This window comes from Chryseobacterium sp. SIMBA_028, from assembly GCF_046535285.1.
Taxonomy (GTDB): Bacteria; Bacteroidota; Bacteroidia; order Flavobacteriales; family Weeksellaceae; genus Chryseobacterium.
Window position 1 is genome coordinate 1 of sequence record NZ_JAWRWZ010000009.1, and the last position, 57,671, is coordinate 57,671.

The window sequence follows — 57,671 nt, forward strand, 5'->3', positions numbered from 1 at the left end:
TTACCTCTTTGTGAACGTTTTTATCGATTAAACCAGATGTCAGGTAACAGACATCAGATAACAGACCAATACGTCTGCACTCTGATATCCATATACTGATATCTTATATACAGCCTTTAGGGTGGTTTTAGCGGTGGGGCTCACCTGTTCCCATTCCGAACACAGAAGTTAAGCCCACCAGCGCCGATGGTACTGCTAACGCGGGAGAGTAGGCCGCCGCCAGTTTTTATTTTATTTTTAAAATCCTTTATCATTGCGATAAAGGATTTTTTTTTGTGCCCTACATAGATCATTACTAGCAAAATACGAGAGATCATTCGATCTGCAATATTGTAACTATGCACTAATACTGAATCATATGCTTCCTTTTGCTATAGTCTTGATATAATGAAGAATAATCTTACCTGTACAATTAAATATTTTTAATTTGGACCTATTGTAAAGACTAATTTAGCATTATAGCTTGTAGCAGGAATTGTTACAGAAACTCCGCTTATCTGTAATTGTGTATTAATACCCGAAAAAGAGACACTGTTACCAAGTCCTAGAACTCCGGCGAAATTTATGGTTAAAAATGTAGCATCTACTCCCTGTGGGATTTCTATGTAGGTAGTTCCACCATTGATGGTAGCGGTACAAAGAACGCAAACACCACCTATATTTGTAGTTCCACCGCTCCTTTTTGCATACAGGCGCAACGAATTATTCCAGGCAGTCGGAATATAATGCATGCTGACCTTAGCAGCTCCACCAGACAGCAGATTTAGAAAAGATCCCGGTAATAACCCGGAGAGTGTTAATAAAGTATCACTGCTTTGATAGGTTCCTGCATAATTAGTCCCTGCTTCAGTAATAGGAGGCACACCTACCACCCAATTACTCCCACTAACATTTAATGTTTGTGCTTCCACTTCCACATAGCTACTCATCATTATAGGAATGATGTATAGATATTTTTTAAAGAGTATTTTTTTGAGAAAGCGACTATTGATTTTCATATTTCAATGTTATTCTGTAATGGTATAGGTGATTGTAACTATTGTATTTGTTTGAGCTGTTATAGTATTATAAGAACCCGGAACCAGAGAAATAGTAATATTATGCCCATTATTGGCTCCATTTCCGGTATAAGCACCTCCAATACCACCGATGATTGTTATAGGTGTAGCGGTAAGGGTTACCTGCCCTGAGGACGAGCCTAATGTTCCACCTCCTGCTCCGGAAGCTGCTCCAGCCTGTAATCTTATATTAACCCCCGGAATAACTGGATTCACAGATGCTGTTATTCTTCTGGTAGCTCCTGCTGGGGCAATTGCAGAGGTATAATTAATCCATTTTGATGTATTGGATGTTGGATTATTAAGAGCTCTTCCTGCTTCTGTAGGGGCTGTAAAACTTACGCTAATATTTCCCGAGGGTTCAATATCCATTAAAGTAACAATGGGTAATGATATGGAGGGGGTTGTCTGGGAATAGATGATACCAGATAAAAGAAAATAGGTTAGTAATATTATGGAACGGAACAATATCATTTCTGTTTTTTTATTTCATTATATCCTACTTTTAAAGTTTCCTGCTGATATTTAATTTCAATTTGCTGTTTTACAATATTGATATTTAATTTTTTCATTTCTTCCGGCTTTAAGGTAAATTGAAACTGATTGGTTGAGATCTTATACCGTTTGTCTAGACCGTTTCTATAAATTTTTACCGTCCATTCACCAGGTCGGAGATAAGTAAAATCAAAATCCTCTCCGATATAACAAATCTTACGGTAGGTTTGCTCACCACTAATGGTCTCTATGATGATACTTTCCTTTTTCCTTTTTTGAATAGGGGCAGGCTGATTTTTTTCTATACTTTCTGTAAACTGAATATGCCCCTGTATTTTAGCCGCTGTAGTCAAGCCGAAGTTAAAAACATTTACCTTATTTATAAGTGAGATTGAAGCGGGTAATGCTACAGTTGGGATATCATTGATGTCTGTGGTTGATCGATCCATTTCAAGATAATAATCTCCCGGAGTAACATTTTTAAATATGAAATTTCCGTCCTTATCAGTTATGGTAAGGTGGTTTCCGAGCATCAGTTTTACTTCTGATATTTTCTTCACTCCCAGATTACTGATGTTTCCTGATAATGTAGTATACTCAGCAACCCTTTGTACAGGAACATTTAAGCGTAAAGTATAGCGTAGAGAAAATATAAAGTCCTTATTGGCAAGATCTCCTCTTTGTAATGTATAGCGTCCGGATACGTCAAATTCATGTCCCGGGAAAAGCTGTTGGTGAAATAGAAGTTCAAGAAGATTTCTATCCTTGAAATAATATTCCGGCATATAGTTATTCTGATAAGTAAAACTTAGAGATGTTTTTTGTGAAAAATGGCTTATAATATTTGCTCCATAATAGATTTGTCTTTCATTTTTCAACTGATATCTGGATGTCACGGCATAGCTTCCATATAAATTAAAGAATGTTTTAAACTTTTCAAATCCTACGTTGGCCGTATATAATCGGGAAGTTCCGGAGAAACCAGTCAGATAATTATCCGTTTTTCCAAGCTGGCCTTCCAGATTGATCTGAAAAATTCCTATTTTTTGATTAATACCTAGTCTGTAAAAACGTTCATCATAGTCAAATTGTTTTGGTTCCAAACGATCCTGGTACTTTTGGTAGCCACTATAAAGCATAACAGTACCTTTACCCGCGTAGGAGTACTGAATACCGTATTGCAAAAATTTTCTGTAGGGAGCTGCGAGCAATAAAGTATCTCTTTCAAAATTTTTAGCATCCTGAACAAAGTTGGCAGTAATATTCAGCCTTTTTGAAACCCTGTATTGAAGCCCTCCGTTAAATGTACTTGTATTGGTGAAGTATCCTGCAAATTCAGGGCTGGATCTCATATACATCACGTTTCCATTTAATCTTTCAAAATTAGCCTGAGCCTGTATCATATAGGCCGTTCCCTCCGTTTTATCCGTTTTACTGTAGGATACTTCTCCTAAAAGATTCAGGTTTTTAGATACCTGAAACTTTCCTGTTAAATAAGGCAAGTGTGCATTGGAATCTAATCTTGAAATGGCAAAGATATTTTCTTCCTTTCTTGGTATTTTGTACAAATATCCGGCTGTGATTTCTGATTCCTTTTTTATTTTAAATTTTGAATAGACATTAAACTCATCTTTGATATCTCGGAAAAATCGTGGATGATTATAAAAACCACCAATACTTATTTTATTGATGTCAAATCTTAGTTCTGCTCCACGTCCATACCTTGAATATTCGGTCAGGAAAGATGAAGAATAGGTTTTATCACCTAAATGGATAAGGAAATGATCCCTTTTATAGTTCACGAAATATTCTTCATATTGGGTAAAAGAACTGTATTCAACTGGGTTTTTAGTTACAGCATGAAATTCTATTTGTCCTTTATTATCTTTGTCAAGGCTTCCTTTACCATAAATTTCACCCTGAAAACCATCATTATAATCTCCTCTGTTTCTCATTCCTATAAATGCCAATGAAGCTGAAACGGGTAAACGATGGTATATGTCATCCTCAGAGGGCTTAATAGATATTACCTTCACACTTACATATGCCGTTTCCATCTCCTTTGGATGATCTGAAGAATAAACAGATAAGTGAAGGTTTTGAAACTCATTTTTTCCTAATTCAGGATCGGTTTTTCGGGAGATAGATATTTGTTTTGTCTCTCCTGGAGATAAGAAAATTTCTGAATCCTGATCTATGATGGCATTCTTACTTTCTAGGGTAAGTTTTTCCGGAATGTTTCCATTATTTTTAATCAGAAAATTAGCTTTAATGGTTTCTCCGGCCCTTACAAATTCCGGTGAATTCAAAGCCGTGAGAGAAAGATTTCGGTTTCCGGAAACAGTAACTTTTGAAATTTTTGTAAAGGAAATCCCATTGTTTCTGTCTGTAATATTCAATGTTACAGTGTAGGTGCCCTGGCCTGTTTCTGTTGCAATACGCAGAGGAACCAGATATGCTGATGTTTCGTGAGGGGCAATTTGGAATTCTCCTTTTGCTAAAATGGGTAGTATGTGCGGACTTGAGGTACTTACTGAAATATCATAAGTTCTGTTTTCAGCAGAATTATTTTCTAATGTGAACGGGATAGAAGTAGACATTCCCGGTAATAAACTATCTTTTTTACTAATCAATCGGTTAGATTGTTGTTGAGAAAAAATAAATATCGGGAATAATGATATAATAATAAAGAAAGTCCAAGTTCTAATCATTTTTTACTTCTAGTTCCACATTGAGTGCAAATGCATTCTCCTCTTCATCGGTTGCTATTATTGCTGCTTTATATTTTTCTGGAGGTACTTTACTAATATCAATATAAAATGTTTTGGAGGTATTGGGCAGCAATCCCATCGTTAAACTTGAATAAGTACCTAACTTTTCACCGGTTTTACGATTATAGATTTCAATGGATGTGGTTGGTTTACAATAAAGATTACCATTGTTGGCTATCGCAATCATTACAGTTTGCTTTCCCTCTTGCTTTTCTATTTTTACGCTTTCAAACTTAAGAATTGGCTTGGCTTTTTCTGTTTCAAAATCCGTAATAACCTGTATTGCATAGCGTATAACAGAAGTAATATTCACTCCTTGCTTATTATCACTAGGCTTAATGTCTTCCACAGGTTCTACAATAATTACGCTCCAGTAGCTTCCAGGATCCATCGCCTGATTAGGAACAGTAATTTCATAAAATACCTCTGTTTTTTCTTTACCTTTAAGAGTGATCAGGTTGGTGTTAAGTTTAACCCATTCTCCGTTAGTACGTTTGTTGGTATGCAGCGTTGTATAATGGATTGTTCCGTCAGCCTGGTAGGTGAAATCCTGTAAAAACAATTTTACAGTTTGAGGAGTCTTGCTTGTATTTTCAATGGCAACTTTTCCCTTGTAGACTTTTCCGGTTTCAATTTTGTAAGAATGCGTAAGTCCGTTGAGAACCACAATACCGGCATGTAAAAAGCTGAATTGCAAAATCAGGGTGATCAAAAGAAGGATACGCTTTATCATCATCATCATTATATAAAGTTTAGAGTTTAATCATTAATAATACAAAACCAGGAAGAAACTGAATATCAGCTTCTTCTTGTTTTTGAATGCAGAAAAGAATTTTATTTAAATTCTAATTATCTGATATGGTATACGTAACGGTAGCTACTGTAGTGGCTGTTGCCTGTAAATCTGCGTAAGCTGCCACTCCTCCAGGGCCGCTTCCTGCAGCAAGAGCATACGTAAGGTTGTGTCCGTTATTGGCACCATTTCCTGTATAAGCACTTCCGATACCTGAAATAATCGTCTGGCCGGCAGCACTTAAAGTCAATAGACCTGCGGATAATCCTAATGTACCCGCTCCGGATCCAGTAGCTGCAGCAGCAGTTACATTAAGATCAACTCCGGGAATGATAGCATTCATGCTTACACTTACATTACGGGTAGGATCTGCAACAGATTTGATGGAAGAATAATTAAGCCATAAAGTAGTGTTAGCTGTAGCCGGAATAATAGGATTTCCTGCCTCTGTCGGAGCTGTAAATCCAAGAGTAATATTTTTTGTGGCAGCAGGTTCAATATCTACCAAAGCAACTTCAGGGATAGAAATTGTGACTGTATGGTTATCTGTATTGGTATCCTGGGCACTTAGGCTTGCAGATACAGCAACTGCAAATAGGGACATTGCAATCGTTAAGTTTAATTTTTTCATGATGCTATAATTAGTTAAGTGAATATAACAAAATTCAATATATTATAAAAAAAATATATTATAATTTTTTTATTGTTAATTATTTTACTTTTTTAATGTAATATAATTGTGAATTATTCTGTATTTAATAATGAAAAAATCCTGTACAGTACGTACAGGATCTATAGTCTTATTTGAAATAACTCTAAGCCCAATGAGGATCCGAAACGGAAACTTTACCTGTTTCCAGTCTGCCGGCAAAATGCCAGATATGATCTTCAAGAGTGACTTTAAGGTCGTACCAGCCCTTGTATTTGCTAAGATCAATCATTATTTTATCCTCAGACTTCTGTACAGATATCGTTTTTTTACTTTTCTCATACAGATTTTCCAGGCTTAGATTGATGTTGCTTTTTTTATGATTTTTAAAAACTAATTCAATCTGGCTTTTTAAACTGTTATTAATAAGAATTACCTCGACGTCCGGTTTTTGAGCTCCCTTGAATTTTCGGAAAAAGCCATTAGGACCAAACACTTCATAATCATACGTTCCGGATTGTACCACGGGATGTGACAATTCCTGCTTTGAATACAATGCATAGGAAAAATAATAAGTATCGCTATTCAATTGGGTTCTGTCATAAAGATGAAGCGGAACTCCATTTTCTTTTACATTGGTCATCGTGATCTTATCTCCACCCAAATTCACATAGAAGTCATAAGGAAGTGGATTGGATGGTTTCATTCCCCTTTCTTGAATATCAAGCAGGCTGTTATTCAGTTCATTTTCAGAATACCACTTCAGTTGGGGAACAGGTTTGTTTTTGGCAGCATTAATGGTTTTCGCAAAATCCTTTTGATCAAGATAATCCATTTGCGGAGCATTAGCATTTGGCGTGTTGAAAGCAGATGTCAAATCTCCGCAAATAGCTCTTCTCCAGTCGCTGATAGTCTCTACATGAACATTTTTATTAAACTTCTTCATGATAAATTTTTCCAGAAACTGTAGCACAGAGGTGTGATCTGAAACCTCAGAGTTGACAAAACCTCCCTTGGTCCATGGGGAAGCAATAATCATCGGAACCCTGTAGCCAAGGCCAACAGTTCCTTCTGTTTTTTCATAATCCTTTAAGGTAGGATCAGACATGTATTCTTGGGACTTGTCTACATATTCAACTCCGTCTTTTCCGTTTATATCAACCGGTTGACTAGGGTTTAATGGCGGCGCAAAAGGGATGACGTGGTCAAAATAACCGTCATTTTCGTCATAATTGATAATGAAAATAGTCTTTTTCCACGTTTCAGGATCTTTGGTCAAAATATTTAAAACCTCAGAAATATACCATGCTCCATACCAAGGGGAACCGGGATGATCTGAGAAATGTTCAGGAGCTACCAGCCACGAAACCAATGGAAGCTTTTTCTCTTCTACATCCTTACGGAACTGAAATAAAACATCACCTTTCGGAACGACCAGCCTTTCTCCGTTTTCATCTTTACCAATTTCCAGATTGTGATAATCAGGATCATTTGAATTGGTAGTGAAGGCCTTTTCATGTAGGTTTTTCTCCTGTTGTGACAGGTTTGAATAATTATCAGGGTGATATGTAACCTGATCTTCCTGAAGTTCAGTAATCATCACCTCCAGTCTTTCTTTTTGGCTAGGATTTTTTACGATTTCCTGTTTCAGTGAAGCGATCATTTTGGGAATATTCTCGTAATACCCCTTTGAAAATTTCACATTATATTTTGAAAACCACTCAATCGGGTTATCTGTAAAGTTGCTTAGCCATGCTTCCTGTTCTCCGGACATTCCCTTCGGCAGGCTGATTTCATTCTGGTAGATACGCCATGATACGTTTTGTTCCTCTAAAATCTCAGGGAAACTCTTCCATTTTGCCTGTCTGGCTTTATCATAATCAATATCATCATTCACAACATTGGCCTTTGATTTACCGTTTTGATGTTCTCTTAAAGTTCCGGACCAAAGAAATAATCTGTTAGGAGTAGTCCCCGTAAGTGAAGAACAGAAATATTGATCAAATATGGTAAAGGCATCTGCCATTTGATAATAAAAAGGAAGATCTTCACGGTTGTAATAGCCTAGAGTAAGGGGAATATTTTTATAATCCTTATTTCCTGAAGCCTTTGCCTGAAGCCATTGGTCATATTTTCCTTTATTCAATGCATGTTGCTGATTTTCCCAAGAATGGGGAAGCGAGCTCATCCATGTAGACTTGGTGTTTCTAAGATCCAAGCGGGCCGGTGAGGCATATTTCCCGTTATTTTCCTTTTGAAAGAAGACAGAATGCCCATCTTGTTTTATAAAAGCTCTTTTATCCAAAAAACCTCGAACTCCTTGTAAGGCACCAAAAGCATGATCAAATGAACGGTTTTCCTGCATTAGGATAACCACATGCTCAGCATCATAAAAAGTAGACTGTGCGGCCGGATCAATAGCTAAGGCCTTTAAAATTGCAGGATGAAGAACACTTGAAGTTCCTAGTCCGGCTAATAAAATACTTGATTTTTCTAAAAATTCTCTTCTATCCATGTTCAGTCGTAATAAGAAAGAAACCGCAAGTTAATAGGATTTTCCTGCGATTTCTTTGTTTTGTTTAAAATAAATAAATCAGATTTCTACTGCAACCACCAAGGTTTAGAATTAATATTGTCATTCCCTCCATACTGAGTGGTAAGCGCTGCTTTTAAATTTGCATTGTTATAGCTATACTCGGATTGAGGATATCTGAATCTGAATGGTGCCGGAACCCCTGCCTTTAATGGATAGTTTGGATATCCTGTTCTTAAATAATCATAATAGGAAGTCCATTGAGCCTGATGGAACATGGTCATGTATTTTTGGGTAATAATTTTTTCCACTTGGGTTTCTAAGGGTTCAGTATTATTATATATAACCAAAGGAGTTGTAAGGTATTGGTTGACATCAAAGCCTGCGAAATATTGTCCGGGATTTTTTACATACGTTTGATAGAAAGTAAAACTTGCCTTGATCGCATTGTCATAATGTGTTTTTGCAGATCCGGAAATCCAGCCTCGGGCAGATGCTTCTGCTAAAATAAATTCTAATTCTGAATAGCTTAATACTGATGCTGGCTCGTTGGTAGCATCCTTATAAAAACGATCATTTACTTTAGAGATATTTTTCGCTGTGATTAAAGCCGCATTATCAGAATAAGGTGATGTAGGATTCCCACCATTATATCCTGTAAAGTCTGTAATTGCTTTTCCTGCTTCTTTGGCACCGGTAGTTTGGGCGGCAAATGTAAATAAACGGGGATCATGTCTGTTTTTAAAGAGATTAATAAAATAATCTGCCATATATAAACTAGATCCATATCCACTGTTGTTGAACATCGTGTATCTGCTGTCTGCAGCATCGGCAAACTTGAGTTCTCCGTTATCTGAAATAGAAGTCATCAAAGGCTGACTGCCTGCAATGGATGCAAATTCTGTTGCAATATTATAGCTTCCAACCGTTGTTTTTTTAGATAAGGTCATCAGTATTTTCAATCGGAAAGAATTGATCAGTTTTTTCCATTTTAAAGCATCTCCGCTGAAAACAATATCACCCTCAATTTTATCATTGGTATTGATCAGATCATTGGCCTCTTTTAATTCTGATAAAATTCCGGACATGATAGCGTCCTGGGTATCATATTTTGGCTGCGTAATTCCGGATTCACCCTTTGCAGCTTCAGAATAAGGAGCACTTCCTACTTTTAAACTTATATTAAAGAAATGATAAGCTCTGAAAAACTTGCCAATGGCAATATAATTTTTATTGTTGATCTTCTCTGCTTCCTGAATCATTTTTTCTGTATTCAAAAGTCCTTTGGTATAAACCTCGAAAGAAGCATCATTCCACTTCATATACTGATAGGTATTCTCACCATCTGTACCGATCATCATTCTGGAAGCATACATATTATCACCATCCACCTGAAAAGTGTATTTTGAAACATACGTTAAAAGATATTTAGGATCAATACTGGATGGGTCATTTGGATTTTCATTGATGGTATCCAGACTGGATTCACACGAAGTTAGTGCTAATACCCCTGCAAGAAGGATAGATTTTATATTGAACCACGTTACAGTCTGCCTTGCTTTAGCGATTACATTGATATTATTTTTCATTGTATAGACGTACTTTTAATTAAAACTTAAGATTGAATCCGATTCCAAACCATCTGCTTGATGGATCCTGAATATCATTCGCGATGTCACCCGTTCTTCCTGATCTGATTTGGAAGTCAGGATCAGAATATAGATTCTTGGATTTCTTCCACATGGCAAGGTTGTAGGCAGAAATATTTGCGGTAAAGCCTTTGATCATTCCCTTTGGATTCAGTAAAGAAGAAAAATCATATTCTAATACTACAGACCTTAGCTTGATGAATGTTCTGTCGAAAACATTTGCAAATTCTTCACTTTCATCCTGCGTTACCCTTGCCTGATAAGGGTAATTCTGGGCCCAGTCCTGGAAGCTGATAGCCTTAGTATGCGGAGTATAAAGCCCTGTTGTAGGGTTGTAGTTTACCCCATCCGGTACAAAATAATAACTTCCCGGGTGAGCATATTCAAGATCTCTGTAGGCAACAGAATTAGGATGCTTTCCTCCCCACCACATTTTTTCAACGACCTGAGATCTCATAACACCACCGATGCTTCCATCGATCCCGATATTTAGAGATAGTTTTTTATACTTGAAACTGTTGTTGAAACCAAAAGTCCAGTCCGGATTGAAATGTCCCAAGTTGCTTGGTGCATTTGCTCTGGTTGGCATTCCTGATTTAGCATCCAGAATTACTTTTCCATCCGGAGATTTTTGCCAAGTATAATCATAGTAGCTGTCCATTCTTTCACCTAACTTGATATTCTTGTAGTTGGGCATATTATCATAAATGGAAGTCAGCTTTTGTTCGTACGTACTCCAGTTGATTAAAGTTTTCCAAGTAAAATCAGATGTTTTTACAGGAACCAGCCCTAGGGAAACCTCGAATCCTTTTGTCGTATACTCATTTCCGTTTACATACTGGGAAATGAATCCGGATGATTCGGCACTCGGGAATTCAAGAATATTGTTGTAATCCAGTGTTCTGAAGTAGGTGGCATCTAAGGTAATTCTGTTATTGAGGAAGCCTGCACTTAATCCTAGTTCATAAGATTTTGTCTGCTCAGGTTTTAAAGAGTTTTCTATATTCAGAATTGTTGGATAAAGGTAGGTTGGGTTCCCATTGAAAGTAATTCCTTTATTATTCAAATAATAATTTCTGATTGAATAAGGCTGGAAGTCATAAGCCACTTTTGCCCATGAAGCAGAAAGTTTTAGCATATTGATAGACTCCGGAAGCTTTACCAGATTGGAAATTACAGCACTTACGGAAGCAGATGGATAAAAATAAGATCTGTTGGCCTTAGGCAATGTGGAAGACCAGTCATTACGTCCGGAAATATTGATAAAGAAAACATTATATAATCCAATGTCAATTGTAGAATAAGCACTGTAGATCAGCTTTTCTTTTAGATAAGTATATTTTTTGATTGCCCCGATGGAGTTTTCCATTGTATAGACTTCAGGAACCTTCAAACCATCTGTAGAGGTTTCATTATTGTTGTTTTTGTAGTAAAATGTAGAACCTCCGGCATTGATGGTAAAGTCAAAATTTTCAGATATCTTTTTCTTATAGGTGGCCAATACATCATAGTTAAGATTCCAGGTTTTTACATCTTTCAATATATATCCTCCGCTTCTTGGTGCACTATAGTTGAAATAAGAATAAGGGCTGAATGTTTCCGTCTTGCTGTGATTTTCTACAATGGATGCTTTCCCCTTTACAGAAAAATCCTTAGTTGCTTTATATTCCAATCCGGCCTGTGCATTGATGATATTGGTTCTGTTTTGATTTTTATAATATTCCGCACCAAACCAAGGGTTATTGTACCATGCATAGTTCCAGTTAGCTTGTGAAGTTCCCTCTTTTCCTGGAACCCACATATGATTTCTCAGTGCATTCCCATCTACGTCACCACCCATCCAGATCAGGATCGTGTACATGTGTCCGCTGGGATTATAATCATAATTGGGAACATTAGGAGTAAAGGCCTGATTGAAGGTGAACTTCGTGTCAAATACAAACTTATCGCCCAAGTGATTTTCAGAAGAGAAATTGACCCCATATTTCTGAAGATAAGAATTAGGAACCCTGTCATCATAATTCATGAAATTTCCGGAAAGTCTGTATATATCCTTATTATTCCTATAGCTGATTGCAAAATTATTGTTATTGATAACCGCAGGTTTCAAAAATGTATCTAAGTTATCATGATACTTCCAGTCAATCGGAATCCTTTCGTATCGGGATTTATCATTATACTGAGTTCCTGTAACAGCCCCATACCACGGTGTAATCTGACCTGTTACTTTATCTCGGATAGGGCTATTCCATTGGGCAATCTGTAACCCCGGAACAAACTTTGGTCCCCAGATCATATCACCATCATTCACTCCACCATCAGCGCCGTCCCAGAACTCATACTTTCCGTGAGATCCGTTACCATATTCCGTTTGGGTTTTTGGAAGATTGGTAAACCCTCCTGTAATCATGGTATTTTGAGAGAACTCTACAGAAAATCCTTTCTTCTTGGCACTTTTTGTAGTGATCAGAATAGCCCCATATCTACCTCTTGAACCATATAGAGCAGAAGCTGGAGCTCCTTTCAGTACGTTGATATTTTCTATATTGTTAGGATCCAGATTTTGAAAAACTTCCTTTTCTACAATTACACCATCAATGACAAAAACCAGATTGGAATTTCCTCTCAATGTAAACTGTGGTGCCTGTTGCATCCCCGTTGGATTGGAAACATTAAGTCCAGCTACCTGTCCTGAGAAGAGATTTCCTATACTTGGCGTAGTAATGGTTTCGAACTGTTTGGTTCCTACTTCCTGTGTAGAATATCCAATCTTTTCCTTCTTTTTAGCAATCCCCAGGGCCGTAATGACAACTCCTTCAATTTGCTTTTCATGGGTCTTCCTTAAAACAATGGAATACTCCTTTTTTGAAGAAACCTCCACGGTATAAACAGAAAAATCAGGTGAAAAAAATTCCAGAATGTCTTTTGGATTGGCTGAAATGGTGAAATTCCCATTTTCATCGGTCATGGCGGTCTTTCCTGTGTTTTTGTCGGTAATATTTACACCCGAGACACTGGTGCCGTTTTCAGATTTTACATTTCCGGAAATGTTAATTTCCTGAGCCGTAATATATAAGGGAAGTAAAAAAACTGCAAATGTAGCTAAAGCTTTCTTCATTTTTTTTGAATGCAAATTTAGCCGGGCATTATTACCTATACTTTACGATCATATTAAAATAAAAATACGATTTATGTATTTTTTAATGAAAATAATTAACGAAATGGTAAAGTGTAAAAGCGCTTTTGTGAGGGGATTTTTACTTTATTATATATTATAAGCCACAAAAGTCACAAAAGCTTTATTATTCAATCATTTTAGAAAACTTAAGCGTGCGTAGCTTAAAGACTGAAGGTTTTAAAAAAAATTGTGGTTGAAAAAAGAATAGATAAAGAAAATATGAATCTGAGCTAGTTAAAATCTGCTCAGAATACCCCAATGAATCTTTATATCATTGAATTTAAAAGGATTTCCAAATTCATTACCATTAGACAGCTGAAAACTCATCAGACCGATCGGGATAAAAAAATTGAAACCTAGCCCGACACTGTAAAGCTTGGGTTTTACATTCAACGATTTATTATTGAGCTGCCCATATTGCCCAAAGAGGTCAAAGAAAGCCTGATTGCCGATGAGGTACCGATATTCTAAACTTCCATAATAATAGAAATCTGCAGCGAGGGAATTTTCATTGAATCCCCGCATGGAATTCCAGCCTCCAAATCGATACAATTCGTTGGCAGAAAACTCTATTTTAGAATCCATCATAGCCCCTTCTCCTTTAATATTCAGGAAATGGTTCCCGGAAATATGATAATTATGTTCCCCAAAAAAGTAAAACTGGTTTTGGGTAGATTTAATGTTCCCTTTCGTATAGGTTGTTGTTAAATAATCGTATCCTGCATTGATCCTTGTTTTGTAAAGGAAAAGATCAATATCGGTAGGCTCAGTCATTTCAAACCATATCCCGATTCCTCTTTTGTTGTAATCCTTTCCCTGAACATACAATGAATCAATAATCGTAGAAGTTTCCAGAGTTGCTCTAAGACCAATCTTATTACGGTTGTTGATGTGATAATAAAAAGCCGGAAGAAACTTTACGTTGGCAAAGGTAGAATCCTGTCTGTAGATATTCACCTTGGTATTCATCCCCACATTGGATTTAAAAAGGTAAGGAATGTCTACCTGAAGATCAAAGGTTTGCCCCTTGTCAGGGTTTCTCTGCCAATAAAGATTAACCGCCTCAAAACCGTTGAACATATTCCTGAAATTAACGTTCATGGTCCCGTTTAGGGTAAACTTTTCAGACTTATCATTTCCAAAACCAATTACCCCATCAAAAGTATTGGTCTTTTTCTTTTCCAAAAACAGGTAAATATTGGTAGAATCTTTAGTGAACAAAGTCTGTGGCTGCCTTTCAAGCGTAACAAAAGGGTGGCTTTGAAAGGTCTTATTAATGGCTAATAAGTTTTTATCATCATAATTTTTACCCTTAAATTCCTTTTCAAGATTTTTGATAAATCGTTTTGGAACCTTATCGTAACCTTTTATAACAAAACCGTTGATCGTTCTTTTATCATTTTTATTGATATCCAGTTCTACAATCGGAAATCCATTTTTCTGTCCCTTATACTTAGACTTGATTCTACTGAAAGAATATCCGTCATCAATATAGCTTTTGTTGATGCTTTTCTTGGTTGAATCTAAATTTTTAGTAAAAAAATCTTTCTGAACTTTCAGTTTCTGAACAATAGAATCGGAAAGGTTAACATAGGTTTCATTGAAATTTTTCCCTTTATCATAAAAAATTTCTGTGCTGTCTCCTTTTATTTTTACATCTTTCAGCTGAGTAAAGAAGTAGTTGCTTTGAGCCAGAGAATCCAGATATTTTACCGCAGAAACAGAGTCTTTTACTTTTTTTCTGACCTTGGTTTCAGTATCAATCAGCCAATACTGTTTTTTCTGCGCTTGTATAAAAACGCAGAACAGGACAAAAAATATTTTTAGAAACAGCTTCAATTCTCAATGTTTTAAACCATAGATAGCTTGCTAAATTTAAAATAAAGCTTAATGCTCCTCAATGGTTTAAAGTAATTATTATGTAACTTTTTATAAAACTGAAACTAATCCAGTTTATTATACTTCTTCATTAAATTCTCATAAACTCCCTGCGGAAGAATCCATTTCAAGGGAACTCCTATTTTCTGCCCGAATTTACCAAAATAATAATGAGCTTTCCATTTATTCTTCCCCAAAAGTTTTTCAATGTATTCTGCCACTTCTATAGGTTCGGTTCCATCGTTCACATGAGCATTCATCAAAGAATACACTTTATCAAATACATTTTTATAAGGCTGGGAAACCTGGGCAATAACTCTGTTTTCTGCAATATTGGTTTTAATGTCTCCTAAGTGAAGAGAGCATACGTCAATATTCCAAGGGTAAACTTCATACCTCATCGCTTCAGTTACTTTATCCAGAGCAGATTTTGATGCAGAATAAAATCCACGGAAAGGTAATCCCATCTCACTTCCGATACTGGAAACATTAATGATTTTTCCGAATTTATTTTCACGCATTTTGGGAAGTACGGAGCTCATCATCTGAACAGGACCTGCCAAATTCAGACTGAAAAGTTTTAGAATATCTTCCTTAGTAGAATCCTCTACGGCACCTACCATTCCCATTCCTGCATTATTAATCAATACATCAATTCTGGTTTCGGTTTTCAGAACCTCGGCAATGGCGTTTTGAACAGCAGTGTTGTCGGTAACATCAGTCGGTATCGATTTGAAATACTGGCTTTCCGTATGTTTTCTGCTTAAACCATATACTTTGTTCCCTTTTTTACCAAAATATTCGGCTAATGCAAATCCAATCCCTGATGAGGTTCCTGTAATGATAATGGTCATTTAATCGTATGATTTTTATAATGTTTTATTCTTTCCTGCACATGGATAGCCTGTTTTGGATATCTATGAGTAGGTGAAAAATCTATTTTCAGCAAATGTAAAAAAAGAATAATGAACTATGTTACTTATTGTATCTGAAAATATTTTTAATCCCAACAGGTTTATTGTCTCCAATTGATGGTAAACTTAAAAGAAAGTTAATGTCAACCATGCAGAAAATATCAATGGAATGATTACTTTACTTATGTATGTGATTGTTTTACAATATTTTAATTTTCATTCATCGAGGTTTGTTTTTGATGATGCCTAAAATTTCTTAATAAAAACATAAGGAAATCTTAATGAGGTAAGGGGAAGTGCTGGTCTAATTTTGCGTCTAATTAAAAAGGATGTCATGAATGTATTTAAAATCCCTGTCTCAGTAACTTATTTAACGGGTAGGGTATTACTTATTGGTGCAATATCTGCTTCACCGATGTTCCTATCTCAAAAAAAGGACAGCTTAAAGGAAAAAACCCTTGATGAGGTTGTCGTGATAGGATACGGAACCCAGAAGAAAAGCAAAGTATCTGGTGCAGTTGCAGAAGCTTCGCTGGATAAGCTTAGTTCAAGATCTTTATCCGGAGTAGGAGAAGTACTTCAGGGAAAAGCTGCTGGGGTAACGGTAGTGAACGAAGGGGGAGATCCTAATGGCTCGCCTAAAGTGAATATCCGTGGCTTGGGAGGGGTGAACGGAGAAACTCCTCTTTATGTGGTGGATGGTGTCGTTTTTAACGGAACTCCTGCCATTAACCCTAATGATATTCAGGATATTTCTGTGCTTAAAGATGCTGCTGCTGCCATTTACGGAGCGAGATCTTCCGGCGGGGTAATTCTTATTACCACAAAGAGAGGTAAAAAAGGGAGTCTGACTATTGATTTTGACGTTAAATATGGAATCAATCAGGCATGGAAATTAAAGGAATCTCTAAATGCTGCAGAATTCCAGGATGTAATGCGCCAGGCATATACTAACGCAGGGAAACTCAATAGTCTTCCACTTGCTTTCAATTCCGAAAAATATGCCGATGGTGGAATTACCAGAACAGACTGGATGAAAGAAATTTTCCGTACAGGAACCATCCAGGAATATAATGTAAACCTTAGTGGAGGAAGTGAAAAATCCAGATTCTTTGTAGGAATGAATCACAGGAATCTTGAGGGTATTTTATTGAACACTCAGGCAAAAAGATATAATTTCAGGGTAAACTCCGAACATAAAGTGAAAGACTGGTTAACGTTCGGAGAGAATATGTATTATAATTATTCCCAAGGAAATACAGCCAACACAAAGAATGGCTATACAGGAGCTTTGGTTGCCGCCATGTATTATCCACCCAATGTTCCGGTATATACATCCACAGGAGCTTTTTCCGGATTACCTATTGATGTGGCAGGAGGGTATGGAGATATGATCAACCCTGTTGCTTATCTTAAAAGGATCAGCATTCAAAATCCTACCCATGAGATTTTGATCAATCCTTACGTAGAAATTGCGTTGGCTAAAGATTTAAAATTCCGTTCTAATTTTTCCCAGACTTTTAAGATCGGAAATGTTAAAGAATTTACTCCCAGAGTACTGGAAGTTGGAAAAATATTTGATACCAATAGTCTGGAATATCAGTCTAACAATATATCCACTTCTCTTGCCGAACAGCTCCTTACGTATAAGCTAACCACAGGTAAGCACAATTTTGACTTTCTTGCAGGGTTTACTTTTCAGAAAACAACTGAAGATGGGTTCAGAGCAAAAGCTTTTGATTTCAGAAGTGAAGCAGAAGTCTTCAGATATCTTCAAAATGCTGCAGATACCAATAAAGAAGTATACAGTTATAAATATCAGCAGTCTCTGGTATCTTATCTGGCAAGGGTCAACTATGACTATGCAGGGAAATATATTATCAGTTTGCTGGGAAGAAGAGACGGAACCTCTCTGGTTGCTAAACAAAATAGATTTGCTAATTATTATTCCATTTCTGGAGGATGGGTGGTTTCCAAAGAAAATTTTATGAACGATATTGACTGGCTTTCGAATCTGAAACTAAGAGGAAGTTACGGTATCTTAGGAAATCTGGGCGGGGTTTCTTATCAGGCAGTTAACCCTTTAATGGTGCGGGATAATAATGTTATTTTCGGACAGGATCCGTCACAGAATATTGCCTATTATGCTACGACATTTCCTAATTCAGATATAAAGTGGGGAAAATCTGAGCAAACCAATTTTGGGGTAGATGCTTCTTTCTTGAGAAACAGCCTTTCATTACAATTTGATTACTTTGTTAAGAACTCACGAGATCAGATTTTTAACGTTAACCTTTCAAGTACATCCGGCTATATAGATCAATATGTGAATGCCGGATTGTTTCAGGATAAAGGATTTGAATTAGGAATTAATTATAACAGTAAAAATACAGGCGACTTCAACTACTCAATAGGCGCTACTTTTAGTCAACTAAAAAATACGGCGAAGCAGTTGGCCGGTGTAGATGAGATCTTTATCAATAGTAATAATGTTCGTGGAGTATTGAAACCTACCCGAATAAAAGTAGGAGAATCTCTCTACTCTTATTATGGCTACAAAACCGACGGTATTTTCCAGACTCAGGCAGAAATCGACAATTACAAAGATGCCAACGGTAACCTTATTCAGCCTAACGCTAAACCGGGAGATATTAAATTCCTGAAAAAAGATGGAAATACAGGAGTATTGAACAATAATGATTTTGTAAACCTTGGAAATCCATATCCTAAATTCTCTTACGGACTATCTTACAATATGTCATGGAAGAACTTTGATCTTAACCTTTTCTTCCAGGGAGTATATGGAAACAAAATATTTAACGGATTGAAATTTATTTCATTAAATCCGGGTGGAACAGGGCAGAACTATAACATGGACAGGGATATCCTGAACGCATGGACTCCTCAGAATACCAATACCAATATTCCTAGAGTAGTACAAGGTGACCCAAGTGGTAATTACTCCAAAGTATCAGATTTCTATGTGGAGGATGGCTCTTATTTTAGATTGAAAAACCTTACGATAGGATATTCATTGCCACAAGAGCTTTATAAAAGACTTGATGTGAATAAAATAAGAGTATATGTAACGAGCAATAACCTCTTTACCATTACCAAATATACAGGCTTTGACCCTGAAGTAGGCATGGAAACATATGGAGTGGATACCGGAAGATATCCTCAGGCCCGTTCATTTATTTTCGGACTGGAAGTCGGGTTTTAATCTAAACATATTTAAAATTTAAAAAGATGAAATTTTTCAATACAATAATTGTAATAACAGGGCTATCCGTATCATTGCTGTCATGCACCAATGAACTGGATATACAGCCAGAGGGAACTCCGACAGAAGCCAGCTTCTGGAAAACAGAAAATGACCTGATTACCGGAGCCAATGCCATGTATAAGCCCCTTTCCGATAGTGAATTTTATGGAAGAGGATTTTTCTGGTTCATTAATGCCAGTGACGATATGGTAACAGGAAGATCAAAAAGCGAGGCGGATAATGTGAAGAATTTTAGCAGCAATTATATTGCGGCAGGAGATCTGGAAACACAATGGAACAAAAGATATACTGTGATTGGAGTTGCGAACCGTGTTATTCGGAATGTTAATAATATTCAGGCTTCACAGGCGGTTAAAAATAAATACTTGGGAGAAGCTTTATTTATGAGCAGTAGAATGTATTTTGAACTTGCGTATAGTTATGGAAATGAAAAGGCGGGTGTTCCTATTGTAGACCGTACCAAAGAGCCGGATCCAAATCCTATTCCAAGAGCATCCAACGTAATGGAAAACTACAATTACATTGTCAATGATCTGAAAAAAGCCGCTGAATTATTACCAAGCCAGGCAGAACTTCCCGCTAAAGATTATGGAAGACCTCATAAAGCCGCAGCATGGGCGCTTTTATCAAAAGTATATCTATTTATGAAAGATTGGCAAAATGCAGCATATTGGGCAAATGAAGTAATGACAAAAGGAAACAGAAACCTGTTGAACAATTATGCAGATGTTTTCAAAGCTGAAAATAATTATAGTACAGAATATATCTGGTCTATTCCAAGTACTCCCAAATTTAATTCAGTGGGAAGCATTCTTCCGGGAGTAATGTTAGAAAATAAAGGATGGGGAGAATATAACGGATGGGGATATTTTCAACCTACCAAAGAACTGTATGATGAATATGAAGCCGGAGACCTTAGAAGAGGAGCAACCGTTCTTAAACTAGGAGATAAATTCAATTTTAACGGAACAGAAAGAACGTATGCTTCTTCCAACTCTCTCACTGGATACCAGTTTAATAAATATATGGATGCTTTTAAATATCCGTTGAGCAGTGGCCATGTGAGTGCTAATGGAGATTATCCTTGTACAGATCTTGCCGTTCCGATTATGCGTTACGCTGAGGTTATCCTGATCAGGGCAGAAGCTCTGCTAATGTCAGGCGGAAATGCAGATATAGAAATTAACCTGATTAGAAAACGTGCAGGGCTAGCTCCTAAAACCGGATGTACAATGGCTGATCTGAAGCATGAAAGACGTTGCGAATTAGCAGGTGAATGGGCAGACAGACATAGAGATCTTGTACGTTGGGGAGACGCTCAGTCAAACTATGCTCAACCTTTACACGGGATAGACGGTAAAGTGGTATGGGCGGCAAGAAACTTCAATCCTGCAATCCATAATGTATGGGCAGTTCCGCAGGCCGAAATCGTTAATAGCCATGGTGTTATTAAGCAAAACGAAGGTTGGTAAAATTTTAATCTTAAATAGTATTCACTATATCATTGCAGAAACTTCTGCAATGATATAGTTTTTTAAACAGGTCTTATGAAATTATCAAAAATATTGGGATTGCTGGCTTTAGCCGTTTTTTCCGAAAATCAGGCACAGAATTATTTGAATTATAGCGTTGGAAATGCACATTCTCATAATGATTATATGCAAGAAATCCCTTTCTGGCAGGCTTATTATGCAAAATTTGGATCCATTGAGGCAGATGTTTTTCTAGTCAAAGGCAAACTCTGGGTAGCCCATACAGAAAAAGAACTTGACGCAGACAGAACACTTGAAAATCTTTATCTGGACAATATTTCAAAGCAAATAAAACTGAACAAAGGGAATATTTACCCTGACTCGAATAAAAAATTGCAATTGCTAATCGATATTAAGCAGGATTATAAAACTACCCTGAACGCATTGGTTAGTACATTGAAGAAATATCCCGAAATTACTGGCAATTCGGGAGTGAAAATTGTTATTACAGGGGGGAGACCTCAGCCTGCTGATTTTAAAAACTATCCCAATTATCTTTATTTCGATGGAGATCTTGATCAAAACTATGCTGCGGACCAGTTGAAAAGAGTGGGGATGTTCAGTGCAGATCTTCCTGAACTGGTAAAATGGAACGGGAAAGGAATTCCAAGGGATGAAGAAACTGAAAAGTTAAAGAAAGCTGTAGATAAAGCCCACGCCCAACAAAAGCCTATGCGATTTTACGGAGCTCCTGATTTTCCCAATGCTTGGGTGAATCTAATGGATATGGGAGTAGATTACATCAATACAGATCATATTCCGGATCTTAAAAAATTCATGAATACGATTCCGAAAAACTTCTACAAAAATACAAAGGAGTACGCCACGTATACTCCAACTTATAAAACAGACGGAATCAGTAAAAAGGTGAAAAATGTAATTCTTTTGATTCCGGACGGAACTTCCCTTCCCCAATATTATGCTGCTTTTACGGCAAACAAAGGAAAACTGAATGTCTTTAATATGAAAGCAACCGGTTTATCCAAAACCAATTCATCCAATGCTTATGTGACTGACTCGGCACCGGGATCCACAGCATTTGCAACAGGAGTAAAAACAAAAAATACATTTGTGGGAGTTGATGACACAGGAAAAGCTCTGGCACAGATTCCTGATATTATTTCTGCTAAAGGAATGGTATCCGGTCTTATTTCTACCGGTGATGTTACAGATGCTACTCCGGCAGATTTTTATGCACATTCAGATAACAGAAACAGTTCGGAACCTATTTTAAAGGATTTCGCTCTTTCAAAAACTAAAATCTTGATTGGAGGTCCTACCAGCGGATTAACAAAAGAAACCGAACAAAAACTTAAGGAAGCAAAAATAGATCTATTTCAAAACCTTAAATCTGTTGGGAAAATAAATAATCGTACCCTGATCATTGATCCTCTGGCATCCCAAAGAATAACCAATGGAAGAGGGAACTGGCTGGCTGATGCCTTTGATCTTACGTTGAATGATCTGAAGAACAATAAAAAAGGATTCTTCATGATGGTGGAAGCATCCCAGACTGATGGCGGAGGACACAACAATAATATAGAGCAATTGGTCACCGAATTATTGGATTTCGATCATATAGTTGGGAAAGCCATGAAATTTGCAGATGAAAACAAGGAAACATTAGTAATCGTTGTGGGAGATCATGAAACAGGCGGCTTAACCCTTTTGGATGGAAGCTTAAAAGACGGGTGGGTATTTGGAAACTTCAGTACAAACGATCATACTTCTATTCCATCAAGTGTTTTTGCTTATGGTCCAAATTCAAAAGAATTTACCGGTCTGTTTGAAAATACAGAAATCTTTAACAAAATACTCGCAGCCTATGGCATAGAAAAGTAACTCATATACTTCAAATTTTATTCTTCAAAAAAATGTAGTCTTCAACAGCTGAAGGCTGCATTTTTAATTTAAAATAAAGCCTCTATGAGAAATATAAAAGGCTGTCTCAGTAATGAAACAGCCTATCAACTACAATTATATTTAACTACCTTAAAAATTAGTTTTAACAATAAGCTCTGCCAGCTCTGCATTCACAAAGTCTATAGGCATTATTCCATAAGAACCGTGGGTATTGGTTTGGAAGAATGTCTTAAGCTTAGGATTAATATTGTTTGAAACGGTAGGGATGCTCGGGATTCCAAATATTCCTGGTTTATAACCGCTTGTAAAGTTGATAAAAAGTCTATCGTTATTGCTGTTTTTTGCTTCATTCAAAAGACTGGAGACTCCATTCCATTTATCATCATTGTTAGTCACCTTATAATAATCCTGAACTTTAAGCAACGCCCCTGAATTATTAATTTCAAATGTCGTATTATCTGCCCATGCCGTTGCATTAATTCCTTTTGCTGTCTCAGCAGAGAACCTCCTCAATAATCTGATCTTTCCTCTTACCTCTCCAAGAGTAGGAATATTTGTTCCCAGATTCCATTTTGATGGATTTTTCTGAACATAAGAATCAAAAGTTTTTTCGAAACTTCTGGTGGTATTGGAGGGATCATGCTCTTCCTTTACAGACATAATGATTGTTTCAGATGGATGGCTTTCCAGAAATGCATAGCAGGCATTAAGTACATCATCAAAGTTGAGGTTCTGATAAATAGGACCATGATGAATAGTAAAAGAATTATCAATGTGTCTGCAACGGATATCAAGAAAGCGAACACCCGCATTAAGCTGTTCGCTGATGCTGAGATTTTGGGTTTTTGCAGTACCTGTTACTACAGGGGCATCTATACGCGCTCCTGAATCATGCGTTCCTGGGATTGAAATCCTGGAAATGGAAATATTATCCTGAAGACCAGACATCCAGCTGTTCATTTCAATGGATGCTAAAGAAGATAATTTTGAGCTTGCTTTTTCAAGGGAAGTAAGGCTTGCTTCATTGGAATCTCTTTCTATAAGTCCATCTGAGCAAGAAAAGAAGACTGCTGCAGTAGCCATACTAAGGGTAAACGTTTTTACATATTTCATGTGGTGCTTGAACATAGTTTATATTTTTAATTGTATTTAAAATTAAGAATATATCAAGCAGTGAGGAGTTAACTTAACTTTAAGAGAAGATTAAGTTGTTGAGAATAGAAAGAGAGTACATCAAATAAAAAATCAAAACACAAAAGGTTTATAAAGTAAAGATTTTAGCTCTAAAAAGTGAAATCTTCCTTCAACCCTGGAATTTTAAACTTATGTTCTCCAATTTTGAAATTTTCCATTTTTATAAGGCCTTGAAGCTTGTGGGTAAACTCTTTATAAAAATCTTCAGGGGTCTTTTCATTGTCATCACAAGATGAAAATTTCTTGTCAACAATAACCTTTCCTGTAGAAAAATTGATTTCATAGGTGAAATCAAACTCACAAGTATCTGCAAAATTTTCATGGGTACCGATCAGAAAAAAATCACCATTCTGAAATCTGAAAGTATGTTTATACGTTAGAGTGTGTCTGGAATTGGAATTAAACTCCTGCGTGATTGCAAGAACATTGGCTTTTATAGAAATTTTTGGTGGAGTATTGTATTCAGGATAGAAGCCTGTACCACTAGAAAATATGAAGTTAGGATTTTCTTTCCATATCTTAAGTTTTCCATGATCCTGTTTCAGAATATAGAGAATTCTTTTATAGTCCTTATGTTCCGGATCATCTTTGTTTTCTGAAGCTTTTTGATCAGTCTCCAATATGATTACCGTTTCTTCTTTTCCATCTTTATCCAGATCTCCCTTCTCCTCCGTAATTTTTGTGTATCCTTTTGGAACCGAAAAGTCTTTCAGATTTTGTGCATTAGAAAAGGTGCTGAAAAAGATTATAATAAAGAAAAACAGATTTTTCATAAGGATGATGTTGGAATTATAACCCAGTATCTTCTTTTTCTATCAATCCGGATTCCTCTATATGGCACATACAACCTTTTATGGTTTTGTAAATTCCTGCGATATTCGTTTCCTTACCTTTACTATCCGTTACAGTGATTCCTGTAGAATAAGATTCATCCTCTGCATAATAAGTCCTAAATAGCTGATATTGATACCCATTATTAGTAAACGTCAGATAATTAAGCTCCATTCCTGCATTTTGCTTTCCTCCACCTCTGAGATAAGAATTGTACTTGAATTTTTTCCAGCTGTCTTTCGTCCTTTCTGTGGGAAACTCCATATCTACATGATTTTTACTTCCAAAACGGTACTGAATGTATTCATTCTTTTTATCCTTTACCAACGTCATTTTCTTTCCTGCTTTTGTTTCAAAGGAATACATGATTTCTTCATTGGGAAGAAGATACTGAGCCCAAATGGATAGGGGAAACGTGAAAGCAAATAGGATTAAATACTTTTTCATGGAATGGTGCTATTAATAAATGTAGTAATTTAAAAAGGCTCAACAGTTCATTTTTAAATTACCACATTCTAAAATTGTTAAATTACTGTACTGTTACACTGGCAAGGTCTTCCCAGAACATAGGATAAGATTTTTCTACTACATTCTCATCCTCAATGTTGAGTTCCTTAATCAGGCAGAAAGGAGCAAAGCTCATAGCCATTCTATGATCCTGATAGGTCTTGATAGAAATATGATCCTCAGGTTCCCCAAAACTTACAGAATCAATGGTTAGATCCGTAATTTTGGTGTCAGCACCCAGTTTTTTTAGTTCATTATATAAAGCTTGAAGTCTGTCGGTTTCCTTTACCCTTAATGTTCCAAGTCCAGATATTTCAAAAGGTATTTTTAATGCCGCTGCCGTTACACAAAGAGTTTGTGCAATATCCGGACAGTTATTCATATCCAGAACGATTTTTGCAGGAAAAGAGAAATCAGGTTGAGGTTCCAGTATCAGTTTGTGCTCATCCTCAGAGAATGTTGTTTTAATTCCGAAGAAATCTTCGTAAATTTTTGCAATCGCAGAATCTCCCTGAGTTGACGATTTGTAGAAGCTTTTCAAATGGATGGTTTCTCTTCCCAATGCACAGATCGAGTAGAAGTAGGAAGCCGAGCTCCAGTCACTTTCAACCTCATAGCTTACTACTGCAGTGGCATTATCAGGATGAAAAGGTTCTACCTTAATAGTATTTCCCTCAAAGCTGTTTTTAATGCCAAATCTTGTCAGAATATCGAGTGTCATTTCAATATAAGACCTTGATGTTACTTCACCTACAAGATGAATTTCCAAACCGTTTTCAAGTTTTCCTGCAATAAGTAACAGGGAAGTAATAAACTGGCTTGAAATATTAGCCGGAACATGTACCGAAGCTTGAGTGATCTTTTTACCTGTAATTTTTAAAGGTGGGAAACCTTCGTTTTCCAGATATTCAATCTCTACACCAAGATCTACTAAGGCATTCACTAAATTCTTAATAGGTCTTTCCTTCATTCTCCCGGAGCCTGTAAGTATAGTTGTTTTCCCTTCCTGAATAGAATAATAGGAAGTAAGAAAACGCATTGCTGTTCCTGCATGGTGAATGTCCACCACATCTGTGCTTTCAGATAATGCTTTCTTTAATAATTGGGTGTCCTGAGAATTGGATAGGTTCCCGATTTTAATAGTACTAAATAAACTTTCCAAAATCAATAAACGATTCGAAATACTTTTCGAACCGCTGATTTGTACTGTCTTATTGCCTATTAATTTTGATTTTTCTAGCTTCATTATTTCTTCGGATTTAAGAAGTAAGACATCAGATAACAGCAATCAGATGACAGACGTTTGCCAACTATCTGAGAACTGTTATCTGAGAACTTTCTCTATTTTAATTTTTCATTATTCTGATGCCGCTCCTTATCGCGGTCAGTTTTGATCTTCATTTTCTTGTCGAATGCTTCCTGTAGATTTACTCCAGTCTGATTGGCCAGACATAGCGTTACAAAAAGGACATCTGCCAGTTCTTCTCCCAGGTCTTTGGTTTTGTCACTTTCTTTTTCACTCTGTTCACCGTATCTTCTTGCGATGATTCGGGCTACTTCGCCTACTTCTTCAGTAAGCATAGCCATATTGGTCAACTCATTAAAGTATCTTACACCGATGGTTTTGATCCATTCATCAACCTGTTGTTGTAATTGGGTAATTTCCATTATTGATAAGCTCCAAGAGTAGGATTAGTGGTTCTGGATACATTGGCAATGTCAAAAGGTACAGTTCCTGCTACTGTAACATTTCCTTTTCCGATAGCCGGAGAAGTCGTTTTTACCCTTAAGTTCATTTTTGCCATGAAGTAATTGACAAACTGCGGGTCTTCATTTTTGATCGTTTGTACAATATTCGTATTGTTATCAAATGTGAAGCCAGCTTCAGATGGACCAGAGTATTTTATTAAACAACTTTGAATAAGGTATTCAAACTGTTGTCCTGGGGTAGGTTCAAGCTGAACAGAATTATCTCTGTCAGAATAAACAATACTGTTTTTTATATTAAGCTGCTGTAAAGCGCCCTGTTCTATTTGGCCTGCATCATTTTTCCACTCATTTGTTGCAAAGATTCCATTTCTGTCAAATGTTCCCATTGATTTGGAGTAGTTGGCAATTGTTGCATGAGTATAATTATGATTTCCTCCTTTGAAAATTCCAATACATGATAAACCACAATTATTCATTACTAAATTATTGGCATTCACCTTAGAATTTACTGCATAGATTCCATATTCAAAGAAAGTATGGATGAATGAATTGGTAATGGATGCATTGGTTTGCTTCATTTCCAGACCTCTCGTTCCTCCGAAAAGTCTTGCATGATTCATATTAAGGATAGAATTGGCTTCCATTCTAATGGAATTCCAGTTTTTAGAAATAGTATCATAATAAGGGTCATTTCTGTCCCCACGAAGAATGACTTGGTTATCCTTTGTTCCGTTAATGTTTAAAACGGCGTTGGAAGAAACCTTCATTCCACTGTTTTTATGGAAATATACCTTGGTACCCGGATCTATATCTAACGTTACATTAGGAGCAAGACTAAGATCCCCGTAGATGATCTTCGCTTTATTATTAGTCCATGTTGTAGAACTGGAAATTATATTGGGGTTGGTAGGAGTCTGAATAAAAAATTCTGCATCCTGAACTACGGAGAATAACGTAACATGCTGTTGTCCGGTAGGTCCTGAGAAAAGAACCTTGTCCTCAGCAATGGCTTCAGGTCCTGTTGCCTGTGGTGCTATCTCAACATATATATATAGACTGTCTTTTTTTCTCAAAGGAACATCCTTAAAATCATATCCCGGCTTCCCGTCTACATTAATTCTATATAATGATGCTGCCCCTTTTTCAAGATTTACTCTTGGGATAAGAATGTCTTTGTCTTCATTATTATATACCTTTACTACATAGGTTTCTGAACGTACCTGATGATACACCGTGTCACAGAATACCGTGTCTCTTGAAAATCTTAACTCCTGAGAGGGAGCATCAAAGGTAATATCATCCTTATTACATGATACCGCGACAAGTAGCATCCAAAAAGAAAAAGCCAGTAATAATTTGAATTTCATCGAAATTAAAGTTTAAGTAAGTTCCAAATTTAACGAAAATACTTTGAATTTCTTATCAATAAAAAAATATTGGATTCAGTATTTGGAAATTAGAAAAAATGTTGTATTTTTGCAACCTAAAATTTAGCAGAGAAATATCCATTACTATTTCGAAAGCAAACTTAATTTTTTTAAAAAAAAGTATTATGAAAAACGGAATCCACCCAGAAAATTATAGACTTGTTGTTTTCAAAGATATGAGTAACGACGAGGTGTTTCTTTGCAAGTCTACTGCAGAAACAAAAGACACGATCGAGTTCGAAGGACAAGAGTATCCTCTAATCAAAATGGAGATCTCTTCAACTTCTCACCCTTTCTATACTGGTAAAGTGAAATTAGTTGACACTGCAGGTAGAGTTGATAAGTTCATGAACAAATACAAAAAATTCGCTAAGTAATTTTTTGAAATTAAAAATATAAAAGTCTTCCATTTTTGGGAGACTTTTTTTATTGTAAATTTGTTCATCTTGAACTTTAAACCTTAAACTTAAAACTGAATGATGCAATTAGTATTTTCAGACGCACAATATTGGGAAGGTTTTCTTCCACTTACCTTTACCAGACCAGTTGCAGCAATGCGATGCGGTATTCTTACATTTTCAGAGAGATGGCAGAAAATTCTGGAGAATACCGAAGTCTCTTATTTTACAGAAATGTATCTGCAGGATAAATTTAAAACTCCTGAAGAAAAAGAAAGCCTTTTTCTGGTTCCGAACTTCCTGCCTACAGAAACAGTTATCCAGCAAATTAAAGAGCTTAAACAGGGAGAAGCTTTGGTTTACGAAGATGAATTGGTGGCAGCAAAAATTAATATGAAAGGATTTTCCTTACATCAGATTGAAAAAATGACTGATATTAAAGAAGAACTTATTTTCTTTAAAAAACCAACCGACCTATTTACCTATAACCATCACGCAATTGATTTTGACTTTGACCTGATTACCAAAGGAAGAACTTCGCAGGAATTATCTCCAACAAACGGATTTTTAGGAGACAAAAAAGACTTGTTCATTGAAGAAGGTGCTCAAATTGAATTTTCAACATTAAATACCAAGACCGGAAAAATCTATATTGGTAACAATGCTGAAGTTATGGAAGGGTGTAATCTCCGTGGGCCCATCACATTGGGTAATGATTCTAAATTTAACCTTGGATCAAAGATCTATGGAGCAACAACCATTGGTCCACATTGTAAAGTAGGAGGAGAGGTGAATAACATTATCATCTTCGGGTACACAAGCAAAGGACACGAGGGGTTTATAGGAAACTCAGTAATTGGCGAATGGTGTAATTTTGGAGCAGATACCAATTCTTCAAACCTTAAAAATAACTATAGCCATGTTAAGCTATGGAATTATAGAACGAAGGCTTTCGAAGATACCGGACTGCAGTTTGCCGGTCTTGTTGTAGGAGATCATTCCAAAACAGCAATCAATACCCAATTGAATACAGGAACTGTGATTGGAGTAGCTTCCAATATCTTCAAGCCTGGTTTTCCACCCAATCTTGTGGAGAACTTCTCATGGGGAGGATTAAAGGATGACGAAAGATTCCGTCTGGATAAAGTTTATGAGGTGGCAGAAAGAGCAATGGCAAGACGGAAAGTCCCTTTGACAGAGGAGGATAAGGCTATTCTGAAACATATTTTTGATACGTATTAATCTAATTATAATAAAAACTTCAATTTTTTTTGAAGTTTTTTTATTTTTGATGTAATAGATTTGAAACAGCAGTTGTCTTACCTATAAGAAACAAAACTCATGACCCAAGAAACTTTCAAGAATACGGTGTTTATTCTCAAAGACGAGATGTATCGTTTTGCGAAGCGATTCGTCATGAGTAGTGATGAAGCAGAAGATGTAGTACAGGATCTTATGATGAAGTTCTGGCAGAAAAGGGATGAACTTGAGCAATTTGGAAACTTTAAATCCTATGCGCTGAAGTCTGTCCGGAATGAGTGCCTGAACCGGCTGAAGCATCACGATGTGAAGATAGGCTTTGCGGATATGCAGCTTCATCGGTCAGAGCTTTACAGTATGGACGTTGATAACCTTAAGGACTATATCATAGGATTTATCAACCAGCTCCCCGAAAAACAGAAGATGGTCATCCACTTGAAAGATGTAGAAGAGTATGATGTTTCCGAAATTTCTGAAATGCTGGAAATGGAGGAAAATGCAGTAAGGGTAAACCTTATGCGAGCGAGACAAAAAGTAAAAGAACAAATCTCACAACTGATGAGCTATGAAAAAAGATCAATTACAAGATAAATACAACGAAGTCTTCCGGGATATAAAGGAAGAAAAAATGGACTGGAGCTTTGAGGATTTTCTTCAGAAAGCAGAAAGTGCAGAACCCGAAAGAAATATAACTCCAATTATTCCATTGGAAGAACCAAAAAGGCCCTCCTTTCCCAAATGGTTCTGGATGGCCGCTAGTGTAATGCTGGTCTTTGGGATAGGGCTTTTCCTTAATAATAATTCTGAAGCAGATGCTCAGGATAAAGAACAACTGGTGAAAAATGAAGTCTTAAGACAAAAATCCAAATTCATTGAAGAAAACAATGAACATCAGGAACAGGTAGCGGTTAACCACACCGATTCTATTTCAGGAACAAAAAAAGATTCCATATTTCAGGATAATCATGTAGCTGAAAAAGATGTTATGGATGAAATATTGCCAAAAAGAGGTAGACTTAAAAAGGAAAGAAAACCAAGATATGCGGATAATTCACCTTTTAAAAATAATGCATCTAAAGATTCTACAGGCTATGAAAATTCTTACGTTATTGTAAACGGAAAAAGAATTGACAATGTAGAAGAAGCAATTAATGTAACAAAATACTCATTCCAGATATTTGCAAATAATGTTAGTGAAAAATTGGCACAGCCTACGGTGGTAGACGATGATTATTAATCAGTAAAACAGTTGCCATCATTAACTTTAAAAAAATAAAATTGACTCATGAAAAAACTATTCATAATATTCGCTCTTGCTTTTTCCCATTTCTTTAATGTATATGGACAAAAAGATAAATTTGACCAGCTTTTTGACAAATATCAAGAGGTAGAAGGGGTAACCTCCATTAAGATTGCCAAACCAATGTTCGGAATGCTTAGTAGTCTCAATATTGATGATTCCCAGTTAGATCAGATTAAGCCACTATTGTCAAAGATTAACGGACTCAAGATTCTGATCACAGAAAATCAGGAAAAGGGAAATACTGCTGAAGGACGTAAAATTCAAACGAATATGTCTCAGCTGAGTAAAGATATTTCTTCTTACCTAAAGAATCTGAACTATAGCGAAATCATGTCGGTGAATAATGCCGGAGCGAAAGTAAAGTTTTTATCTGCAGAAGCTAAAAACGGGATTCTGGATGATTTGTTGTTAAGCATTGACGGAGGAAGTGGGGAAAGTATTTTTGTAATGCTGGACGGAAAACTTTCTATGGATGATGTAAGCAAGATCATTAATTCTAGTGAAACCAAAAAGAATCCAATTTCCAACACAAGAAATAATCTTACTTCAGATAATAATTCGTCTTACCTTAATGGGGAAGCCAGAAACGTGGGTGATTTTTCAGGGATCCGGGTAAGTACGGGTGTAAACGTAATCTTTAAACAAGAAAAACCAACCACTGTAAAAGTGATTGCTGATTCTGATAAATTAGAATACATTATTACCAAGGTGGAGAATGGTATTTTAAAAATTTATATTGATAATAAAGGGGTGCGAAATCTGAGATTTAAGAATCTAAGCGTCAACGTATCCTCGCCAAGAATGGAAGATATTGATGTGTCCTCTGGATCTAACCTTACCATTGTAAACTCTATTCAGGAAAAAAACATGAAAATTGATGCTTCATCCGGATCTAATATTACTGGTGATTTCAAAGTGTCAAATATTGCAACTATTTCAGTATCTTCAGGTTCCAATATCAGGGCAGGGATTACAGCCGGAAATATCGGTATTAAAAGTTCAAGCGGTTCCAATATCAGCTTGAGTGGAAAAGCAGATTCAGGAACTATTGATATCAGCAGTGGGGCATTGTGTAAAGCTGACGATCTGAAATTTACTTATCTTGAAACGGAAGCTACTTCCGGAGGGAATCTTACTGTAAATGTATCAGAGAAACTTAAAGTACGAGCATCTTCAGGAGGATCTGTAAGATATAAAGGAAGACCTGAAATAGATGCGAACATCAGCAAAACCTCAGGAGGATTATTAAAACCAATGGACTAAAATGATCACCATGAAAACTCTTAAAAGCTTTTTTCTTGCTATCCTGACAATAGGAATGCTTCAGTCCTGTATTGTTTCGGAAAAACCTAATATGGATTTCTTTTCAGATTCTGGCTATAATTTTAAAGATGCTAAGTTTACAAGTTTTAATGTACCTCTGCTGTTGGCTAAACCATATATCAAAAAGGCTCTAAGAAAAGACGGAGAAAGTGAAGAACTCATCAGGCTTATTGCAAAGGTTTCTAAAATAAAAATCCTTACGGTGGAAAACGGAAGCAAAGAGATGCTGAATGATTATGCAAAGTTTTTAAATAATAATCATTATGAAGACTGGGCTACGATAAAGCATAATGGAGAAAATGTAAACCTGCGTGTAAAACAAAAAGGAGAGGCCATTAAAAACATGTTGATTACAGTAAATTCAGAGAAAGAATTGGTTTTTGTAGATGTAAAAGGGAATTTTACACCTGATGATATTTCAAAAATGATTAATTCCGTCTCAGATAAATAATAAATGATTTTAAGAGTATCTTTTTCTTAGATCATATGAAAAATTAATTGTTGCAAGTAGTTTCAGACATACTAAATTTATTTTGTAAAGGAAAACCGTTCTTAAAAAGAGCGGTTTTTCGATTTAACTTGTTGATTATTAATTTTTATTTAAACTATTAAAAATGATTTTCATATGTCATTAAAATAACCTAATTTTGCAAAGAAAGTAAAGATGTCTATTCATAACAAAATTGTAGAGACAGCCATCACTTTCGATGACGTTCTTCTAGTCCCTTCTTATTCAGAAGTTTTACCTAACCAGGTTTCATTAAAATCAAGACTTACCGACAAAATCACGCTGAATGTTCCGATAGTTTCCGCTGCGATGGACACCGTTACTGAAGCTGATCTTGCCATTGCATTAGCAAGAGTTGGAGGGTTAGGCTTTATTCACAAAAACATGACGATTGCCGAGCAGGCAGCGCAAGTAAACCGTGTGAAACGTTCCGAAAACGGAATGATTTCTGATCCGGTGACCCTTTCAAAAGATCATACTTTGGCAGAAGCTAAAGAACTGATGTCAAAGTTTAAAATTTCAGGTCTTCCGGTAGTAGATCCAAATAATGTTCTTATTGGAATCATCACCAATAGAGATGTAAAGTATCAGGAGAATCTTGGTATGAAGGTGGAGGAGATTATGACCAAGGAAAACCTAATCACTTCAGACAAAGATACCAACCTTGAAAAGGCAAAGGAAATTCTTCTTAAAAACAGAGTAGAAAAATTGCCTATCGTAGATAAGGATAATAAACTTGTTGGATTAATTACCATCAAGGATATTGATAATCAGTTGGAATATCCAAATGCAAATAAAGATGACAACGGCCGCCTTATTGTAGGAGCAGGAGTTGGAGTTGGAGAAGATACATTGGATAGAATTCAGGCCCTTGTTCAGGCAGGTGTAGATATTATCGCAATTGATTCAGCTCACGGACATTCTAAAGGGGTATTGGATAAAATTTCTGAAATCAGAAAAGCGTATCCTAATCTGGATATCGTAGGAGGAAATATTGTAACTGCTGAAGCTGCAAAAGATCTTATTAAGGCAGGAGCAAATGTTCTTAAGGTAGGAGTTGGTCCGGGTTCAATCTGTACAACCAGAGTGGTTGCCGGAGTTGGGGTACCACAGTTATCAGCTATTTATAATGTGTACGAATATGCAAAATCTCAAAATGTAACTGTAATTGCTGATGGAGGAATCAAGCTTTCTGGAGATATCGTAAAAGCTATTGCAAGTGGAGCAGGAGCGGTAATGTTAGGTTCTCTTTTAGCCGGTACTGACGAAGCACCAGGAGAGGAAATTATTTTCCAGGGAAGAAAATTCAAGTCTTACCAGGGGATGGGAAGTCTTTCTGCAATGAAGAGAGGAGGAAAAGAAAGATATTTCCAAAGTGAAGCTAAAAAATTCGTTCCGGAAGGAATTGAAGGAAGAGTACCACATAAAGGGAAATTAGAGGATGTAATCTTCCAATTGACTGGTGGTCTGAGAGCAGGTATGGGATATTGTGGAGCTAAGGATATTGAAGTTCTGCAAAAAGATTCCAAATTAGTAATGATTACAGGAAGCGGATTGAAAGAATCGCACCCGCATGATGTAATTATTACACAGGAAGCTCCAAATTATTCTTTTTAAAAAATAATTTAAATAGTACTATAAAAGCCGCACTTTTGTGCGGCTTTTTTTTTGGAGTTAATTGATGATTAATTGGTGTTTTAGTAATTTTAGTATTGATTGATAAGTTGTTGTCTTGATGTGTTGTGCTTTTAATAAATTGCTTTAAAAGTGAATTTTAACCTTAATTAAGCTTTCTTTTAATTTTATTTTTAAAAAATATTTCAATGATTGCGAAATAAAAAAAACAAAAAGTGTAACAAATCGGAGTTTTTTTCTACTTACTGTATTAATGTTTGAATTTTATTCATATTTAGCTTAGGTAAATTATGTATAATGAGCTTTAATTTGAGTAGGATTGTAAATTTAAAAACTTTTTAAAAATTATTGAAATGAAGAAAACTTTCCTTTATGGGGCAGTGCTGTTTTCGCTTTCGTTGACAGCTCAGCAACAACAGAGAATTTGTGGATTTGAAGAAACCCTAAGAGAACAGGACAGATTAGCTCCTGGCTTAAGACAAACCTTTGATAAGATAGTAAAGAAGATTGAAAATGAAAGAATAGCAAATCCTTCTTCTGTAAATAACAAAACAGTAAATGGAGTTTATGAAATTCCAGTAGTAGTTCACGTTATTGAAGGAGATAACTCACAATTTACAAGAACAGATGCTCAGATCCAATCATGGCTAGACAGAGCTAATCAAATGTATGCAGGAACATATGCGTGGCCTGCTGGAGGGGTGCCTTCAGATTTTGGTACATCAGCTGTTTTTCCAATCAAATTGGTTCTTGCTAAAAGAACACCAAACTGTACAGAAACAACAGGTATCGTAAGATATAGCGGAAATTCTCTGCCTAATTATAATACATCAGGGATGGCTTATCAGACTACTGCAGGGGCTACAAGAGATGAAATTAAAGCATTGGCTCCTCACTGGTCAGAAAGTTCTTATTTTAATATTTATGTAATCACTCAATTTGATGGGGATCCAATACCTAATGCGGGGTTAATGGGATTTGCGGCATTCCCTAATAATTTGGATGCAAACTACGAATCGTTTATGAAGGCAGGAGTTGTAACAAATGCTCATGATACAACGTTTGCCCATGAATTTGGTCATGCCATGGGATTGTATCATACATTCCAGGGTGGTCAATATAACGCTTCTCCGGGAGCTGCAAATTACTGTCCTCCTACTACAGCGGCAGGTTGTGGAACAGATGATGATCAGGTATGTGATACAGAAAAATCTGGAAGTGGTTACCTAGCATATCCAGTTCCTACTAATTCTCAACTGAATACTTGTACGAATGCTAATTACCAAGGAGTTCAGTATAATATGATGAATTACTCTAACTCTATTGCTCAAAAATTCACAGCAGGACAAGGGCAGAGAATTGAGGATCTATTTATGTTAATCAGAAGTAGTTTAACAACTTCTAAAGGAGCTACAGCTCTTCCTGCAACATCTGTTTCAAATACACCTATTGCTGCAACATGTAATCCTACAGGGGTAGCTAACCCAAGTGGAGATGACTCTTATCTTGCTGGGCCTACCTCCGTAAAGTTGGGGCAGATTAATAATTCATCTGCGGCATCTTGGGGTGGAGATCCTAGATTTTATATCGATTATTCAGCTAACGGTTGCCTTAGTAATGCCTATACACCATTGGTCGTAGGACAGCAGCAGACAATCGAGGTTGGATTCCTACAGGGAATTGATGAAAATCAATCAATAAGAGTATGGATTGACTATAACAACAACGGTACTTTTGAAACCAATGAATTAGTTGCTTCAGGTAACAATGTTTTGGCAAATGCTCAGGGTTATGGGACTTTCACGGCTAACTTTACCCCTCCGGCAACTGCAACAATGGATACCCCTCTTCGTATGAGAGTTTTAGCTGATGCATTTGGACCATTTACTGCTTGTGGGCAGCTAGGCGTTGGACAGATAGAAGATTATTCTGTAAGATTGGTGCAAAACCTTGCAACAAATGAAGTGAAAACAGCAGATAAGGACGATCTTGTTGTTTATCCTAATCCTGTTGCTACAGGAGATAAAGTTTTCATCAAGGCTAAAAATGCTAAGAACTTAAAAGTTTCAATTTCTGATATGTCAGGAAGATTGGTGGCAAGCCCATCTGTATCTGAAGAAGGAAACGGTGTTTTCAAGGTAAACCAGCAGCTTGAAAAAGGAGTTTATATGATTCAGGTTTCTAACGGAAAAGAGAATAAAACTTCTAAATTGATCATCAAATAACTTTGATCAATATATAAAAAAGAATGCCTCCTTAAAATGGAGGCATTTTTTTTGGATCAATAAGAAAAACTTATGTAAATTCTCAAAGAAACATTATTTATTTTTTTAAGAATTTAAATTCATAAGATTGAAAACTTTTAGTTGTAATTCTTAGTATATACATTCCTGAAATAAGCTGTGAAATATTAATTCTTGAATCAAAATTTTCTGATCTTATGAGACGCCCATCAATATTATAAATTTGAATAGTCTGGCCGTCATCAATACCCGAAACTCTAATGATGTCCACAACTGGGTTGGGATAGATTTGGATCTTGTTCTTTGTAAGTTCCAGGGTTCCTAATGTAGGACTCTGAACATCACCTGTCATTATTGAATTTACAGTATTCAGATTTCCTCCACATTGGCTGTTTGTTTCTGCAATATTTTCAATCCAAGAGCCAATGCTATTGCCAGGGGGTAAAGCAAGCGCATTATTCCCGGTTGAATTATAATACATTAAGGTAGGATTGGTAAAAGTCCCGTTTCCCTCATCTGCCAGAAATTCCCATCTTGTTAAAGCATTATTCCACTGGATTTTAAACTCACAGCTTCCTAGCCCTCCACAAGGTTGTCCATCAATGGGAGTGGTCATGTAAATGTTTTTACTGTTCGAATCCGTACCGGTTTTGTTGAAAACAAAATTCTGGTTATCAAACAGGTTATGACATCCATTAAAGGTTATCGTTTGGGCTGTAGCTGAGCCTACAAAAACCAAACATAATAAATAGAGATATTTCATAACAATTAGATTAATTGTGTGATGGGAAAATGCCGTTCAGTGCAATAATGCACTTTAAGGTAATAAAAGGGGGCCTGTTTTCATGAGGCTGGTTTCCTCCCGCTGGCTTGATCATGGAGTTTCCCATCGTTGTATTGGGTACTGCGTCAGAATATTCCTTGTCAAGAAGTTTTGTATCTGCAGGAATATTGCCGGTAGGAGTATTTTGATTTCCTTCAGAGGTTACGGCACTTACTGCATGAGAATGAGCCGGCATTTGTGTGATTGCTAAGGTTACACTTTCTGCTCCGCCTATTTCTCCCATGGTGTAGGTTGTTCCACTCGAGGCACTTTGACCACTATGGACAAGTACCCGTCCTCTCATGTCCGGCAATGCGAATGTTGTAGTTCCATTACCTCCATAAGTAGTTCCTAGAAGTGAGAAAAGAGCTGTATTTTGTGCAATTGACATAATCTGTCCGTTGCATTCAGCCCATCCTAGTGGGGCGAAATTATAAGGTACAAAAGCAATTTGCCCTAAAAAAGGGTCTGAGCCTTGAGCTTTTAATGAAGAAGAAACTGTACAGCTCATAAGCAACAGCCATGTGTAAAGTAAATTTTTCATGATAATTGATTTTTGGTAGTATAAAATTAAAAATAAAAACCCTCTCAGTATTAACTAAAAGGGTTGAATTTTTAAATGAGTTTTGTAATTTCTATAGATTTTTTCTCTAGAAATTCAGTAGGTTATGATAATTAGCAATGTGTAAATAACCTTCCTCTTTAATGCTTATCTTTAATGCATATTTTACAGCAATGTCATAAATTTCCTTAGGTGACATGCTTCCTTTTTCGCTAAGTATTTTGCTCAGGCTTTTCAATAAGTCTATATGTAAGATAAGATCTTCCCTTGTTTTTTTTGCCAGTTCCTGCATTAGCTTTTCAATTCTTTCATCAGTAATGTGCTGCTGCATACGATGTGGATAGTCTTCCAAATTATACGTTGCCTGATAGTTTTCTTCAAAACCATATTTTCTGATATAATCGATGGCAAGTGTTGTTGCTTGCTCCCTGTCATGGCTTCTTCCAATACTGGCATTCATATCACCAAAAATAATTTCCTCAGCAATACCTCCTGCAAGATAAATCTTAATCCTGTCCAGCAAGCTTTCTTTGGTGTCATGAATCTGATGGGGAAAAGTAAATCCTGCAGCATAGCTACTGGCCACCTTACTTTTTAATTGTAATGGTGCAAAGCCTGTGTAAAGCATATAGGAAACAGCGTGACCACATTCATGAACACTGATATTGGCTACTGCATCCTGTTGGGTTGCCTGTCGTATCTTGTCGATTCTTCCCAGATAAGGAATTTCAATGATTCTGTTGCCGATTTTTCCTGCAATTATTTTCTCTTTTTGTAAGTAATCAATTTCTATGGTTGTATCGTCATGAATGATTGCCTCAAACAAAAATTTGCTGAGATTGGTATCTAAAATATCAACTACACTACTGAACACAGGACGAACTCCCTGTACCGGAAATACACCATTTCTATAGATTAGATCATTGATGTTTTTACTTATTTTTAATGAAACCCCAAATTTATTTTTTGTTTTATGCTTAAGGCTGTTGATTTCTCGTTGGATCAGCTTTTGGAAGTCCTCTGTCTTTAGCGAAAAATAAATAAGATGTATATTCCCGAATCTGGCTACCTGCTCAGGACGGAACTTTCTGGCCAAGGCATTTTTGATGTCAACTACCGTTATTTTTTTCGTAAATGCATGATAAATATTGGCGTCTATATCAGCTTCACTTGTTTCTTTAGACATTTGAAACGCTTCATCCAGATTTCCGCTGATGATAATAAGCATTTTACTGTAGTCCACGGGCTCGTAGATTTTTTTTTCTTTTTGCTTCTTACGGATCAGCTTTATCATCTCTTCCTCTTTCATATCAATAATGCTCATGACATCATCTTCAATACTGAGGTATTTTTTTAATTCCTTGGCATCCCATAGGTTGAGGTAAGGGTTTTCATCCACTTCAGTTTCTCCCTGAAGTTTACGTCTGTCATTTTCCTTTTTTCTGAAAAGGTAGGAGAATAAATAATGTTCAAGATCATCACGCTCCCTTTTACTGAGATGTCCATCACTTAAAAGCTCCCAAAAATCAGTAAACTTAGTTTGTGGAACAGGTATGCCATCACTGTCAAGGGTGTTGAAACGTTGGATTTCATCAAAAAGAGCTATACTTGGCTTCTCATCACTGAGTCCATTGCTTTGAAAAATATCTGCTACACTTTTACTCCAGGATGTTTCATCGGTATTGCTTAGCTCTATTTCCACAAATCGGTTTTGATAATCCAGAAAACGAACCATTTTTCGTACCAGATCTGTTTTGCCCACTCCTGTCATTCCCCATAGATTGATCACTACGGGACGGGTTAGGATCTCAGGCATCAGATACCAGATTTGGAGGTACTCCATTAAGTCATCGATAATTTTATCTATTCCGATGAACTCTTTTTTCAGGAAAGCCTTACAATCGTCCAGCTTTTTCTTTTTCTTCTGAATTTCTTCTTTATCAATAATCATGAATGAAAAATACACTATTTTTTTAAATTATCCTTGAAATCTTCAACCCGGAAATCAGTCAGGACATTCCCTTTTTCAATTTTTTCTTTAGAATAAAGCCTAAAGTCATTTTCTGTTTTTTCCAAAAGATAATCATAAGGACCTACGTGGGAAATTAGTTTTACCAAAACAGGTGAAATTTCAAGACAGATAAACAATCCCATGATAAAGGTTGCGGCTAGACCTATAATGGCTGAGTTCTTTCCAAGCTCATCCAACGCCTGAAGTCTTGCGGCAAAGCCATTGAATTTGTCCTCAAAGGTTTCTGTAGATTTTCTTTCTGTTTCCAGATTGGTATAAACCTTCGAAATTTCCTGATCCAGATATTGTAATCTTGGGGCTGCTTGCTTCTGATAATTTTCAAGATCCTGTCTTCTTTGTTCTTTTAATTGTTGCTTACGTTTAGCATTGGGACCAAAACCTTCTTTTCCGCTGGTTAAACCGGATTGTTTTCCTAAAATTTCTTTTTCCAGTTCCACAGATGCAGAATCATATGATTTCTGATATTGAGCTATTTTTTCTGAGATCTGGTTCTTTTCTGTTTCAAACGGTCCGCTTTGTTGAAGAATTCGTCCGCTCATTTCTCCCTGTAGCTGTTTTTTATTTCTTTGAATAATGGTATTTAGCTGCTTGTTGACCTCCTTTTCAAAAATTTTAAGCTCCAGAGGTTTTGAGATAATAATTCCCAGAAATGTAGCAAGAATCAAACGGGGGATAGACATAAGTATCTGATTCCACCATGTTCCTGTTTTTTTAATGGATGAAACAATATATCGGTCAAGATTGAAAATCATTAATCCCCACAACAGTCCAAACCCTACAGATGCCCAGATATTATCAAATACCGTATACATTGCATAGCCTGCAGACAACGTAGCAAATACTGCCGTGAAAAGTACGATTCCTCCAATACCCGAGAATTTATTCCACTCACTTGGAGTTTTTCTTAAAATATGGATGTTCCCACCAGAACAGACCATGAGAAACTTTTGGAACCAATTTATTTTATGATTCGCTTGATTTATAGTTTGTTGGTTTGTTTTCATAACTGAAAATTTATACAAATGTAGTATTAAAAATCATACCAATGTAAAAGATAGTATTATGTTTTACCAAGTAATTTGATTAAAAATATCAAAATATTGATTTATAATAAGTTGTATAAATAGGGAGAAGTTGCCTAAATAATGAAAAAAAATATTCTATTTTTATGTTGTTTTAATTAAAAATGATATTTTTGCTTTATATAATCAAAAAAAAAGATCAATATGAAGAAAATTACTATTGTTTCTGCGGTTTTGTTGTTTATTAATTTTTTTTCTCAAAGCCATGAACATGCTTGTGGTTTTGATGAAGAATTGAGAAGAATGGATGCTCAGTTTCCTGAGTTGAAAAAGAGGAGAGAAGAAACGGAACAAAAGCTGAGAAAAATTGATAAACATGACTACTTGAATAAAGTAGGGGGTGGAACATCCTGGAACGGGTTGTATACCGGTGAGGTCTACGAAATTCCTGTTGTAGTACATGTTATTGAGTCTAAAGCGGCGGCAAATGCAAATTTATCACTGACGGATCAGGAGATTACTGACTGGATTGACAGAGCTAATAAAATGTATGCAACGACCTATGGAAATGGCTTTTATCCTGAAGGACCTGGTATAGATGGAGGAAACGTAATGCCATTTAAATTAGTTTTAGCAAAAAGATCACCAACCTGTACAGCTACCAATGGTATTGTGCGATATAATGGAAGCCCAATTCCTCTATATGATACCAACGGTGTAAAGCAAGGAGCTAGTGGCAGTGGTGCAAGTGACGCTGATATTAAAACATTGGCTCCGCATTGGCCAGAGGGTTCTTATTTTAATATTTATGTTATCATTGGTTTTAATGGACAGCAACTAAATTCTGGTGGATTGATGGGATATGCAAGGTTCCCGGAAACCTATGACTATTTTTATGAAAGTTTCATGAAAGTGGCTACCATTAAAAACTCGAACGATACAACACTTACCCATGAATTAGGACATGCATTTGGTCTTTATCATACTTTCCAGGGAGGAAACTATACTGTAGCAAGTGGAACTGCTGGATATTGCCCTCCAGCTCAAACCGACTGTACGATAGATAATGACAGAGTTTGTGATACAGAGGTTTCCGGAGCTGCTTATTATCAGTTCCCTGCCCCTCCTAACACGGCGATTAATCCTTGTACCGGAGTAAATTATCAAGGAGTGCAGTATAACATTATGAACTATTCTAATACAGAAAGAAAATTTACTGCAGGTCAGAGAGAAAGAGCAATCATGTTGATGATGGAGAACAGAAAAAATCTACTTAATTCAACAGCTGGTAAAGATCTTTCTGTTGTAATTCCATCTCCGGTTTCTGTAGTGGCAGCTCAATGTAATCCAGCAGGAATTACACACCCGGCTAATAATAACTTTGCAATTGGGCCAACAAGAGTAAGTTTTGGTTCTATTGGAAGTTTAACTAACGGATATGATTCGGATGAACCGGCTCCTAAGTTTTATGATGATTATACTGCTGCAACCTGTATAAGACCTGCTTATTACACTGATATTCCTTTAAGTGGAAGCACAGCATTGAAAGTAGGGTATGATAATGGCTTTAATCAGGCAGATAAATTTAAAACTAAGGTTTGGATAGATTATAATAACAATGGTTCTTTCGAAGAATCTGAGTTAGTGGTAAACAATACTTCTGCTACTATAGCATCTGGAGGTGGGACTACCATTACCACCAATATTACTCCTCCGGCAGGAGCTGTTACCAATACTTACCTAAGAATGAGAATTGCGGTAGATGCGGCAACCTATGCTGGTGCAGCACTTCCTGATGTTACTGCTTGCTCTCAATTACAATATGGACAAATGGAAGACTATGCGGTTAGAATTATGGGAGGTCTGGGAACTTCTGAGGTTAGTAGTAAGGCAGCATCAAAATTAGTTTATCTGAAAGCTGAAAATAAATTAAGATTAGCTGGAAGAAATGAGATATTTGGGGATTACCAGATCTACGATTTAAGTGGTAAGCTTATCCAGAAAGGAAATACTAAAACAAATGAAGTTCAGATTGATAGATCGCTTCCTAAAGGAGCATATATCATTAATTACTCTGATAAAAATAAGAAAGAATCTAAGAAATTCTTAAACAACTAAGAACTAAGTAAAAAGCCCTTGTGAAAGGGCTTTTTTTATTTCAATCTATTCGGATTCTGTTTTAAAAAACTTTCCCAGCCTGAATAGGATTTTGTATCCGTAATGGTTCCTGAATTAAAGTGATGACATACCGCAACAGCAAGTCCGTCAGAAGCATCCAGATATTTGGTGGGAAATTCTTTCAAATTAAGAAGGTTTTGAAGCATTCCTGCTACCTGTTCCTTACTGGCATTACCATTTCCTGTAATTGCCATCTTGATCTTCTTAGGAGAATATTCTGTAATGGGAATATTTCTATATAGGCTGGCAGCCATGGCTACTCCCTGTGCACGTCCCAATTTCAGCATACTCTGTACATTTTTTCCAAAGAAAGGAGCTTCCAGCGCTACTTCATCAGGATGAAACTCATCAATAAGAGCCAGTGTTTTTTCAAAAATATATTTGAGTTTGGTTTCGTGATTGGGGTATTTTTTTAGGATAAGTTCGTGAATAGAAATCATTTCCATTTTACCTTTTTTAACGGAAATAAGACCAAATCCCATGATGGCGGTGCCGGGGTCAATACCTAAAATTATCTTCTCTGAAATCATTGGTTCAAAGATATGACTTTATAAAATAACAATAGAAACTGAAAATAGTTCAGTACCTCAATTTAATAAGAATTTAAAGGGTTTTTATAGAATGTAAGATGATTCTTCCACCCATTTATCTTTCTAATCCGTCAAGTGTTTTTCCGCAATAGGAACCCATTTACCATCATGACGAAGCAGTAAAATTTTATCAACGATGAATTTAGTTTTATATTCTTTTTCCTTATATTCTTCCCATGCATTCAGATAGTTTTCCCATGTTAGATCTCTATAGCCTACTGTCATATGTGGATTAAATGAATATTTTGTAAAATTAAACTGCTGGTTTACCCTCTGGTGAAGATCAGTTAAATGAACATTATTTTCAGGATGTACAAAAATGACAGGGTTTTTCGGATTAGGGAAACTACCAAATCCATTTAAATCCATTTCAAAGGGCGATAGAGTGGTATTAATTTTTTGAAAAGCTACATGAATATCACTTTCCAATTCTAATTCTCTTGAAAAAGGAGGGAAAAGAGTGATGTGAGCATCATTCTTCAATGCCATGGTATTACCATATGAAACTGCAAGATCTCTTTTAAAAACCCTGACTTCTTCAATAATTTCCTGGGGCGGATAAATGGCAATGAAATACATTTTTTTCATAAAGTAAATTTAAAACTTTAAAATAAATTTTGATACATAAGAAAATTATGCATATGTTTGCAATGTATTAAAATTATTCCATGAAAAAGAACAGCCTTTATAAAGGAACCTTACAGAATATCATTTTGAAATTACTTTCCAGGGAAGTTAAAATGTATGGTTACCAGATTACCCAGAGAGCCAAGGAGCTTACTCAGGGAGAGCTTGAAATGACGGAGGGAGCCCTTTATCCTCTACTGCATAAACTGGAGGCTGATGGAATGATCACTTCAGAAATTCAGAAGATTAACGGTAGAGACCGGAAATACTATTTACTGACTGAAAAAGGGAAAAAGCAGCAGGCAGAGCAGGAAAGTGAGATGAAAAGCTATCTTATCAATCTGCAGACAATTTTCAGCACCTAATAAGCTGTATTTAAACCCATCCAATAAATATTTAAACTAATAATTCATTTTACTATGATGGCTATCAATCAGGAAAAGGAGATCGAAAGATACCTTTTATCAAAGAATTTAAATTCTGAATTGTTTATTGAAATTAAAGATCATTTCATAGAACAAATTTCAGTGCAACAAGAAGAGAAAAACATCAGTTTTCAGGAAGCTTTTCAACAAGCAAAACTTAGCTGGAATAAAGAGTTAAATCTGGTGAAAGCAGATTTTCTATCATCCAGAAAGATCGCAAGAATTGAAAAATCAGTGATTCAGAAAAGATTTAAGACCATTACCTTTTCTGCTGTTGCTTTTTCATTGCTTCTTGCGTTGTTTATGTACAGCAATTCCAATGTATTCAGGTATTCTCAGATTTCATTATTAAGCATTATGGGAGTACTTCTGGGGTATAACCTTGTATTTGGAAAAATGAGACTATACAATTATGTACGACTTAGCTTTCATCCCTTAATTTTAAAGAATGCCTTCGTTGGTATTATCCTTTTTTCTGTTGCATGGTTTTGGGGTAATAATGTAACGGACGCAGCAAGCGGAATAATGAAGGTTTTCTTCTTATATGCTATTGCAGTTAAAATTCAGTTATTGTATTACAATGCAAAGAAGACTAGTGTTTTGATTTAAGCTGCACTAATGTGTTTTCAAGATTATCCGTGATCTTTTTCACCTCTATATGGGGTTTGAAGACCAGGCCTTTGCCTTTTTCCTCATCCGCAATATTGGAAAGGATAATAACAGAGGTCTTCGTTTCAGGATAATAGATATTTAAGGACGGAGACCCCTTTACATACCCACTGTGAAAATAAGAATTGGGCTTGCCGATGTTCAACATGATTCCGTAGGCATAGCCCATTTTTCCAAAGATCGCATGTCGTCTTTCTGCACTTTTGGCCATAAACTGATTGAGGGTTTCAGGCTTAAGGATTTTTCCGCCATAAAGGGCATTATTCCAGGTGTGAAGATCCTTAATGGTAGAAAGTATCCCTCCGGCAGGAGTTCCAATTTCTTTTCCACCAAGTCTTTTCGGCATGTTCGGAACTTCTTCAGCTCTGCTGGCATTCCCAACATAAGCCGAGGCAAAATTATTTCCTTTAAAAATTTCGTCCGTAGAAGAATGGCCCATTCCCGCCTTTTTAAAAAGCTCCATTGCATTTTCATCATATGATTTTCCGGACACTGTTTCTACAATTTTTCCTAGTGCATTAAATCCGTCATTGGAATAATAGAAATCAGAACCGCTTTTAAACATCAGTTTTCCACCCAGCATGTTCAATCCGGAAGTATGGTTCAGAAGCTGATGAATAGTGATGTTTTCATATTCTTTAATCTGGAATTCCTTCAGATATTTTGAAACCTTGTCTGTAACATTCAGTTTTCCCTGCTCCATCTGAAGCAGCACCAAAACAGCGGTGAACTGCTTACTTACAGATCCGATAGCAAAAATAGTACTGCTGTCAATTTTTATTTTCCTTTTAAAATCTGAATACCCGTTTTCTTTTCTGTACAACGGTAGAGAATCCTTAAAAACGACAACACTGCCATTGAATTGATATTTTTTAAATACAGAATCAATCTGTTGTTCTAAAAGGGTCTTTTGAAAAGCGGTGATGGTGGAATCAATTACTGCTTTTTTATCAATGGGAGGGGGAGGTGTTTCGGTTTTACAGGAAAGAAAAAAACAGAAAGGCAAAAGGAATAATAAATTTTTGATCACGGGTGTTTATTTTTTACATTAAAATTGATATTCTTAAAGATACTGAAATTTTTAAGAGCATTGGGATATGCAAAATGCGTGCTAATAAAGACTTTTTGGGGCATTTAATAGGTATTTAATGATTCTTTGAGGAGTATTCAATACATTTGAATAAATTATCTGTAATCCGAAAAATAATGAATGACCATTTAAAAAATGATGCGGCCCAAATTGACTATATTTTGGACACCATAAAGAAGCAGGGAACAGAATATCTCAATTCTATTGCAGACAGACCTACAACAATAAATGAAGCTTTTGAGCCTGCTCAGCATGAACTATCGGAATCAGGTTATGGAGCTGAAGAAACACTAAAAATATTCAATGAAAGATTTGAACCTATTATGGTTGGGTCGTCAGGACCCAGATATTGGGGATTTGTTACCGGAGGCTCTACTCCCGCTTCCATTGCCGGTGATTGGCTGGCAACGATTTATGATCAGAACACTCAATCTGTAAAAGGACAAGGGGATATTTCTGCCAATGTAGAACTGGAAACAATACAATTAATGTTGAAGCTTCTCAGGCTTCCCAATAACTTTTTGGGTGGCTTTGTAACAGGGGCTACTATGTCTAATTTTACATGCATGGCGGTGGCTCGTCAATGGTTGGGAAAACAACAAGGGAAAGATATTGCTAAAGATGGTCTTTCCGAACCTATGAGAATCCTGACGGCTACACCACATTCGTCCTCCATAAAATCTTTGTCATTGCTAGGAGTAGGAAGCAGTAATATGATCACAATAAAAACCGGAGATGATCGTGAAGCCGTTTCCATTTCAGATTTAGAAGATCAGATTATGAGACTTAATGGGGAACCGTTTCTTCTGATCTCAAGCGGAGGAACAGTAAATACAGTTGACTTCGATGATTTTGTGGAAATAAAAAAATTAAAGGATAAATATAACTTCTGGTGGCATATTGATGCTGCTTTCGGAGGTTTTGCAGCGTGTTCAGAAAACTATAAACATCTTCTGGAAGGCTGGGAATATGCCGACAGTATTACCGTAGATTGCCACAAATGGCTTAATGTTCCTTATGAAAGTGCTGTCTTCCTGATTAAGGACCAATATAAAATTTTACAGGTAGAGACTTTTCAGAATTCTAATGCTCCTTATTTGGGAGATCCACTGGAGAGTTTCGGCTATTTAAATTTTCTTCCTGAGAATTCAAGAAGATTAAAGGCCCTGCCTGCGTGGTTTTCTATCATGGCTTATGGAAAGGAAGGGTATCGGGATATCGTGGAAAATAATGTATCTCTGGCAAAACAGTTTGGGCAATTTGTTGCAAATAGCAATGATTTTAAATTACTAGCTCCGGTACGGCTTAATACTGTTTGCTTTACATTGAAAGACGAAAATAAGCAAGATGAAGTTGTCCGTTTTCTGGAATTACTTAATGACACGGGAAAAGTTTTCATGACTCCTACTTTTTATAACCAGCATAAAGGAATTCGGGCCGCTTTTGTAAATTGGCAAACCAACGAAAGTGATATTCGTTTGGTATTTGATCTAATGAATGATGTGATAACAGCGTTAAAATAATATTGAAAAGCCCGTTGATAAAATTCCGGGCTTATTTTAATACCAGATCACAGAACCAAAAAACATAGTCTTCATCCTGATCTTCGGAATTGGCTTTAGGCTTGGGATAGGTTTTCTTTACAATTTCTCCAATTTCAAAATCAATAGGATTCTTGAAAATAGGACCATCAAAGGTGAAAGTATGGAACTCACCATTTTCTCCACAAGGATCTACATTATCGGGAAGATCATCAAGAAATTGCTGATCAATAATACGTCCTGCAAAGCTTTGATCCAGATAGGTTCCGTTTACACAGGTTACTATGGTTCTAAAACCAAGATCCAGAAACTCATGGATGAGGTTTAAAGTATCTTTTTTCCAAAGAGGAAATAAGGCTTGCATTCCAATAGCTTTTAGTTGATCCTCACGATATTTACGAAGATCTTCCAGAAAGATATCTCCAAAAATAGAGTAGGTGATGCCCTGAGCTTGTATTTCAGACATCGTTTTACTCATAATTTGTTGATACTCCTCCATGGAGGGTTCCTTGGGAAGTTCCATTTTAATTAAAGGAAGTCCTAAACTTTCAGCTTGTTTTTCCAAAAGGGAAACATGTACACCATGCATGGAAATTCTTTGAAACTCCTGATTGATGCTTGTCAATAGAGTAGAGACCTCATACTGATCCTCTTGTAATATCTTGTAAAGAGCAAGTGTAGAATCTTTCCCGCTGCTCCAGTTGAATAAGGCTTTTGGCTTCATGAGAATAATTGTTCTGCGAAAATAAAAAATCCCTGATCAATTTTTCAGGGATTTATAGATTTTTACTTAGAATAAAGTAAATAAAGGTTATCTATAAAGCTTTTGTTGGCCAGTTTCTTAACGACTACTTCATCATAGAATGCCCGGTACTTATATTCAGGGTGTTCCTCCTTTATTTTTTCAAACTTTCTTTTTCCTATTTTTTTTCCATCCAGAAAATAATAGTCAGGAGGTTGATGATCTGAGATGTAAAGGCCTCCTACAGTTACGTACTTTTCTTCAATTTCAAAGTTTTGTTTACCCAATAACTCATTGGTTTTAAAGATGGAAGACTTATGATCGGTAAATTCTTTATTATTTGAATCTATAGTTGTATAATCAATTCTGACAATGTTATGTTCCGTTAATACTTTTTCCGGAAAAGATAAGGTGAAGTTTCCGTTTTCATCGGCTTTTGCACTGTACAGCCTATCCAATGTTACTAATGATATTTCTCCTGCTGCTAACGTTACATTTCTTAAAGAAACCAGCTTCCCTTTTATTGTAATCTCTTTTTGATAGACATTTTCAGTGGCAGACTTATTTTCAGTTTGTGCATTCACGTAGATTGAAGAGGTAAGTGTTAAGGCTAAAAATACACTGGAAAAAGTAGGTTTTAAATATGTTTTTTTCGCACAAATGGAGGTCTTGCTTTCTAAAACCGTATCAATTTTTGTTTCAGGAAGATGATCGAAATCCCATACCTTTTTTTTGCATTCATCACAGAATTTGCCCTCTGAAACCTGCTCCATGTTCTCCCAGTCCTGACTGCAGGGACTCGAAATTTGAAATTTTTCTTTCATGATTATATGTTGAGGAATAAAAATACAAAAAACCTCAAAGAAACTCCTTGAGGTTTTTATATTTTCTGAAAAATAATTCAAAAATAGGGTGCGGATAAGCTGTTTTCAGTAAAAACTGTTGGAATATCTAAACTATAAACTTCCTGTCGCTTTTTCTGCATTCACAAAAACACCACTACTAATGGTTCTTGTCTGATTGGTTGTTACCCCATAATATTGATGATTCACTTTGGTTTCTATTTTACCGGACATCTTTTTGCCATCAAATGAAGTGATGGTGATTTTTCCGGTCGGTTTCCCATAGAAACTATTGGTACATCCCCAATAGGATGAACAGTTTGGTGCTACACAAGTTTCAGAATAGTTGAAATCCATATTCATAGAGGTAGGAACATCCGTATGTACATAAACGTACTCTCTGCCCACTTCAATATTGTCTGTATAAATTTTAGAATCTAAATAAAATCCCTGGTCATAAGCATATATGAAAATCCCATAATAATCGCGATTATGCGAATCTTTTGATTTTCTCCATTCTACATAATGGGTAGTTCCTTTATTTTCGACTTTTTTGTCTACACCTTCAATTTTTGCCTGAAAGTATCCTTCAACTGGCGGTTCAGTTGGTTTGTTGTCTGATGAAGTGTCATCATCTGATCCACTACATGAAAATAAAACAAGGCAACAAATAATTTTAAAAAGAGTTTTCATTGTTAGTTTTTTTATATTCTACATGTTTCTTCTGTATTTTCCACCTACTTCGAACAAAGCATTGGTAATCTGTCCCAGAGAACAATACTTCACAGCATCCATCATTACATTAAATAAATTTTGTTGATTAATGGCAGCGTGTTGTAATGTTTTTAAGGCAGCTTCTGACTTGTTTTCATTAGATTTTTGGAAATTATGAAGCGTCTCTATCTGAACCTGCTTTTCCTCCTCAGTTGAACGGATAACTTCTCCGGGACGAACTGTTGGCGAACCATCTTTTCCAAGGAAAGTGTTTACCCCAATAATTGGATATTCTCCAGTGTGTTTCAACCATTCATAATGCATTGATTCTTCCTGAATTTTTGAACGTTGGTACATCGTTTCCATTGCACCCAAAACTCCACCTCTTTCTGTAATCCTGTCGAATTCTGCGTAAACCGCTTCTTCCACTAAATCTGTCAATTCCTCAATAATAAATGAACCTTGAAGCGGATTTTCGTTTTTCGCTAATCCTAGTTCTTTGTTGATAATCAACTGGATTGCCATTGCTCTTCTTACAGATTGTTCTGTAGGAGTTGTAATCGCTTCGTCATAAGCGTTTGTATGCAATGAATTACAGTTGTCATAAATAGCATAAAGCGCCTGAAGCGTGGTTCTGATATCATTAAAATCAATCTCCTGAGCGTGAAGAGAACGTCCCGAAGTTTGGATGTGGTATTTCAACATCTGGCTTCTTTCATCTGCTCCATATTTAAGTTTCATTGCTTTTGCCCAGATTCTTCTTGCTACACGTCCGATTACTGAATACTCAGGATCGATACCATTCGAGAAGAAGAACGATAAGTTTGGAGCGAAATCATTGATGTCCATTCCACGGCTCAAATAATATTCCACATAAGTGAAACCATTTGCCAGCGTAAATGCCAACTGAGAAACCGGATTTGCACCCGCTTCCGCAATGTGATATCCTGAAATAGAAACCGAGTAAAAGTTTCTTACTTTTTCTGTGATGAAATATTCCTGAACGTCACCCATTAATCTCAAGGCAAATTCAGTAGAGAAGATACAAGTATTCTGAGCCTGATCTTCTTTTAAAATATCTGCCTGAACCGTTCCACGAACTGTCGCGATGGTTTTGGCTTTAATTTCAGCATAGGCTTCAGCAGGAATTACTTCATCTCCGGTTAAACCTAATAATTTTAGACCTAATCCATTATTTGAAGGTGGTAATTCACCGTTATATCTTGGTCTTTCTAAGCCTTTGTCATCGAATTTTGCTTTTAAAGCTTTCTCAACATTGGCTTCAAGCTTGTTCTCAGCAATATATTTTTCAACGTTCTGGTCAATGGCGGCATTCATAAAGAAAGCTAATAACATCGGTGCAGGTCCGTTGATGGTCATAGAAACAGAAGTCATTGCATTCACCAAATCAAATCCGGAGTACAATTTTTTAGCATCATCTAAAGTCGCAATAGAAACTCCTGCATTTCCAATTTTACCATAAATATCAGGAGGTAAAGCAGGGTCTTGTCCGTATAGGGTTACAGAGTCAAAAGCTGTAGATAAACGTTTTGCATCCATTTCCGCCGAAACGTAATGAAATCTTCTGTTTGTTCTTTCTGGTCCTCCTTCTCCTGCGAACATTCTTGTAGGATCTTCACCCGTTCTTTTGAAAGGATAAATTCCTGCAGTATAAGGGAATCCTCCCGGAAGATTTTCCTGACCTTTCCATTTAATCAAATCACCCCAATCGGTATATTTAGGTAAAGCAATTTTTGGAATTCTTAAGTGAGATAAAGATTCTGTTGAGGTTTCAACCTTAATTTCTTTTCCTCTTACAAAATAGGAATAAAACTCAGCATGGAAAGCTTTTTTCGTGTCATCCCAAGTTTTTAGGAAGTCGATATTTTCCTGTTGAAGATCTTTTTCAGCCTTTTGATATTCAGCATCTAAAGTTTCATTAGAAAGGAAATTTCTCACTCCTTCAATGTGATACATTTTTCTGGCTAATTCTGCCTGTTTTTCAATATTAGCATCATATTGTCTGTTATTTTCAACAATCTCAGAAAGGTAACGTACTCTTTTAGGAGGGATAATTGTTACTTCATCTGTAATTTCCTGTTCTACAAAACCTTGCAGATTTAAATCGGAAAATTTATCGTTTACTTTTGCAACAAGTCTGTTGTATAATTCTGTTGTTCCGTGGTCGTTGAACTGAGAAGCTTTCGTTGCATAAACCGGCATGTCATCCAATGGGCTTTCCCACAATAAGTGGTTTCTTTGGAATTGTTTTCTTACCGCCTGAAGCGCATCAAGAGCACCACGTTTATCAGATTTGTTCAGGGCTACTAAATCTGCATAATCTAACATGTCGATTTTTTCCAACTGTGTAGAAGCTCCATATTCAGGAGTCATTACATACATTGAAACATCAGCAAAATCTGAAACTTCCGAACCAGATTGTCCGATACCTGAAGTTTCAAGAATAATTACATCAGGATGAGCCAGTTTCAAAACATTTAAAGCTGAATGAATGAACGGAGAAACTGAAACATTGTTTTCTCTCGTCGCCATTGAACGCATATAAACTCTAGAGTCATTGATTGCATTCATACGGATTCTGTCTCCCAATAATGCACCCCCGGTTTTCTTTTTCGAAGGGTCAATGGAAATAATGGCCATTTTTTTACCAGGATTTGAACGAAGGAAGCGTCTTACCAGTTCATCCGTCAAAGAAGATTTTCCTGCACCACCCGTTCCGGTGATACCAATAATTGGAATATTTAAATCCTTTGATTTTTCGTCAATGGCTTTTACTAGTTCAGGTTTATCTTCTGAAAAATTTTCAACGGCAGAAATAATTTTAGCAATACTCGTAGAGTTTTCAAAGCTAATTGAATCTAAATCACTTGCTGTTACCTCTTTTCCTGTTGCAAAATCTGATCTTTTAACCAAATCATCGATCATTCCCTGCAAACCAAGTTCGCGACCGTCGTCCGGAGAATAAATCCTGTCGATTCCGTAAGACATAATATCTTCGATTTCTTCGGGTAGGATTACACCGCCACCGCCGCCAAAAATTTTAATTTGTGGAGAGTTTTTTTCTCTTAAAAGGTCATAGATATATTTAAAATATTCATTGTGACCCCCTTGATAGGACGTTAATGCAATAGCATTGGCATCTTCCTGGATCGCTGTATTTACAACTTCCTCTGCAGATTTGTCATGTCCTAGGTGAATAACTTCACATCCAGTTCCCTGAATGACACGACGCATAATATTGATCGCAGCATCATGTCCGTCAAATAATGAGGCAGCCGTTACGATTCTTACCTTGTTGGTTGGAGTATATTTTTGGGTTTCCATAAAAATTCTAGAAAGTTTCTAAGTTTCCAAATATAATAATAAAAAAAGAACCCTGTGTTTGATTTTATGGTATTGATTATCAATCTTTTGGTTAAGGCTATTTAATTAAATGTCCCCTTTTTTTTGTTTAAGTGTTTAAAAGTTTGAAAGATCGGGAGTTGCAGAGTTAAAATGAGTTACAGGGATTTTATTTTCAAATAAGACCGGCTTCAGATTCTCAAATTAAATTCTCTACTTTTGCAAAATATTTTACAGACATGCAAAAAGCTTTGATGTACTTCGCATTGGGAACGGTAATAAGCTTCCTTATCAATTATTTCTTTTTAAGTTCAGAGAACATCGCATTGGATATTTATTATGCCTTTGCCTTTGGAACTGCATGGGGAATTGCTTATTATTTGGATACGCCCAACTTTACTTTACCTCAAAAACTAGGCTTATCATTTGTAGCCATGGGAATTCTTGTTCTGGTGGGAACCCTGATTTTTAAATTAGAATTAGCGATTCCTTCCATCCTAAAGTTTTCTACGGTTTTTGTAGCGTATTATTTATTTGCTAGCTTTCGAGGTAGCAAGTCATTAAGAAAATAAAAACTGAGGCTGTCAAAATAGACAGCCTCAGTTTTTTTATTTAGTGAATCATCAGAAAGCTAATTATAGCAAGACCGACAACTAAAAACGTAAATGCAAATAAATTAAGGGTAAACAATATGGCTCCAATAATAAAGCTTACGAGGCCATGTGCATGGTAAACCCTACGGTGAGCAATAAAGAAATATCCAACACTATATATTGATAAGGCCATCACCAGAATATATAAGATAGTATTAGCAAGCCAAAAGTCTACTAGGCCTATCAATTTGGTGAGTAAGAATATCAGCAGGATTGTTAATAAAAGAAACGAGAAATAATGCAGGGTAAAGATCCCGTGGTCAAAATACCACCATTTTTTCTTGCTATGAAAAATCCATAAAAAGAACGCAAAGAGCGGAAGATAGATGAAAAGGGCTTTGGGTAGGTTGTGAAATGACTTTTGTATCATATTAACAACTATTTCCTCTTTTGTTACTCCTTTTTCTTTGAGGTCAAAGAATTTATGAGCTATCGGTTTTTGGATAGCATCAAAAATTGATGGATTTTTAGCCATAGCTGAGTCGTAAGACTTTCTGGTTTTATAATTTCCATACTCAACCTCAGGATCTATTGTCTTGTTCAGCTCCAGAATTTCTCTAACATCATCTATTTTTGCAGAATCAGAAATTGCGTTTAAACCTTTAATAGTCAGCGAGTCTTCTTCTGTTAGGTTTTTTTTAGCCTTTATACTATCCAGTATTTTCTGTGTCTCCGGGGATTTTAATTTTTGAAAAACATTTATTTTATTTACTTCTTTGTTTTCATTGGAATCATTAAAGTTAAGATTTACCATAGGAAAAAGGGCAAACACAAAAAAAGTAATAAAACTGACGAAGATGTAGAGCTTTACAGGGGGAACAAATACTTGTCTCTTACCTTCCAGGTAAGTGTTTGTAAGCTTTCCGGGTTTAAATAGTAGGTTTTTTACCGTACCCCAGAATTGTCCATCATAATGGGTGAAGTCTTCAATAAAGTGGGTGAAAAGAAAATAAAATGGTTGGCGTCTTTCAGTATTTTCCTGTCCGCAATGGGGGCAGAAGCGTTCTTCAACCTGATGCCCGCAGTTCAGGCAGGTTTTATCTTCTCTGATCTTTCCGTGGCTCATGAGTAAAAGTTTGTGAGGCAAATATAATTATTTCAGTGATAAAATAATGGGATCAATAAGCTTTTGCGGAAATCTTTAAGGTAAAGTTAATAAAGAAAGAGTTGAGGGACCAAACTCTTACTTTATCAGTTGTGTTTTTAGAATCTTCTAAACGTTTTTTTCATCGCAACAACATTTTACAAGTTTTATGCCAAAAGTATAAATAGTGTTAAAATCTACTGCTAGTGAGTTGAATAGCAGATATTATATAGATTAAATGAAATATGTTTTTGGGTTACGAAAATTATTTGTACCTTTGCACACCCTTTTAGGGGTAAATTATGTTTAATCTTTAACTAAAACGTGTGAATACATTAAGTTACAAAACTGTTTCAGCGAACAAAGCTACTGCTAATAAAGAATGGGTTGTGGTAGACGCTGAAGGACAGCCGTTAGGAAGACTAGCTTCTACGGTTGCAAAGATTTTGAGAGGTAAGCACAAAACGAACTTTACACCTCACGTAGATTGTGGTGATAACGTAATCGTTTTGAATGCTGGGAAAATTACGCTTTCCGGAAATAAGTGGGCTGATAAGACTTATATCTGGCATACAGGATACCCTGGTGGACAGAAGTCTATGACTGCGGCTGAACTTCAGAAGAAAGATTCTTTAAAGGTATTAGAAAAGTCTGTAAAAGGTATGTTGCCTAAAAACAGATTAGGGTCTGCTATCCTTAAGAACCTTTATTTATATGAAGGAACTGAGCACAAACATGAAGCTCAACAGCCTAAAACAATTAATGTTAACGAATTTAAATAATTAATTATGTCTATAGTTCACAAAATCGGAAGAAGAAAAACTTCTGTAGCTAGAGTTTATGTAAAACCAGGTTCTGGTGTTATTACAGTAAACGGTAAAGAGGCTACAACTTATTTCTCTACAGACGTGATGGTTTACAAATTAAACCAACCGTTTATCCTTTCTGAGACTGTTGGTCAGTATGACGTTACCGTAAATGTTTTCGGTGGTGGTAATACAGGTCAGGCAGAGGCTATCAGATTAGGTATTTCAAGAGCTTTATGCGAAATCAACGCTGAGTTCAGATTAGCATTAAAGCCAGCTGGTTTACTTACAAGAGACGCAAGAATGGTGGAAAGAAAGAAGCCAGGTCAGAAAAAAGCAAGAAAGAGATTCCAATTCTCAAAACGTTAATTTTCAGACTTCAGATTCAAGATTTCAGATTTCAGAATTTATTCAATCTATTGTCTTTTATCTAAAATCTATTTATCTAAACAAAAAAATTGCCCGTTACGTTTAGCATCCAAACGCTTCTCCCATCTAAAGAAGTTGTTGATTGTTTAAAAGACGGAAAGTAAACTAACAAAAACAGAAAACATGGCAAAAGCAAATGTAAAAGACCTTTTAGAGGCTGGCGTACACTTCGGTCACATGACTAGAAAGTGGAATCCAAATATGGCTCCATACATTTTTATGGAGAAAAACGGTATTCACATTGTAGACTTACATAAAACAGCAGTTAAATTGGATGAGGCGTGCAGCGCTTTAGAAAAATTAACTTCTGCAGGTAAAAAAGTTCTTTTCGTAGCTACTAAGAAGCAAGCGAAAGAAGTGGTTGCAAAACACGCTTCTGAACTTAATATGCCTTATATTACAGAAAGATGGCCAGGAGGTATGTTAACGAACTTCGTTACTATCAGAAAGGCGGTAAAGAAGATGAACTCTATCGACAAAATGAAAAAAGACGGTACGTTCGAAACTTTATCTAAAAAAGAGAGATTACAAGTTGACAGAC

The 57,671-nt window shown here is 36.2% G+C and carries 47 protein-coding genes and 1 rRNA gene (1 of these 48 running past the window's edge); 20 read left to right on the forward strand and 28 right to left on the reverse strand.

Annotation, left to right across the window (positions count from 1 at the left end; genetic code table 11):
• Positions 1 to 117: 117 nt before the first annotated feature.
• Positions 118 to 225 (forward strand): 5S ribosomal RNA (gene rrf, locus SCA31_RS12955).
• A 197-nt stretch (positions 226 to 422) separates the two neighbouring features.
• Here rrf and SCA31_RS12960 read toward each other — a convergent pair.
• The 10 genes from SCA31_RS12960 to SCA31_RS13005 form a co-directional block, all read right to left on the reverse strand.
• Positions 423 to 998 carry a hypothetical protein gene (locus SCA31_RS12960; protein ID WP_410697420.1) on the reverse strand — a complete coding sequence of 192 codons (576 nt, stop codon included), beginning with the start codon at positions 996 to 998 and terminating at the stop codon, positions 423 to 425.
• Between the two features lie 9 nt (positions 999 to 1,007).
• The gene (locus SCA31_RS12965) at positions 1,008 to 1,532 is read right to left on the reverse strand and encodes a hypothetical protein (protein ID WP_410697421.1); all 525 of its coding nucleotides are present in this window, start codon (positions 1,530 to 1,532) and stop codon (positions 1,008 to 1,010) included.
• Positions 1,529 to 4,264, reverse strand: coding sequence for a hypothetical protein (locus SCA31_RS12970; protein ID WP_410697422.1), 2,736 nt, complete (start codon positions 4,262 to 4,264; stop codon positions 1,529 to 1,531). Before SCA31_RS12970 ends, SCA31_RS12965 begins: the two co-directional genes overlap by 4 nt.
• Positions 4,257 to 5,057 (reverse strand): WxL protein host-binding domain-containing protein, encoded by an 801-nt coding sequence (locus tag SCA31_RS12975; RefSeq protein WP_410697423.1) that lies wholly within the window; start codon positions 5,055 to 5,057, stop codon positions 4,257 to 4,259. The genes SCA31_RS12970 and SCA31_RS12975 overlap by 8 nt, the downstream gene beginning before the upstream one ends.
• Positions 5,058 to 5,169: 112 nt before the next feature.
• Positions 5,170 to 5,748 (reverse strand): hypothetical protein, encoded by a 579-nt coding sequence (locus SCA31_RS12980; RefSeq protein WP_410697424.1) that lies wholly within the window; start codon positions 5,746 to 5,748, stop codon positions 5,170 to 5,172.
• A gap of 184 nt (positions 5,749 to 5,932) precedes the next feature.
• Positions 5,933 to 8,281 (reverse strand): phosphocholine-specific phospholipase C, encoded by a 2,349-nt coding sequence (locus tag SCA31_RS12985; RefSeq protein ID WP_410697425.1) that lies wholly within the window; start codon positions 8,279 to 8,281, stop codon positions 5,933 to 5,935.
• Positions 8,282 to 8,367: 86 nt separating this feature from the next.
• Entirely contained in the window at positions 8,368 to 9,888 is a 1,521-nt protein-coding gene (locus tag SCA31_RS12990) for a SusD/RagB family nutrient-binding outer membrane lipoprotein (RefSeq protein ID WP_410697426.1), read from the reverse strand.
• A gap of 19 nt (positions 9,889 to 9,907) precedes the next feature.
• Positions 9,908 to 13,066 (reverse strand): SusC/RagA family TonB-linked outer membrane protein, encoded by a 3,159-nt coding sequence (locus SCA31_RS12995; RefSeq protein ID WP_410697427.1) that lies wholly within the window; start codon positions 13,064 to 13,066, stop codon positions 9,908 to 9,910.
• Positions 13,067 to 13,360: 294 nt separating this feature from the next.
• Positions 13,361 to 14,965 carry an autotransporter assembly complex protein TamA gene (locus SCA31_RS13000; RefSeq protein ID WP_410697428.1) on the reverse strand — a complete coding sequence of 535 codons (1,605 nt, stop codon included), beginning with the start codon at positions 14,963 to 14,965 and terminating at the stop codon, positions 13,361 to 13,363.
• 104 nt (positions 14,966 to 15,069) lie between these two features.
• Complete coding sequence (locus SCA31_RS13005) at positions 15,070 to 15,858, reverse strand: SDR family oxidoreductase (RefSeq protein WP_410697429.1); 789 nt, start codon at positions 15,856 to 15,858, stop codon at positions 15,070 to 15,072.
• A gap of 394 nt (positions 15,859 to 16,252) precedes the next feature.
• On the opposite strand from SCA31_RS13005, the gene SCA31_RS13010 reads away from it, so the two are divergent.
• From SCA31_RS13010 to SCA31_RS13020, 3 genes are all read left to right on the forward strand, one after another.
• Positions 16,253 to 19,141: a SusC/RagA family TonB-linked outer membrane protein gene (locus tag SCA31_RS13010; protein WP_410697430.1), complete on the forward strand. Its 2,889-nt coding sequence runs from the start codon at positions 16,253 to 16,255 to the stop codon at positions 19,139 to 19,141.
• A gap of 26 nt (positions 19,142 to 19,167) precedes the next feature.
• Entirely contained in the window at positions 19,168 to 20,676 is a 1,509-nt protein-coding gene (locus SCA31_RS13015) for a RagB/SusD family nutrient uptake outer membrane protein (RefSeq protein WP_410697431.1), read from the forward strand.
• 75 nt (positions 20,677 to 20,751) lie between these two features.
• On the forward strand, positions 20,752 to 22,578 hold the full coding sequence (locus SCA31_RS13020) for an alkaline phosphatase (protein ID WP_410697432.1): 1,827 nt from the start codon (positions 20,752 to 20,754) through the stop codon (positions 22,576 to 22,578).
• Positions 22,579 to 22,728: 150 nt separating this feature from the next.
• Here SCA31_RS13020 and SCA31_RS13025 read toward each other — a convergent pair whose 3' ends face one another.
• From SCA31_RS13025 to SCA31_RS13050, 6 genes are all read right to left on the reverse strand, one after another.
• Complete coding sequence (locus SCA31_RS13025) at positions 22,729 to 23,727, reverse strand: phosphatidylinositol-specific phospholipase C (protein ID WP_410697433.1); 999 nt, start codon at positions 23,725 to 23,727, stop codon at positions 22,729 to 22,731.
• A gap of 155 nt (positions 23,728 to 23,882) precedes the next feature.
• Positions 23,883 to 24,566: a hypothetical protein gene (locus SCA31_RS13030; protein WP_410697434.1), complete on the reverse strand. Its 684-nt coding sequence runs from the start codon at positions 24,564 to 24,566 to the stop codon at positions 23,883 to 23,885.
• A gap of 16 nt (positions 24,567 to 24,582) precedes the next feature.
• The gene (locus tag SCA31_RS13035) at positions 24,583 to 25,071 is read right to left on the reverse strand and encodes a hypothetical protein (protein ID WP_410697435.1); all 489 of its coding nucleotides are present in this window, start codon (positions 25,069 to 25,071) and stop codon (positions 24,583 to 24,585) included.
• Positions 25,072 to 25,153: 82 nt separating this feature from the next.
• Positions 25,154 to 26,377, reverse strand: coding sequence for a 3-phosphoshikimate 1-carboxyvinyltransferase (locus tag SCA31_RS13040; RefSeq protein ID WP_410697436.1), 1,224 nt, complete (start codon positions 26,375 to 26,377; stop codon positions 25,154 to 25,156).
• A 95-nt stretch (positions 26,378 to 26,472) separates the two neighbouring features.
• Entirely contained in the window at positions 26,473 to 26,799 is a 327-nt protein-coding gene (locus tag SCA31_RS13045; protein WP_076355206.1) for a nucleotide pyrophosphohydrolase, read from the reverse strand.
• Positions 26,799 to 28,208, reverse strand: coding sequence for a hypothetical protein (locus SCA31_RS13050; RefSeq protein ID WP_410697437.1), 1,410 nt, complete (start codon positions 28,206 to 28,208; stop codon positions 26,799 to 26,801). The genes SCA31_RS13045 and SCA31_RS13050 overlap by 1 nt, the downstream gene beginning before the upstream one ends.
• Positions 28,209 to 28,393: 185 nt before the next feature.
• On the opposite strand from SCA31_RS13050, the gene SCA31_RS13055 reads away from it, so the two are divergent.
• The 8 genes from SCA31_RS13055 (at position 28,394) to SCA31_RS13090 (ending at position 36,920) form a co-directional block, all read left to right on the forward strand.
• Positions 28,394 to 28,645, forward strand: a complete 252-nt coding sequence (locus SCA31_RS13055; protein WP_027375398.1) for a type B 50S ribosomal protein L31 — start codon at positions 28,394 to 28,396, stop codon at positions 28,643 to 28,645.
• Positions 28,646 to 28,747: 102 nt separating this feature from the next.
• Positions 28,748 to 29,908, forward strand: a complete 1,161-nt coding sequence (locus tag SCA31_RS13060) for a putative sugar nucleotidyl transferase (protein WP_410697601.1) — start codon at positions 28,748 to 28,750, stop codon at positions 29,906 to 29,908.
• A 99-nt stretch (positions 29,909 to 30,007) separates the two neighbouring features.
• Positions 30,008 to 30,517, forward strand: coding sequence for an RNA polymerase sigma factor (locus tag SCA31_RS13065; RefSeq protein WP_076355200.1), 510 nt, complete (start codon positions 30,008 to 30,010; stop codon positions 30,515 to 30,517).
• Positions 30,492 to 31,163 (forward strand): hypothetical protein, encoded by a 672-nt coding sequence (locus SCA31_RS13070; RefSeq protein ID WP_410697438.1) that lies wholly within the window; start codon positions 30,492 to 30,494, stop codon positions 31,161 to 31,163. Before SCA31_RS13065 ends, SCA31_RS13070 begins: the two co-directional genes overlap by 26 nt.
• Positions 31,164 to 31,211: 48 nt before the next feature.
• Positions 31,212 to 32,492: a DUF4252 domain-containing protein gene (locus SCA31_RS13075; protein ID WP_410697439.1), complete on the forward strand. Its 1,281-nt coding sequence runs from the start codon at positions 31,212 to 31,214 to the stop codon at positions 32,490 to 32,492.
• A gap of 10 nt (positions 32,493 to 32,502) precedes the next feature.
• Positions 32,503 to 33,003, forward strand: coding sequence for a DUF4252 domain-containing protein (locus tag SCA31_RS13080; RefSeq protein ID WP_410697440.1), 501 nt, complete (start codon positions 32,503 to 32,505; stop codon positions 33,001 to 33,003).
• Between the two features lie 213 nt (positions 33,004 to 33,216).
• The gene (gene guaB, locus SCA31_RS13085; RefSeq protein WP_410697441.1) at positions 33,217 to 34,677 is read left to right on the forward strand and encodes an IMP dehydrogenase; all 1,461 of its coding nucleotides are present in this window, start codon (positions 33,217 to 33,219) and stop codon (positions 34,675 to 34,677) included.
• Between the two features lie 371 nt (positions 34,678 to 35,048).
• A complete protein-coding gene (locus tag SCA31_RS13090) occupies positions 35,049 to 36,920 on the forward strand; it encodes a GEVED domain-containing protein (protein ID WP_410697442.1) in 1,872 nt (623 codons plus the stop codon).
• A 97-nt stretch (positions 36,921 to 37,017) separates the two neighbouring features.
• Here the strand turns inward: SCA31_RS13090 and SCA31_RS13095 are convergent, their stop codons facing one another.
• From SCA31_RS13095 to SCA31_RS13110, 4 genes are all read right to left on the reverse strand, one after another.
• The gene (locus tag SCA31_RS13095) at positions 37,018 to 37,701 is read right to left on the reverse strand and encodes a T9SS type A sorting domain-containing protein (RefSeq protein ID WP_410697443.1); all 684 of its coding nucleotides are present in this window, start codon (positions 37,699 to 37,701) and stop codon (positions 37,018 to 37,020) included.
• A gap of 10 nt (positions 37,702 to 37,711) precedes the next feature.
• Positions 37,712 to 38,305, reverse strand: a complete 594-nt coding sequence (locus SCA31_RS13100; protein WP_410697444.1) for a phage tail protein — start codon at positions 38,303 to 38,305, stop codon at positions 37,712 to 37,714.
• A gap of 106 nt (positions 38,306 to 38,411) precedes the next feature.
• A complete protein-coding gene (locus SCA31_RS13105; protein WP_410697445.1) occupies positions 38,412 to 40,289 on the reverse strand; it encodes an AAA family ATPase in 1,878 nt (625 codons plus the stop codon).
• The gene (locus tag SCA31_RS13110) at positions 40,289 to 41,359 is read right to left on the reverse strand and encodes a DUF4407 domain-containing protein (protein WP_410697446.1); all 1,071 of its coding nucleotides are present in this window, start codon (positions 41,357 to 41,359) and stop codon (positions 40,289 to 40,291) included. The genes SCA31_RS13105 and SCA31_RS13110 overlap by 1 nt, the downstream gene beginning before the upstream one ends.
• A gap of 222 nt (positions 41,360 to 41,581) precedes the next feature.
• Between SCA31_RS13110 and SCA31_RS13115 the strand changes: the two genes are divergently transcribed.
• On the forward strand, positions 41,582 to 43,495 hold the full coding sequence (locus SCA31_RS13115) for a zinc-dependent metalloprotease (protein ID WP_410697447.1): 1,914 nt from the start codon (positions 41,582 to 41,584) through the stop codon (positions 43,493 to 43,495).
• A gap of 35 nt (positions 43,496 to 43,530) precedes the next feature.
• Here the strand turns inward: SCA31_RS13115 and ruvC are convergent, their stop codons facing one another.
• Together ruvC and SCA31_RS13125 are read right to left on the reverse strand one after the other, a co-directional pair.
• Positions 43,531 to 44,085, reverse strand: coding sequence for a crossover junction endodeoxyribonuclease RuvC (gene ruvC, locus SCA31_RS13120; protein ID WP_106914424.1), 555 nt, complete (start codon positions 44,083 to 44,085; stop codon positions 43,531 to 43,533).
• A gap of 123 nt (positions 44,086 to 44,208) precedes the next feature.
• A complete protein-coding gene (locus tag SCA31_RS13125; RefSeq protein WP_410697448.1) occupies positions 44,209 to 44,733 on the reverse strand; it encodes a 2'-5' RNA ligase family protein in 525 nt (174 codons plus the stop codon).
• A gap of 80 nt (positions 44,734 to 44,813) precedes the next feature.
• On the opposite strand from SCA31_RS13125, the gene SCA31_RS13130 reads away from it, so the two are divergent.
• Positions 44,814 to 45,137: a PadR family transcriptional regulator gene (locus tag SCA31_RS13130; RefSeq protein ID WP_410697449.1), complete on the forward strand. Its 324-nt coding sequence runs from the start codon at positions 44,814 to 44,816 to the stop codon at positions 45,135 to 45,137.
• 54 nt (positions 45,138 to 45,191) lie between these two features.
• Positions 45,192 to 45,806, forward strand: a complete 615-nt coding sequence (locus SCA31_RS13135; protein WP_410697450.1) for a hypothetical protein — start codon at positions 45,192 to 45,194, stop codon at positions 45,804 to 45,806.
• Here the strand turns inward: SCA31_RS13135 and SCA31_RS13140 are convergent.
• The gene (locus SCA31_RS13140; RefSeq protein ID WP_410697451.1) at positions 45,790 to 46,896 is read right to left on the reverse strand and encodes a serine hydrolase domain-containing protein; all 1,107 of its coding nucleotides are present in this window, start codon (positions 46,894 to 46,896) and stop codon (positions 45,790 to 45,792) included. The genes SCA31_RS13135 and SCA31_RS13140 overlap by 17 nt on opposite strands.
• A 176-nt stretch (positions 46,897 to 47,072) precedes the next feature.
• On the opposite strand from SCA31_RS13140, the gene SCA31_RS13145 reads away from it, so the two are divergent.
• Complete coding sequence (locus SCA31_RS13145; RefSeq protein ID WP_410697452.1) at positions 47,073 to 48,479, forward strand: pyridoxal phosphate-dependent decarboxylase family protein; 1,407 nt, start codon at positions 47,073 to 47,075, stop codon at positions 48,477 to 48,479.
• A 31-nt stretch (positions 48,480 to 48,510) separates the two neighbouring features.
• Here SCA31_RS13145 and SCA31_RS13150 read toward each other — a convergent pair whose 3' ends face one another.
• From SCA31_RS13150 to SCA31_RS13165, 4 genes are all read right to left on the reverse strand, one after another.
• On the reverse strand, positions 48,511 to 49,221 hold the full coding sequence (locus SCA31_RS13150; protein ID WP_410697453.1) for a diphthine--ammonia ligase: 711 nt from the start codon (positions 49,219 to 49,221) through the stop codon (positions 48,511 to 48,513).
• A gap of 62 nt (positions 49,222 to 49,283) precedes the next feature.
• Positions 49,284 to 50,063, reverse strand: coding sequence for a hypothetical protein (locus SCA31_RS13155; RefSeq protein ID WP_410697454.1), 780 nt, complete (start codon positions 50,061 to 50,063; stop codon positions 49,284 to 49,286).
• A gap of 132 nt (positions 50,064 to 50,195) precedes the next feature.
• Positions 50,196 to 50,774 carry a hypothetical protein gene (locus SCA31_RS13160; protein ID WP_410697455.1) on the reverse strand — a complete coding sequence of 193 codons (579 nt, stop codon included), beginning with the start codon at positions 50,772 to 50,774 and terminating at the stop codon, positions 50,196 to 50,198.
• An 18-nt stretch (positions 50,775 to 50,792) separates the two neighbouring features.
• Positions 50,793 to 54,140, reverse strand: coding sequence for a methylmalonyl-CoA mutase family protein (locus SCA31_RS13165; RefSeq protein ID WP_410697456.1), 3,348 nt, complete (start codon positions 54,138 to 54,140; stop codon positions 50,793 to 50,795).
• A gap of 257 nt (positions 54,141 to 54,397) precedes the next feature.
• Here SCA31_RS13165 and SCA31_RS13170 point away from each other — a divergent pair, with 257 nt between their 5' ends.
• The gene (locus tag SCA31_RS13170; protein WP_106915526.1) at positions 54,398 to 54,730 is read left to right on the forward strand and encodes a hypothetical protein; all 333 of its coding nucleotides are present in this window, start codon (positions 54,398 to 54,400) and stop codon (positions 54,728 to 54,730) included.
• A gap of 40 nt (positions 54,731 to 54,770) precedes the next feature.
• Here the strand turns inward: SCA31_RS13170 and SCA31_RS13175 are convergent, their stop codons facing one another.
• Positions 54,771 to 55,877 carry a DUF3667 domain-containing protein gene (locus SCA31_RS13175; protein WP_410697457.1) on the reverse strand — a complete coding sequence of 369 codons (1,107 nt, stop codon included), beginning with the start codon at positions 55,875 to 55,877 and terminating at the stop codon, positions 54,771 to 54,773.
• A gap of 344 nt (positions 55,878 to 56,221) precedes the next feature.
• Here SCA31_RS13175 and rplM point away from each other — a divergent pair, with 344 nt between their 5' ends.
• The 3 genes from rplM to rpsB all read left to right on the forward strand — a co-directional run.
• Complete coding sequence (gene rplM / locus SCA31_RS13180; RefSeq protein WP_047385928.1) at positions 56,222 to 56,677, forward strand: 50S ribosomal protein L13; 456 nt, start codon at positions 56,222 to 56,224, stop codon at positions 56,675 to 56,677.
• Positions 56,678 to 56,683: 6 nt separating this feature from the next.
• A complete protein-coding gene (gene rpsI, locus SCA31_RS13185; protein WP_410697458.1) occupies positions 56,684 to 57,070 on the forward strand; it encodes a 30S ribosomal protein S9 in 387 nt (128 codons plus the stop codon).
• A gap of 183 nt (positions 57,071 to 57,253) precedes the next feature.
• Positions 57,254 to 57,671 carry the 5' portion of a 30S ribosomal protein S2 gene (gene rpsB / locus SCA31_RS13190; protein ID WP_045501217.1) on the forward strand. The gene runs 344 nt beyond the window's last position, so 418 of the gene's 762 nt are visible here — the first part of the coding sequence; it begins with the start codon at positions 57,254 to 57,256; its stop codon lies beyond the right edge, outside the window.

Coding starts and splice junctions, on each gene's coding strand:
- SCA31_RS12960 (WP_410697420.1), bottom strand. CDS start 998: ATGAAAATCAATAGTCGCTTTCTCAAAAAAATACTCTTTAAAAAATAT.
- SCA31_RS12965 (WP_410697421.1), bottom strand. CDS start 1,532: ATGATATTGTTCCGTTCCATAATATTACTAACCTATTTTCTTTTATCT.
- SCA31_RS12970 (WP_410697422.1), bottom strand. CDS start 4,264: ATGATTAGAACTTGGACTTTCTTTATTATTATATCATTATTCCCGATA.
- SCA31_RS12975 (WP_410697423.1), bottom strand. CDS start 5,057: ATGATAAAGCGTATCCTTCTTTTGATCACCCTGATTTTGCAATTCAGC.
- SCA31_RS12980 (WP_410697424.1), bottom strand. CDS start 5,748: ATGAAAAAATTAAACTTAACGATTGCAATGTCCCTATTTGCAGTTGCT.
- SCA31_RS12985 (WP_410697425.1), bottom strand. CDS start 8,281: ATGGATAGAAGAGAATTTTTAGAAAAATCAAGTATTTTATTAGCCGGA.
- SCA31_RS12990 (WP_410697426.1), bottom strand. CDS start 9,888: ATGAAAAATAATATCAATGTAATCGCTAAAGCAAGGCAGACTGTAACG.
- SCA31_RS12995 (WP_410697427.1), bottom strand. CDS start 13,066: ATGAAGAAAGCTTTAGCTACATTTGCAGTTTTTTTACTTCCCTTATAT.
- SCA31_RS13005 (WP_410697429.1), bottom strand. CDS start 15,858: ATGACCATTATCATTACAGGAACCTCATCAGGGATTGGATTTGCATTA.
- SCA31_RS13010 (WP_410697430.1), top strand. CDS start 16,253: ATGAATGTATTTAAAATCCCTGTCTCAGTAACTTATTTAACGGGTAGG.
- SCA31_RS13015 (WP_410697431.1), top strand. CDS start 19,168: ATGAAATTTTTCAATACAATAATTGTAATAACAGGGCTATCCGTATCA.
- SCA31_RS13020 (WP_410697432.1), top strand. CDS start 20,752: ATGAAATTATCAAAAATATTGGGATTGCTGGCTTTAGCCGTTTTTTCC.
- SCA31_RS13025 (WP_410697433.1), bottom strand. CDS start 23,727: ATGTTCAAGCACCACATGAAATATGTAAAAACGTTTACCCTTAGTATG.
- SCA31_RS13030 (WP_410697434.1), bottom strand. CDS start 24,566: ATGAAAAATCTGTTTTTCTTTATTATAATCTTTTTCAGCACCTTTTCT.
- SCA31_RS13035 (WP_410697435.1), bottom strand. CDS start 25,071: ATGAAAAAGTATTTAATCCTATTTGCTTTCACGTTTCCCCTATCCATT.
- SCA31_RS13040 (WP_410697436.1), bottom strand. CDS start 26,377: ATGAAGCTAGAAAAATCAAAATTAATAGGCAATAAGACAGTACAAATC.
- SCA31_RS13045 (WP_076355206.1), bottom strand. CDS start 26,799: ATGGAAATTACCCAATTACAACAACAGGTTGATGAATGGATCAAAACC.
- SCA31_RS13050 (WP_410697437.1), bottom strand. CDS start 28,208: ATGAAATTCAAATTATTACTGGCTTTTTCTTTTTGGATGCTACTTGTC.
- SCA31_RS13055 (WP_027375398.1), top strand. CDS start 28,394: ATGAAAAACGGAATCCACCCAGAAAATTATAGACTTGTTGTTTTCAAA.
- SCA31_RS13060 (WP_410697601.1), top strand. CDS start 28,748: ATGCAATTAGTATTTTCAGACGCACAATATTGGGAAGGTTTTCTTCCA.
- SCA31_RS13065 (WP_076355200.1), top strand. CDS start 30,008: ATGACCCAAGAAACTTTCAAGAATACGGTGTTTATTCTCAAAGACGAG.
- SCA31_RS13070 (WP_410697438.1), top strand. CDS start 30,492: ATGAAAAAAGATCAATTACAAGATAAATACAACGAAGTCTTCCGGGAT.
- SCA31_RS13075 (WP_410697439.1), top strand. CDS start 31,212: ATGAAAAAACTATTCATAATATTCGCTCTTGCTTTTTCCCATTTCTTT.
- SCA31_RS13080 (WP_410697440.1), top strand. CDS start 32,503: ATGAAAACTCTTAAAAGCTTTTTTCTTGCTATCCTGACAATAGGAATG.
- guaB (WP_410697441.1), top strand. CDS start 33,217: ATGTCTATTCATAACAAAATTGTAGAGACAGCCATCACTTTCGATGAC.
- SCA31_RS13090 (WP_410697442.1), top strand. CDS start 35,049: ATGAAGAAAACTTTCCTTTATGGGGCAGTGCTGTTTTCGCTTTCGTTG.
- SCA31_RS13095 (WP_410697443.1), bottom strand. CDS start 37,701: ATGAAATATCTCTATTTATTATGTTTGGTTTTTGTAGGCTCAGCTACA.
- SCA31_RS13100 (WP_410697444.1), bottom strand. CDS start 38,305: ATGAAAAATTTACTTTACACATGGCTGTTGCTTATGAGCTGTACAGTT.
- SCA31_RS13110 (WP_410697446.1), bottom strand. CDS start 41,359: ATGAAAACAAACCAACAAACTATAAATCAAGCGAATCATAAAATAAAT.
- SCA31_RS13115 (WP_410697447.1), top strand. CDS start 41,582: ATGAAGAAAATTACTATTGTTTCTGCGGTTTTGTTGTTTATTAATTTT.
- ruvC (WP_106914424.1), bottom strand. CDS start 44,085: ATGATTTCAGAGAAGATAATTTTAGGTATTGACCCCGGCACCGCCATC.
- SCA31_RS13125 (WP_410697448.1), bottom strand. CDS start 44,733: ATGAAAAAAATGTATTTCATTGCCATTTATCCGCCCCAGGAAATTATT.
- SCA31_RS13130 (WP_410697449.1), top strand. CDS start 44,814: ATGAAAAAGAACAGCCTTTATAAAGGAACCTTACAGAATATCATTTTG.
- SCA31_RS13135 (WP_410697450.1), top strand. CDS start 45,192: ATGATGGCTATCAATCAGGAAAAGGAGATCGAAAGATACCTTTTATCA.
- SCA31_RS13145 (WP_410697452.1), top strand. CDS start 47,073: ATGAATGACCATTTAAAAAATGATGCGGCCCAAATTGACTATATTTTG.
- SCA31_RS13150 (WP_410697453.1), bottom strand. CDS start 49,221: ATGAAGCCAAAAGCCTTATTCAACTGGAGCAGCGGGAAAGATTCTACA.
- SCA31_RS13155 (WP_410697454.1), bottom strand. CDS start 50,063: ATGAAAGAAAAATTTCAAATTTCGAGTCCCTGCAGTCAGGACTGGGAG.
- SCA31_RS13160 (WP_410697455.1), bottom strand. CDS start 50,774: ATGAAAACTCTTTTTAAAATTATTTGTTGCCTTGTTTTATTTTCATGT.
- SCA31_RS13165 (WP_410697456.1), bottom strand. CDS start 54,140: ATGGAAACCCAAAAATATACTCCAACCAACAAGGTAAGAATCGTAACG.
- SCA31_RS13170 (WP_106915526.1), top strand. CDS start 54,398: ATGCAAAAAGCTTTGATGTACTTCGCATTGGGAACGGTAATAAGCTTC.
- SCA31_RS13175 (WP_410697457.1), bottom strand. CDS start 55,877: ATGAGCCACGGAAAGATCAGAGAAGATAAAACCTGCCTGAACTGCGGG.
- rpsI (WP_410697458.1), top strand. CDS start 56,684: ATGTCTATAGTTCACAAAATCGGAAGAAGAAAAACTTCTGTAGCTAGA.